Here is a 57,671-nt window from a genome sequence, read left to right on the forward strand (position 1 = left end):
CTTGGACCCGCCGAGCATGGCAGAATGCCGGCGCGTCGTCGTCGAAAAAGTCTGCCGAAGCTTCTGGGTGCATGTCGGCGAACCGAACGAAGCGGCTGGCTGCCAGAGCTATTTTGCCGAAACCCAGCCGGCCCCCGGGGGCAACCCCTTCGTCTGGCCGGATCCGAATTGGAACGCCCTGCCAAAGCCAGCGCGTTAGCTCCTTCGTCCATCCCACGTGGGATATCTGTCCGAGCCTGGATGACCGAACCTGATTTGCCGGGACACGAGGGGGGCGATCTCACAGTCGCGGCACACCGGACCCCTTTCCGGTATCACCCGACTGTCAGATGGAAGATGAACAGATAAACTGTCGATGTTCGGAACCTGCGCGCTGCGCCGTTCTCATGTCTTTCGCCAAGTGCATGACATATGCACGATCGCCAGCCGACAAACATCCATGTCGAGAGTTCGTCGCTCCGGGAGGCATTGCCGCGGCAACGCCCCTGTCAGCGCTGACGTGGTTTTCTATGGTGTCCCTTCACGCAGCTGCGAAGGCTCGACTTCGCAGCCGTGATATCTCGGGTCGGTCCCGCCAACCGACCGGCGAACGGCTAGTTGGCCGCTCCGTATGGGAAGAGGTCATTGAGTTTGTAGGCGACCTCGGTACGGTTCGTCGCTTTCAGCTTCTTCATGATGTTGCGGATATGGACCTTGACCGTGCTTTCCCGCAGGTTGAGCTCGTAGGCGATGATCTTGTTGGCCTTGCCCTTGCGAAGGGCTTCGACCACCGCTTCCTGGCGCAGCGTGAACATTCCCGAAAGTGGCCGGTGTTCCGCCGCCGACGTCGCAGCGGTGACCAAGTGCCGCATGGAGAGGACGCTGCTTGCCGGAACGAAGATCCCGCCGGCAACGGCCAGGCCGATCGCTTCCACGCAGACGCCGATGCCGACGCAAGAGGGAATGAAACCTCGAGCCCCATATTCCAACATTTTCACCACCTGGGCGAGGTCGTCGGAGTCGGAGAGCACGATGATCGGCGGCGACTTGAACTCGGCCGTCAATTTCGAGATGTCAGTCGCAAGTGCGGCATCGTCGGCCTTTCGGCCGCCGATATTGAACAGAACGGCCTGGACAGGCGGATAGAGATCTTTTTCTAGTTTCCATTCGTCGATGGAGCCGACAGCGCAGACATCCATCTCAAGGCCACGCCCGATGAGGGCTTTGGCAAGGCATTCGCGATCAAGCGCTCTCGCGTCGATGATCACAAGGCATCCGTCGTGATTTACTCCCTCACTGCCTCGATCATCTCTTTCGGCGAGCTTTGGGATGTCATTCATAATGCGAAAGGATTCTGCCACAGCAGGAGAACGGCTGTAGCCGCTTGGTGTGGAACTCATCTTACCCCCTTACCTGAAGTCTAGGATGATTGTCCCCTTCAGGACCGCAACTATAAGTACGCCAGCAGACTGTCTTTACACCTCTCAACCTTTTATTAAGGTCAATATACAGCAGATACGTAATTTAGTCTATGCGCAAGTAAGCAGCTAGATAAAAATATTTACCGGGGGGGCAAGCTAAGTTCCGATAGGGAATTGGATATCTGCTTATAGTTAACGTCCACGTCAAAATGACCCCCTTAAAGCTCGATCCCGGCCCCGCCCATGAACTTTCGGAGGCGTGACCTGTTCCGACGCAAAACGCTGCATTTCGGGACAACGAGCACTGCGGCGGGCATGCAAGCGACATCCGGGCATCTCGGCGCCAAATAATCGGCCAGCCGACATATAAAAATAGCAAAACTGGAAGTTTTTGACAGCTTTTCTTAAAACAGCGGGCCAGCGTGGTGGAGAATACCCGTTGCAAGAATTCCAGCCAGATACCCGACAGGCCAAGCTAACAATACACCCGCTTCATATAGGAAATTGTTGAGGCCATGACGGTGATTGAAGTAAAGAATCGCCGGCAATACGGGCAGTCCGTAAAGTGCAGCCGCCCATACTGCGCCCTCGAAACCGAACAAGTAATAACCGAGGGGCAGGCATGTAAAGCTGGAGACCGCGCGAATGAAATTCATGACAGTCTGGTTACGCGGTTCATTGACGGCGAGATAGACCGCGGACAGGGGACCGAAACGCATGATGAGAAGGCTGAACGATAATATCTGGATAATTGGAGCAGCATCTCGATAGCGATCATCATAGAGCACTTCGATGATTGCCGTGCCGCTCGAATAGATCGCGCCCGCACTTCCGATGAAAACAAGATCCAGCGGCAATCGCATTTTCCAGAACATGGAGCCGAGCTGCTCCGGACGTTCCCTTGCGATCCTGCCTAAGGCCGGCATTGCCACGTTTAAAAACAGCCGGCCACCGGCACCTTCCAGCATCGAGATAAGATTGAAGGCCAGGCTGTAGAAGCCAAGCACGAGGGGGCTTGTCCATCCGGCGAGAAAGATACGGTCTCCGTTGGCTGCTATCATCGTAAGGATGGAGGACAGCATGATCCAGCGGCCAAACCGAACAAGATCCCTTATCGCCGGAGCTTCCCAGTAAAGGCTGTTATGCTGACCCGGTAACCATATGTGAGTGAGAATAGTGGTCGTCAACGCAGATAAAAGCGTCGCGGCCACGAACGACCAGATCGAGCCGGTGTACCACGCAAGCGAGATCCCGACCGCCAGACTGACGACCTGAGCCACTATCTCGATCAAAGTGACGCGCCCGAGATTGAGGTGCCGGAACGCAGTGATCAGCTTTGTGGATTGCAGCCCCATGATCACGGTGCAAAAAGACATCCCCATGATGATGGCTGGCAACGACGTGACCGTGTAGACCGATCCGGCCGGGAACAGGCCATACTCGGCCGCACGCCCGATCCCGATGGCGATCAGGACGCATGCAAACCAGATCAGGCAGCCGTGGATGATCTGCAGCGTCCACGCGGTGTCGAGATAGGATTGGTCGTCGCCATATTGGCTCTGTATGGCCGCGGGCCTGAGCCCGAGATCGGACAACATGGCGACCGACACCTGAATCATGGTGGCGACGGCCATGATGCCGAACATTTCCGGTATCAGCAGCCTTGTCAGCACCAGGTTGCTTGCGATGCGTACTACCTGGGAGAGGAGATACCCCATCATCGACCAACCTGCGGCCTGGATAAGGGTCGTGCGAAGACGCCGTTTCGGTGGCTGAACCGTCACGGGCAAAGCGTCGAGAAGCAACCGCTCCCTGGCGTGAGGGGAAGGCACCTGCTTCCAATCCGAGGGAACGATTGCGTCAGTCACAGAATACTCCTCGTTCTTTAAGAAGACTTTCCAGCTTGATGTCGAAGGCACGCAAGCAGCATGCCCCGGGCAGGTCTTGGCAATTGCGGGAACGGTATCTTCGAGATCCGGCCATCGTTCATCGGCTAAGCAATCTCGGCGACCCGGGCCGGCGCTCTGCTTTGAACCTTGGCATCCACATCGGCGGCCCCATGGAGCGCCGCCGAGACACCGGAGGCTTCAAGAACAGCACGCATGTGCTCGGAGAGCACCCGAACATACGGATCGAGCACCATGCTGTCGTGGTCTCCCGGCACTTCCGAGACCCGCAATTGCGGTACATGCCCCGCCCACCCGTTGTCAGGCAGCAGTACATCGCGGTTCTGCTTCAGGTAACGGCCGCCACCAAGGCTATAGAAGATATCGGGCTTGGGACGAAACAACGTGACCTTGCCGGAATAAGCCCTGACATCATACCTGAGCAACGCTCTCCTGAACGCCATCTCAATCCTGACATTGTTGAAATACTCAGGCGATTCACCTTGATGCTCCAGCTCGGACTTGACGCGCTGTTGCTCCTGATAGGCACGACGGTCCCTCAGATAGGCGCCAACGAACCTCATCTTGTGTCGACGCATATCCTGCAATTTCATGCTGATACGGTCGCGCAGGCCCAGCCCCGGCTGCCGCGGCATGGGGGTGTCCAGCATGATCACCTGGGAAACCTCTTCTCCTGCATCCTGGAGCTGCTGGGCCATTTCAAAGGCGGTTATGCCACCACCCGAGTACCCGGCGAGAAGATAGGGTCCGTTGGGCTGCACCGTGCGGATTTCGGCGATGTAGTCGGCCGCCATCTCTTCGAACGTCGCGTGCGGTTCGTGGTCGCCGTAGAGTCCGCGGGCCTGCAATCCGTAGACCGGCCTGTCAGCACCCATGGTCATCGCCAGATGGCGAAGGTTCAGGACATTGCCGAACATGCCGGCGCAGATGAACAGCGGAGTTGCTTTCGCATTCTTACCGGGGTTCATCAGTACCAGATGAACGGGTTTTGCCGTCGTCGTCGGCAAACTCGCCGCGAGCTCCGATCCTGCGGCTTCGCCACCATCCGGCAATTCCGCAACGATGCGCTCCGCACATTGGGCAATGGTCGGCGCCTCGAACAGCGTCGATATCGGCAGGTCGAGCGCATATTGTTTCTTGATCATCCGGAACAGGCGAACCGCGATCAGCGAATGCCCGCCCATGTCGAAGAAACTGTCGTGGATGCCGACCTTGGCGATGCCGAGAAGCTCCCGCCAATAGCCGGCCAGCGCTTCCTCGATCGGATTGCGCGGCTCGACGAACTCGCTTTCGAGGTCCGGCCTCTCAAAATTGTCGCCGGACGGCGTCGCGGTTTCGGCAGAGGCGGCAATCCATTCGCGCAGAGTTTCGAGATCGATCGAACTGATGATCGGCTGAGGTTCGGATGTGGCGAGCGCACGTTGCAGCGCCGAGAAACCTTCCGCTGGCAGGATACCGTTGCGCACCTGGGTGCCGAGCTTCAACATCCCCGGAGAAAGCGCGGCCGGCCTCGCTTTGGCAGCAGCCGGGGCGTCCGCCTGGGCTGCGTGACCGAGCGCAAGATCGTTCTCCAACCTGCGCATGACGAATTTTTCGGCTTCGAAGATGATATTGCCGTGGGGATCGGCGATCGTCACGTCGAAGGCCGCATAACCCTCGCCGAAATCGCTGCTGTCGGCGAGTTCGACGATACTCACGACCTCGGCCGGCAGGGGCCGGTGAAGGACCACCCGGCCATAGGTTGCCGGCGCCCAAAGCGAGGTCTCGGCGTCGTAGTCCTTGGCAAGCTCCATGGCAAAGCCGGTCGCGATGTCGAGCAGGCCGGGATGCAGCAGGATGCCTTTCGCAAGATCGTCGGCAAAGATCGAGTCCAGTTTCAATTCCGCAATAGCCTTGCCGCGCGCCATCGCCATCGAGCGCAGGACGGCCCAGCGGGGGCCAAAGCGGATATGCTTCTCCTGAACCGCGCGAAGCGTGCTCCCGCCTCCGGCGACCCGTGACCCGTCGCATTGAGAGGCGACAGCGGCGATGTCGACCGCGCTGCGCCTCTGTTGCGCCTGCGGCTTGAGGACGGCTTCGGCGTGTTTGACGAACAGCGCATCCTCGCTATCCGCCGGGCCTGCCAGAACCACGACGCGAAAATGCGCAGCCGCCGGCTCCAACCGCACTCGAACGGCTTTTATCTCGCCGTCATTGAAGGCAAGCGGCCTCAAGAATACGAGGTCCGCCACTTCCGCTTCGAACGGAAGTCCGTATTCCCGGGACGCCTGTGCAATCAGCTCCAGATAACCTGTACCCGGCATGACCGCCTGGCCAGAAAGCAGCCGATGTTCGTCGAGCATCCATTCCGTTTGGGGGCTGACCAGCGCCTCGAGCCAGGGTAATCCCGTCTCGTCCTCTTTCCAGTGCTGGAAGAACGGACCGGCAGCTGGCCCGGCAACCGGCTTGATCCACCCGTCGCCTTCGGAGGCGCCAAGCGCCCGTGCCGCAAGACCGACTTCATTCCAGACGCCCCAATGCAGCGCGACGGTGGCGCGGTCGGTGCGATGAGAACGGCTCTGTGCGAAGGCGTTGAGATAGGCGTTCGCCGCGACGTAATCGACCTGCCCTGCCCGCACCACATCGGTGCTGGTGGAGGAAAACATCAGGAAGAAATCGAGTGCCACGTTTACGAATGCCGTATCCAGCACAGTGGTGCCGAGCACTTTCGGCGTCAGGACCTTGTCGATGCTGTCGCGTGTCTTGGTCTGCATCAGGCCGTCATCGACCGTTCCGGCCGCATGGAAGACACCGTTGATTTCCCCGAACCGGGAGAGCGAGGTCTCGACCGCCCGGCTCATCTGCTCCGGATTGCCGACATCGCCGACCAGATAAAGAACGTCCGACCCCTTGTCCTCAAGCCTTCGGATCGCCGACATCGCCCGTCGAACGACGCCGTGGCCGTGGGTGCGATCGTAGAATTCCCAGCTTTCCCGCGGCGGCAGAATCGTGCGGCCGACAAGCACGATCCGCGCCCGGAACCGCCCGGCGAGTTCGTCGGCAAGCGCCAAAGCGACGTCGCTCAAGCCGCCGGAGAAGAAGTAGACGCCGCCGTCGCGCAGTGTCGCCTGCTCGGACGATACGTCATTCAATGGCAGCCGCTGATGGACCTGCGACCAGCGCCGCCCTTTGCGGAACGCGACGATTTCGGATCCTGGCTTGGCATGCAGATCTTCCCAGAGCTGCTCGATCAGCGCCGCCGGCTCCGCGGCCTCCTTTTTCTCGACCCGCCCGGTCATGCGCGCAAAGGAGAACCGCTTGTCGCTCCGCTCGGTCTTGGGCGGCAGATCGATATCGATCACCCTGACCGTGGCACCGGCCATCTCCTTCGGCAGGACTAGGCTGGGCCCCAGAACGGTGGCCTTTTCGGGATAGGGCAGCGGCTCGCCCGAGACCTGCTGCATGCCGTTGGTGATGACGGTGAAATGCATGTCCGCAATGCTGGCCGCCTCCCCCAGAGCCTGGGCGAGATGCAGCATGCTGTCGAAACCGCATTCCTGGTTCCGATGGAAGAAATTCGAGCCGGGCCGGAAGGTCTCGGCCTGGGTCAGAAGCCACATATGCACGATACGCGAGGGCAGGCTGCCATCACCGGAAAGCCCGGCAATCAGGGCGTCATATCCGGCACGGCCCAGTTCCGGGCAGAGCATGTAATCCTCGACGCTGCGGCGAATGAAAGCGTCGCCCAGGGACACCGTGACGACACGGTGGCCGGCCGTCCTCAGCGCCTCGACCAGCTTCTGGCCGACCCCGGTCTCGTCGAGGAAGAAGAGCCAGGACTGCGCCTCTTTCTCAGCGCCCAGCTCGTAGTCAGCCAGCGTCTGCTTCCAGGAGGGGCGATAGCCCCAGCGGGCGATATCGGGTTCCTTCGAAAGGACGGGCTCGGCGCTCTTGCCTCTCTCATTCGCTCCGGCGCGGTCTATGAAGAAGCGCTTGTGCTGGAACGGATAGGCGGGCAGCCGGACCCGGCGCGGCGAACGGCCCTGCCACAGGCGGTCGATATCGACCTCAAGGCCAGTCGCCCACGCACGCCCCACGGCGGAGAGGAAATGGAGCCGATCGTCGCCGGCCTCGTCGGCATGCGGCAGACTGTTGATCACCTGGTTTGCGGGGATCGACCCCTGCGCCTTCGTCAATGACGACAGAACGCGCCCGGGACCCACTTCGATATAGATACGTCCCGGCTCCGCCGAAAGCGCTGCCATGCCATTCGCGAAATAGACGGTCGAACGAAGGTGTTCGACCCAATACATCGGATCGGTCGCCTCTTCGGCGCTCAGCGGCAGGCCCGTACGGTTCGACAGGATCGGAATGGCCGGTGCGCGAAGAGTAATACCGCGCAGAAAGGCCTCGAAGGCTTTGAGAATGGGCGTGACCAGCCGCGAATGCGCCGCGATGTTGATCGGCACGCGCGTCGCGTCGATGCCCTGCCCGGCCAGAAACTCCCGGAAGAGGTCGAGATCCTCGTTGAGGCCTGACACGACACAAAGCGATGGCGCATTGACCGAAGCGATGTCGAGCGATGGCGGCAGGAGCTCGGAAAGCCGGTCGTGATCGAGCGGCACGCTCATCATGCCGCTGGGCCGGATAGTCTCGAACAGCTTGCCCCGCAGATGCACCAGGTTGACGGCGTCCTTGAAGGACATCACGCCGGCAACACAGGCCGCGGCGTTCTCGCCCATGGAGTGGCCGATCAGCGCCTTCGGCTTGACGCCCCAATCCATCCATAGACGGGCCAAGCCGATCTCGGTGATCAGAATGGCCGGAAGCTGGAGCGAGGGGCGTAGGAAGGTTTTCGCAGCTGTTGCGGAGTTCTCGCCGAGCCACACCGTGCGGATCTCATTTGCCGCGTCGATGGGCAGATGGGAAAGCCCCTCTTCGACGCTCCGCCGGAATGTCTGATCCTCCTCGTAGAGCCGCTTGGCCATGCCGACATATTGAGCGCCGCCGCCCGGAAACAGGAATATGGCGCCGGAATTGTTCGGCACGGACTGATGAACGAAACCGCGGCTGCCGGGGTTCGCAAGGACCGCAATGGCGTCCTCCCGACCACGGATCGCGACCACCATGCGGTGGTCGAAATGTTTGCGGCCATGGTGCAGCGTATAGCTGACGTCATCGAGCGAAAGACCGGGTTGGCCGGAGATCGCCGAGCCGAGCCGCTCGGCCGCCTGGTCGATCGTCTTGCGCTGGCGGGCCGAAAGGAACAGCAACATCGGATCGGAATCGGCGCCGATCTCCGCATCGGCCACGTAACGGGTCGGTGCCTGCTCGATGATGGCGTGCGCATTGGTGCCGCCGACACCGAGCGAGTTGACGGCCGCCCGGCGAGGACCCGGCGCATGTGGCCACTTCACCAGCTTGTTGTTGACCCGGAACGGGCTCTTCTCGAAATCGATCGAGGGATTGGGGCGCTCGAAGCCGAGCGTCGGCGGGATCTCACCCTCGTTGACGGCAAGCGCCGCCTTGATCAGAGCGACGACGCCGGCTGCCGTATCGAGATGGCCGATATTCGATTTGACCGATCCGACATGGCAGAAGCCGGTCCGGTCGGTGCTCTGCCTGAAGGCCGCCGTCAGCGCCTCGATCTCGATCGGATCGCCGAGGAACGTGCCGGTACCGTGGCACTCGACATATTGAATGGTGTCGGCATCGACACCTGCGAGCCCTTGAGCTTCCAGAACCGCCTCGGCCTGCCCGCTGACGCTCGGCGCCAGATAGCCCGCCTTGCTGTTGCCGTCGTTGTTGACGGCCGTGCCCTTGATCACGGCATGGATCACATCGCCGTCGCGAAGAGCATCCGAAAGCCGGCGAAGCACGACCACCCCTACGCCGCTTCCGAAAACGGTCCCCGCCGCGCGATGATCGAAAGGCCGGCAGTGCCCGTCGGGCGAAAGGATCTCGCCTTCCTGGAACGTGTAGCCGCGCCGATGCGGGAATTCGATCGTCACCCCGCCGGCAAGCGCCATGTCGCATTCGCCGGAGATCAGGCTCTGGCAGGCATAATGTACCGCGACAAGCGACGTGGAGCAGGCGGTCTGCACATTGACGCTCGGGCCGCGCAGGTCGAACGTGAAGGAGGCTCGCGTCGCCAGAAAATCCTTGTCGTTGCCCGTGTGGCGCAACAGGAACATTCCCACCTGGTCGATCAGGTTGCGATTGCTGCAGACGTTGAAATAGAAATAGCTGCCCATGCCGCAGCCGGCGAAAATACCGACCGGTCCGGGTTGATTGTTCGGCGTCCGGCCGGCATCCTCCATGGCTTCCCAGGCGCATTCCAGGAAATGGCGGTGCTGGGGATCCATGATCGCCGCTTCCTTCGGGTTCAGGCCGAAGAACTCCGCGTCGAACATTTCCATATCGGGAAGATCGGCGCCGCGAGGAATATAGTTGGGGTGATGGAGCCGCTCGGGGTCCTCGCCTTCAGCGATCAGGTCCTCCGGCGAAAACGTCCGGACCGACTCTACGCCGTCTCGCAGGTTCTGCCAGAATTCCGAAACATTACGCGCACCCGGCACTCTCAAAGCCATGCCGACGATTGCAATATCGCTGGCACAGACCTGGTTTGACCCCTCAAGCATCGACACCGCCCTAACCCACGGAGGCCAACCTGATGACATCACCCCAATGATGCCACGAGCCTCGTTCCGCTTCCCAGTGAAATCCGCGAGCGCAAACCCGCAGCCTCAATGTGCTGCCAGCCAAGACGCAATCGCAATTACTCCTTTGGAAGCCATGATCATCCGTATGGGGGAAAGCCGGGTATCGCCGGCAATTCAGGCTTAGGCGCGATCATCCGCATGGGTGCTCCGGCGCATGTTGAGTTTTATACCGCTCCCCGTTTCTATCGGAGTGCCTGGAACAGCAACGAGTGGGGACAAGCTTTATGGGCGAATTGAAGTGTGTTTTGATCGGTGGCGGTTTATTACTGGTTCAATGCGCTGAAATTCTGCGGGGGCGCGGACATAGGATCGAGGCCGTAGCGACGTCGAACGGATCGGTCAGAAACTGGGCGCAGGCCCAGGATATCCCCGTCGTGACGCAAGAAGGCGAATACGCCGCCCAGCTGACCCATTACGACTACGACTGGCTCTTCAGCATCGCCAACCTGAAAATGGTTCCCGACGCGGCCTGGCGACACGCGAACATCGGCGCGGCCAATTTTCATGACGGCCTGCTGCCGGACATGGCCGGCCTCAACACACCCGCCTGGGCTATCCTCGAAGGCCATGACCGGCACGGCATCACCTGGCACGCGATCACCGAAGGGATCGACGAAGGCGATATATACGTGCAGCAGCATTTCGAGATCAGCGCGGACGAGACGGCGCTGACGCTGAATACGAAGTGTTTCGAAGCCGGGATCGCGACTTTCTCCGACATGCTCGGCGATATCGAGCGCGGCACCTTGAAGCCGCGCCGGCAGGATTTCGCAACCCGCACCTATTACGGACAGCTCAAGCGTCCTTCGGCCGCCGGTACGCTCGATTTCACGGCCTCGGCAAGCGAGCTTTTCCGCCTGGTGCGTGGCCTGGATTTCGGCCCCACCTATCTCAATCCCCTGGCAACGCCCAAGGTTCGTTTCGGCGACGACGTCTTCACCGTCAGGAACCTTCGCGTCCTCGACGGCGAACTGAACGGGGAACCGGGTCTCGTCCTCTCGGTCGGCGCCCATGGTGTGACGATCGGCACCGCAGACATGCCGGTCCTGCTCGAGGCCGCCCGCAAGGATGGCACCCGGCAGATCACGCTTTCTTCGGTACTGCGTCCGGGCGATCGCCTGCCGCTTATGAGCGAGGCGGACAAGACCGCCCTGTCGGAAGCGGTTTCCGCTCTTGGGCGGCATGAAACCTTCTTCCGTCGTGCGCTCGAAGCCGGTGCTGATATCGCGCTTCCCTATATAAAAGCATCGGAAGCCGGCCAGGCACCGGATATCCGCATCATTCCTCTGCTGTTTTCCGGGCAGCTTTCGCGCCAGGAGCGGGTCGCGTTGACAGCAGCCTTCCTCGTGCGTCTTTCCGGCCAGACAGCGTTCGACCTCGCCTATACCAACGACCGGCTGGCAGATCTCGACGCCCGCCATCCCGGTTATTTCGCGAAGTCCATTCCGCTGCGGATCAACGCCGCGGGGCAGGCCTCGGTGGACGACCTGCTCGGGCAGGTCGATCAGGCGTTGAAGGTGCTGGACCAGCGCCAAGGCTATTGCCGCGATCTTGTCGACCGTTATCCCGGCCTTGCAGCGCCGGAATTGACAATCGGTGTCGCAGACATCTCCAATCCGGCGATCGCCGACGAGATCGAGGGCTGCGCCCTGACATTCCGGCTCAGCGAAACCAAAGCCGACCTGCTCTACGATCGGGCGCGGATCGACGAACGGCAGGCGCAGGATTTGGCGACGGCATTTGCGATCCTGGCCTCGGCGTTCGAGGACCGCGCAGCGTTGCTCCAGGACCTGCCCTTGATGTCGAATGCCGACAGGAACATGGTCCTCTTCGACTGGAACCGGACGGAGCGCGAATACGACACTGCCGCCTGCGTCCATCAGCTTATCGAACGGCAGGTCGACCGGACGCCGGATGCCGAAGCTCTGGCATTCCACGGCCGTTCCCTTTCCTACCGCGAGATGGACGAACGGGCGAACCGCATCGCCCAAGCGCTGGTGGCCCAGGGCGTCGGCCCGGACGTCACCGTCGGCCTATACCTGCCGCGCTCGCTCGATCTGGTCGTCGGCGCGCTCGCGATCATGAAGGCGGGCGGGGCCTATATTCCGCTCGACCCGCATTTTCCGGCCGATCGCCTGGCATTCATGATCAAGGATAGCGGCGCCAAGCTGGTCCTGACCGAGCGACGGCTGTCGAAATCCGAGACGCTGGATGGCAGCAACTTCCTGTGCGTCGAGGATATCCTCAGAAACCAGGCAGGAGCGGATCGCCCGGCAACCGATGTCACTTCCAGCAATCTCGCCTATGTCATCTACACGTCCGGCTCCACCGGCCTTCCGAAGGGCGTGATGCTGGAGCATCGCAACGTCGTGAATTTCTTCGCCGGCATGGACGAGCGGGTGCCGCGCACCGCCGATCGTCGCAATGTCTGGCTGGCTGTCACCAGCCTCTCCTTCGATATCTCGGTTCTGGAACTCTTCTGGACGCTCGCCCGCGGCTTCAAGGTCGTCGTCCACTCCTCCGAAATTATCGAAGCCAAGGCGAAGGGTGCGTCTTCCGCCGGGAGAGGTACCAATCTCGATTTCGGCCTCTTCTACTGGGGCAATGACGGCGGATCGGGTCCGGACAAATACCGGCTGCTGATCGAAGGCGCGAAATTTGCCGATGCCAATGGTTTCGATTCCGTCTGGACGCCGGAGCGCCATTTCCACGCGTTCGGCGGCCCCTATCCGAACCCGGCGGTCACCGGCGCGGCCGTCGCGGCTGTCACCAGGAACCTTTCGATCCGGGCCGGCAGCTGCGTTCTGCCGCTTCATCATCCCGCGCGCGTCGCCGAGGAATGGGCAGTCATCGACAACCTCAGCAACGGGCGCGTCGCACTTGCCTTCGCCTCCGGCTGGATGCCGGAGGATTTCGTGCTGCGGCCGGAAAATGCACCGCCGAAGAACAAGGCGAGCCTGACCCGCGATATCGAGGTCGTCCGCAAATTGTGGCGCGGCGAGAGCGTCGATTTCGATTTCGGCGCCGGCACGGTTGCGGTCGTGACCCAGCCGCGTCCGGTCCAGAAGGAGCTCCCCGTCTGGCTTACCACCGCCGGCAATCCGGAAAGCTACCGGGAAGCGGCCCGGCTTGGCGCCAATGTGCTGACCCACTTGCTCGGCCAGTCTGTCGACGAGCTTGCGGAAAAGATACGGATCTACCGGCAGACGCTTGCCGAGACTGGCCGCAATCCGGCCGATTTTAAAGTCACATTGATGCTCCACACCCTGATCGGCAAAGATCGCGACGAGGTGCGGGATCTGGCGCGCGGCCCGATGAAGGAATACCTGCGCAGCGCAGCCGCGCTGATCAAGCAATATGCCTGGGCGTTTCCGGCCTTCAAGAAGCCGCAGGGCATCGCCCAGCCGATGGATATCGACCTCCAGTCGCTGGCGCCCGAGGAGATGGACGCTATCCTGGAATTCGCCTTCCTGCGTTATTTCGAGGACAGCGGCCTGTTCGGTACCGTCGAGGATGCGCTGGAAAGGCTGGACCAGGTCAAGGCGGCCGGCGTCGACGACATTGCATGCCTCATCGATTTCGGCCTGGCCGACAATATCGTCCTGGAAAGGCTTCCGTTGCTGGCCGAAGTCGTCAAGACCAGCAAGAACCCTGTCAGTGATGAGGCCGGAGACGGTTTTGCGGAAGAAATCCGCAAACATCGCGTCACGCATCTGCAATGCACGCCTTCGATGGCCCGCATGTTCATGATGATCGACGAGGACCGCGCTGCTTTAAGCGATGTCCGCCATCTCTTCCTCGGCGGCGAGGCGCTGCAGGGCTCGCTTCTCGCAGCCTTGCGAACCGTCACCGACGCGACAATCGAAAACATGTACGGTCCGACGGAGACGACGATCTGGTCTTCGACATTCACGGCCGGCCCATCGACGGGCGTCGTTCCGATCGGCCATCCGATCGCCAACACCCAGCTCTATGTGCTCGACAACGCCTATAATCCGGTGCCGCCCGGCGATGTCGGCGAGCTTTATATCGGCGGCGACGGCGTCGCCCGCGGTTATCACAATCGCGAACAGCTCACGCAAGAACGCTTCCTGTCCAACCCGTTCATGGAGGGCCGGATCTATCGGACGGGCGACCTCGCCCGCTTCGACCGGAACGGCGTGCTGCATTTCCTTGGCCGCACCGATCATCAGGTGAAGATACGCGGCCATCGCATCGAACTCGGCGAGATCGAGGCGCGCATCGGAACATTCGCCGGCATCCGCGAGGCTGTCGTGGTTGCCCGCAAGGACAGTCCTGGCGACGTGCGCCTGATAGCCTATATCCGCACCGACGGGACGTCCGTCTCCGAACAGGAACTTCGTACCTATATCGCCGAGGCCCTGCCCGATGCGATGATACCGTCGCATTTCGTGACGATGGAGGCCTTCCCCCTGACGCCGAACGCCAAGGTGGATCGCAACAAGCTGCCGGCCCCGACGGAAAGGGTCCAGGCCCCGCCGGCCACCTTCATCGAACCGTCCAACACTCTGCAGCGGGATATCAGCGAGGTATTCGGTCGCGCACTTGGGCTCGAGAAGGTCGGCATATTCGACAACTTCTTCGCTCTCGGCGGGCATTCGTTATTGGCGGTCCAGGTCCATCGGGAAATGAAGGCGAAGCTGGCGCCGGATCTGACGATCACCGACCTCTTCCGTTTCCCGACGGTTGCCCTCCTCGCCGACCATATCTCCGGCAAGGGCAAGGCGGACCTGCAGCTCGGCCGGGCAGCCGAGCGAGCCGCATTGCGGCGCAATGCCATGGAACGACGACCCACGCTGGTTCGCGTGGAGACCAAGGTCTAGCCATGCTGCTGGAGGGCATGTTCGATCCTTCCGTGTCGGTCGCCGAAGCCGACCTGCTCGGCGACGTCTCGAAACTCTATCCTGAAGAGAGAACGGCGATCGCCAATGCGGTGAAGAGCCGGCAGCAGGAGTTCACCGCCGGCCGCATCTGCGCCAGGCAGGCCATGGACCATCTGGGACTGCCTGGAATGGCCATACCCGTGGGATCGGACCGGGCGCCGATCTGGCCGGCCGGGATCGCCGGAAGCATCAGCCACTCCACCACCCGCTGCGTCGCCGCCATCGGCCGCCATTCGGACGGCATCAAGGCTCTCGGCCTCGACCTTGAGGAAGCGACGCCGCTTGACGACACCTATGCGCAGGAGATCTGCACCCCGCGAGAGCGACAGTGGCTCAACCGGCAGCAATGGGGCATTCGCGGGCGGTTGGTGAAAGCGATCTTCAGCGCCAAGGAATGCACCTACAAGTGCCAGTACGGCCTGACGCGCACGATGTTCGGCTTCGAGGCCATCCGCATCGAGCTGAACCTCGGTGACGGGCATTTCGCCGCCTATTTCGAGATCGATGTCCCGCCCTTCAAGACGGGGGACCGGCTGCTGGGCCAGATCAGGCTGCGCGACGGATATGTCGTCGCCGGCATGATTATCCGCTGAAACCGCCGGCCGTATCCAGGTCAGTAATCCCAGCCATCTTTCCCGTAACCGACTGCATTCGTTCTGCGAATTGCAGCGGATAACCCGTGTTGGGCGCAAGGATCAGACTTCAATTGATCCACCAGCCATCAAATGGGCGTAGACATGTTCGCGGTGGCTCCACCTGCCCCGAAATAGGATGAGCCTGTGCACACTCGAACGGTGTAGCGTGGTCAGCTTAGAACCCTCGGCCCTCGGGCTATGATTGACCCCTTGAGACGCGTCGTCGGAGGGGGCAGCCATGCAGCAGGACATACTGATCGCCACGGCATTGTTATTGTCCGTCGTCGTCCTGGTTCCGACTGTCTTCTTCGCGATCGAATGTCTCGCCGGAAGTCTCGGCGGGCGGAGCGGGCCGCCACGTCAGAACGGGCGCCGGCCGCAAGTCGCGGTTCTTGTCCCGGCGCATAACGAAGAGCTCCAGATCACCGATACCCTGCACAGCATCCAGAGCCAGATGCGCCACGGCGATCGGCTGGTCGTCGTGGCTGACAATTGCAACGACCTCACCGCATCTCTGGCACGTGAAGCGGGCGCGGATGTCATCGTACGGTTCGATCCGGTTCGCCGCGGCAAGGGATACGCCCTGGACGCCGGCGTCAGGTACCTCGGCCTGCTGCCGCCGGACGTGGTCGTCATTGTCGACGCCGACTGCTGGCTGGAGCCGGGCGCACTCGATAACCTCGCTCTCATGGCCGCGGCAACGAACGGACCCGTGCAATCCCGCTACCTGATGTTCGCGCCGCCGGACGCAAGCATCAACCTTGCGGTTTCCGAATTCGCATTTCTTCTGAAGAACCGGATCCGGCTTCTTGGACTGGCGAAACTCGGGCTCCCTGCGCAATTGACCGGCTCGGGCATGGCATTTCCCTGGGCCATCCTGCGGGACGCCGCGCTTGCGAACGGCGATCTGGTCGAAGACATGAAGCTTGGGCTGGACCTCGCGCGGATCGGCCACGCTCCGCTTTTCTGCGATGCCGCGGCCGTCAGCAGCAGGTTTCCGTATTCGAAGAAAGGCCTCGAAACGCAGGCTTCCCGATGGAACGCCGGCCGCTTCGCGCTGGCGGCACACCTCTTCTCAGCCTTGCTGGACGTCAACACGTTGCGGAACAGGGCCTATCTGGCGCTCGTCGTCGATGCGCTCATACCGCCGCTGACATTGCTGGCAGCGCTTCTCTTGCTCTCGCTGCTTGCCGCAGTCCCCCTCGCAACTTCGGGAATTGCGATCGCGCCACTTGCGATCTCGACCATCGGCATTCTTGCTTTCGATATCGCGCTATCGGTTGCCTGGTGGCGTCACGGCAGGCGCGCGCTTCCCATGCATGCCATGGCAGACATTCCGGGTTACATGTTCAGGAAACTGAGGCTTTATCCGCGTCATATCCTCCAAGCCGGCGGGGCGGCCTGGATCAGAACCGATCGAAACAGGAACCACTGATGGGCGAGACGGGGGCGTTGCCCCTTTCGGAGGCTCGTGGTCAGGACGCGGAATCCGAAACGACGCAAGGCTCCGTCCGTTTCGCCTTTGTCGTAGACAATTTCCGAGCAATATGCTCACCGACACGCAAGGCGTTGGCGGCAATCGTCAGGCTTGGATTGGCCCCTCCACTGGTCGGGAAGAACGAAGCGTCAACGACATAGAGATTGTTCAGGTCGTGCGCACGGTTATTGACATCCAATACCGCGGTGGAGGGATCCGGACCAAACCGGCAGGTTCCACAGGCATGGCCGTAGTTGAGGTTGACTTCGGACCCGAGCATCATCATCCGGTGCCGCTTGAATGCCTGCCGATATAACTTGCGGAAGGCCTGCATTCTTTGCCGCAGTTCGTTATGAATCGTATATTCGAAATAGATGCTGGCGGCATCTTCCGGATCAGGCTTCACGCGATTTTCGGGATAGGGCAGATCCTCGAGGATAGAGGTGAATATCGTTGCGTTGCCGGAGATAAGAGCGCCGATCATCGCCGGAATGCGCATGAAGGGCTTGAGCGGCTTCAGCCAGACCCAGCCGTTCCGGTCGATCAGTGACTTCAGGAAATGAAGCACGTTATTGGCGGTCGCAGTCAGGCCCGTGGACTGGATGGCGCCTAGCTTGAGACCTTGATGCTCATAGAAATCGCGAAAGCCGATCGACTTTCCCGGCTCTGAAACACGGGTTCTGCCCCGGGGCCAGACGGCGAAGAAGTCGGACGCGTGGAACATCAGGTTGCGCCCCACAAGATCCGACGTGTTTGCAAGGCCGTTCGGCCAGAATTCGTTGGTGGAGTTGAGAAGCAGCAAAGGTGTCGAAAGCGCGCCGGCCGCGAGTACATAGAGCTTGGCAATGATTGCCAGCTCGTCTCCGTTCCTCCGGCACGACAATTGGGTGACCGCCTCGTCGTCGGCCGAGACCTTTTCCACGTTGCATTGATCGATGACCATGGCGTTTCCGGTCGCGAGTGCCGGCTCGATGAACGCCCGCCGCGCATCCTGCTTGCAGGATTTATGGCAGATGAAGCCGCCGCATTGGCCGCACCCGTCGATATATCGGCAGGCCGTGTGGACTCGATAAGGATGCATCCCGTTCGCTTCCGCAGAATCGAAAAAATGCTGATCGCATCGCGTCATGGCAGGAGGCTCGATGACCTCCGATCGTGGCTGCAGCGGGTCCTGGCTGCCGCGCACATGCAGAAGGCGCTCCGCCTTGCGATAAAAAGGCTCGAGGTTTTCATAGTCTATCGGCCAGGCCTGCCTGCCGGACTTGTCGACGATCTTGAAATCGCTTGGGGAAAACCGCTCGAGCGCCGCCGCATAGATAAGCGTCGAACCGCCGACACCGCAGCCGAGCGCGGGAAAGAACCTGACGGGACGAGCATCCACCGAGCCGGAAATCTGCTGTGGCCACCGGCCATTTCTCAGGCGCTTCGCTTCGTCCAGGCTATCGGGATCGTCACGTTCGTCCTGCGAAAAGTGGGCCAGACCCTTTTCAATGAAAACTACGCGGTGCCCGGCGGTTGCCAGTGCGTATCCCATTGCCGCCCCGCCCATTCCGGCGCCGACGATGGCAACGTCCCATTCAAACTCCATCCACACCCCCAACTCAAAACCAGGACTGTGGCCATCAAGCCTTCAGCCGACGAGGCCCCTTCGGACGCGGAGCCCAGCATTCAATCGCTGCCAATGTCCATTTTCTCAGCGGAAACGGTAGCTCCGCCTTACCAACTGAAATATAAAATAAATTCACATGCCCAATTTTAAGTCAGATCGAAAGGTTTACTAAAAACCTGAGCATAAATTGGACGTTATACACAAAGGATTGTACTCAATCACCCGAGCAACAAAAGTAGGTAATAGGGAGATCATTCTTAGGAGGTAGGCAGGATACATTGTGCCCACCCTCTCCTCGGCTATACTCGTACCGCTGGTAGGGGTTTTTTAACGATGATCACACCATTTGAGCCGAACATCGGAAATGACTACATATCGTATGAGCACAAGCCTCCGCACGGAGGGCTGGAATATCATAGTATCGCCTATGTGGCCGCCGCAGTGGACTTCGTCTATCTTCTTGGAGCGACCGGTGTCGGCTTCACGGGCTATCAGTATGCCGTTTTCGGATCTGCGCCCGATCCTTCGCTTTTCATCGGCATCGGCCTCGTTCTATCGACGATCTTCGTGCTCGCCATGCACAGCGCCCAGGCCTACAGCCCGGAGAGCATTCAGCTCCTGAGGCCGCAGATCCGGCTGATCTGCATCCTTATCCCAAGCGCTCTTGCCTTCCTGCTGACCGTCATCTTCTTTCTGAAGATCGGCACGACGTTCTCGCGCGGGGCAATATTGATGACTGCCGTCATCTCGCTGTCCGGGCTGATCTGCACCCGCCTGTTCTGGCACTGGTATCTGCCATCGGCGGCAGCTGCGGCCTCCTTCAAGATGAAGCGGGTGCTGCTGATCTGCCACGAGGAGTTTTCGGCCGAACATTGGCAGCATCAGGCGGCTGCAAGCGGCATGACTCTCGCGCAGATCATACGCCTCTCGGATGAAAATCTGCTGCCCGCGAACGCCCTGCAGAGACTGAGGCAAAGCGAGGCCGACAGCATAGACGAAGTATTCATCGTCTGGCGGGACCCGAACGTCTCCAATCTCGAACTCTATCTTGGCGAACTCAGGCGCTCGGCTTTTCCGGTCAATGTCATCTTCGATGGCGTCGTTGGCCGGCTGACCAGCGCTCCTGCCCGCAAGATCGGCAGCATGACCGCCTTTCAGACGCAGCGGCCACCGTTGAACCTCTATGAACGCGGCACCAAGCGGGCATTCGACATCGTCTTCTCGCTGACGGCCATGCTCTCGCTGTTTCCGTTGCTGCTGGTCGTGGCGATCGCCATCAAATGTGATTCCAAAGGTCCGGTGCTGTTCAAGCAGGTCCGCAAGGGACACGGCGGCCGCTCGTTCAGAATCCTGAAGTTCCGCAGCATGACCGTCATGGAAGATTCAGGCGATATTCGTCAGGCGACCAGGAAAGATCCCCGCGTCACGAAAGTCGGGGCGATCATCCGCGCTTCGAGCATCGATGAGCTGCCGCAATTCTGGAACGTCCTTCGCGGCGAGATGTCGATCGTCGGCCCCCGCCCGCATGCGCTCGCCCATGACGAACTCTATGACGCCCAGATCGCCAAATACGCCTTCAGGCGGCACGTCAAACCCGGCCTGACCGGCTGGGCCCAGGTCAACAATTGCCGCGGCGAGACGCCGAACATCGAGAAGATGGAAGAGCGGATATTCCACGACCTCTGGTACATCAACAACTGGTCGTTCTGGCTGGATATGAAGATCGTCGTCCGCACCGCGATCGAGATCTGCGATTTCGGCAAAGCCTACTGATTTTTATCGCGGGATTTTAGGCAGGCGTTATGCCGAGGGGAGCGCCGGAATGTGTGTCACATCGCGCATGCCGGCGGCCTCGATGAGAACCTCGCAGGGTGGTGCGTGGCTGATGAAATGGATCGGGCTTGCCGTCAGCCCGTAAGCGCCGCTGTTGTGGACGGCAACAAGATCACCCTCTTCGATCCGCGGGAGCATCACCCCGACAGCGAGCCGGTCGATCGACGTGCACAGAGGCCCGACGAGGTTGATTTTCTCCGGTTCGCCCTGCCCGCCGACCTTGTGCATCGTATAGTTCCGATGCATCACCATCCCGAAATGGCCGGAAGCCGGCAGGTGGTTGTTCATGCCGCCATCGCAGATGCCGATCCGCACGCCGCGCGATTCCTTGACCGAGACGACGCGCGTCAGAAAATACCCGGCCTCCCCGACGAGATACCGCCCGAGCTCGAGCACCAGCCGGGTCTCGGCAAATTGCGGCAGCGCCTTGAGGCTGTCGAGATCCGTTGCGATGCCGGCAACGACCGCGGAGAGGTCGAGCGGCAGGTCGCCGTCGTGATAGGGAATTCCAAGCCCTGATCCGAACACCAGCTTCTCCGGTCGCGGAATGTAGGTTTCGCAAACTTCCCGGAAAATGCCGATGAAGTTGCGGTAGTTCTCGCAGATAGCCTCCGGCTTCAGGCATTGCGTGCCGGAATAGATATGCAGTCCGACGATCTTGAGATTGGGCAGAGCCGCAATCTCGGGGATGTCCCTTGCGATATCTTCCCAGTCTATGCCGAAGGCGGACGGACGGCCGGCCATCTGGTCGCCGAACCCTTTCGGAACCGTGGTCGGCGCGATGCGCACCAGGACATGCTGCACACGTCCGAGCTCGCCGGCGACCGCGTTCGCAAGCCCCGCCTCACGCACCGATTCCAGGATCAGTTCGCCAATGCCGCCTTCTATCGCCTCCCGGATTTCGAACTGCCGTTTTCCGGGACCTGTGAAGCTGATGCGCTCTGCCTCCCATCCAGCCGCTATCGCCGTCCGGAACTCCCCGATCGAGGAGACGTCGAGATATTCCGCCTGGCCCTTCATGAGGGAAAGCAGAGCCGGGTTAGGGTTGCTTTTGGCGGCAAAGCTCAATGCGAAGCGTTGCTCGAAAGCTTGCCTCAGGAGCGCTGCCCGGCTCTCGATCGCCGATGCGAGATAGACATAGGAGGGGGTTCCGAATGATGCCGCCGCACTCTGCAGCCAGACATCGAGCGCCGAGAAATGGTTCATCAGGCGCTGGCTTCCGCAAAACGGATGATCCGCTCCGGCGTATCGAAATTTTCGAGCGTCACGTCTTCGGCGCGAATGGAAAGGCCCGTCGTTTGTTCGACGAATGCCAGCAGGTTTACCATCGAAACGGAATCGAGAAGACCTGAGGAGAACAGTTCGCTCTCGCTGTCGGCATGGGCGATATTCAGGGATTCCCGCAGATAACCAATCAACTTTCCATGGGTAAGGCTCATTGCAGGTTCTCCCTTGTTTCGGTCACTTTGATTTGAGCTGCCGGCGGAGGCGCGCTTAAGACAATTTCCCCGCCTTGCATCCATTCGCGACAGAGGCGCACGACATCCGGCCGCGCCAGCTTGCCGCTCGATGTGCGCGGCATGCTTTCCGGCCAGACATGGAACTGCCGCGGCACCATGTAGGACGGCATCGCGCGCCGGCAGTAGCGCAGCAGGGCCTCCTCGTCGAACTCGCCGATCGGGGTTATCGCCACATGCACCGTTTGCCCCAGTTCCTCGTCGTCGACGCCGAAGGCGACCGCCTCCGCCACCGCGCCGCTGCGGCAGACGAGATCCTCGATCTCATCCGGACTGACGCGGAAGCCGCTGGTCTTGATCATCGCGTCGTTGCGGCCGATGAACCAGAGGTCGCCATCGGCATCGATCCGGACGATATCGCCGCTATAGACGACCGGTTCGTCACCGATCAGGTGCCAGAGTTCCGGACACGGCCGGATCTTCTGCTCCGTCACCTCCGGCTTGCCCCAATATCCGAGGCTGACAAGCGGGCCGCGATGAACGAGTTCGCCCTGTTCGCCGGGATGGGCGATGCCTTCGCCATGCTTGATGACATAGACTTCGGCGCCGGGGATCGCCTGACCGATAGCTCCCATCTTGCGGGTAAACTTCTGCGGCGAGAGATAGGTCGAGCGGAAAGCCTCGGTCAGCCCGTACATCAGATAGACATCCGCATCCGGGAAGACCCGCGGTATCTGCTCGAGGATGTTGAGCGAAATCTTGCCGCCGGAATTGGTGATCCGCCTGAGCGCCGGAAATTCCACGGGATTGTCCTTCAGCAGCCTCACGATCTGGCTCCAGAGCGGCGGCACGGCGGCCACGCCGGTCACCCGATGCCGCTGCATGGCCAAAACGATTTCGGTGGCCATCGGCACCGCCTGGTGCACGACGGTACCGCCCATCAGCATCATTGTCGTCAGCTGGTTCAGGCCATAGTCGAAGCTGTAGGGCAGGACGCTGAGCAGCCGGTCGTCTTCCCTCAAGCCCAGATAGCGCGACACCGAGCGGGCGCCGGCAACGATGTTGCGATGGGTCAGCATCACACCCTTCGGCATGCCAGTCGAACCGGACGTGTAGATGATCATCGCAAGTTCTGTGTCGAGCCGTGCAATCTCGTCGCCTGAAAGGTCTTCCGGAAGATTGTCCCAGACGTCGAATATGGCATCGGCCGGCAGTTTGCCTTTGACCAGAACATTGTCGACAGTGTCGGGTAGCTTGCGCGCGCCGAGAGCCTCGGCGACCCTTGCCTCGACGATCAGCAGGCGGGCACCGCAGTCGTTGGCCACGTATTCGAGCTGCTCGACCGTCCACTGCGTGTTGACGTTGACGACCACCCCACCCACCTTGGCGATGGCGAACATGGCGGTGACCTCGGCGATGCTCTTGCGCAGGTGCACGATCACCCGGTCGCCGGGCCGGATATTGCGGCTCTGCAGATAACCCGCCAGCCGGTCCACTTCGGCCGCAACCGCGGCATAGCTCGCCGCGCGATGACCGTCGATGAGCGCTGGCTTGCCCGGCCTTGAGACGAGGTTGTCAGCCAGAAGCTGATAGAAGTTGGTGGTCAACGCGTTCATGGCAAACTCCTCCAGCGGATGAGTGGATCAGGGAGTGGCATCGGTCTTGGTCTGCCCGCTCGAAAACGGGCCGAGGCGGGGATAAATCTTGGCCGGGGAACCGACGACGATCGAATCCGACGGCACGTCGGTGGAGACCGCTGTATTGGCTCCTATCCGTACCCGGTCGCCGACGCGGATATCTCCGAGAATGGTGGAGTTCACCCCGATAAAGACGTCGTCGCCGATCCTGGGTGCACCGGCGCTCATGTTCGTGCCGATCGTGACATTATGCATGATGCCGCATCGTTTTCCGATCACGGCGTCAGGATGGATCGAAATCGATCCCTCGACGTGGATGATGTGAAAACCCTCGCCGAGCGTCACCTCTGCCGGTATCCACACCCGTGTAAGCGTCGAAACGACCATGTTGATCGCGCCGTAGATCTTCTGGAAAAACCGTTTGGCCAGGTGGCTCCGAAGGCTCCCCGCCCACCGGCCGAAGCGATAGACCAGCAGCGAGATAAAGCCGGCATTGAGGATCCTACTGCCGTGGCGCTCGTAGTCCTTCCGCACCAGGTCGCGAAACGAGGCGGGAGGCGCGTGCTGGGATGCGGCACCCTTATGGTCGCTCATCGCCGCGGATTGAGGATAGAGAAAACGAAGCCGTGAGGTCATGCGAGCACCATCTCCAATGTGCGGTCGATATCACTCCACTCGACCCGAAAGTTCTCGCAGGTTCCCTCGCCGACGACGAAGGCATAACCTTGTCCCTGACGATCGGTCATGACCTTGAGAACCGAGACCACCCGATCTGCCGGCTGGATGACGAACAGGGCCGATTCCGGCGGCATGATCATCAGCCCGTGAACCAGGTGGCTGCCTTCCACACCTGCGACGATGCGGGCTCCGGCACAGGCGTGAATGATGTCGTCGACCGACGAGGCCAACGGATCGATGATCCGGAATCCATATTTCTTCGCGAACTGTTCGGCGATATCGGACTCGTTCGACAGCAGGCGGCTTTCGCCCTTGCTCCCCCGCAGGATGAAGACGCCGGGATGAACGGGAAAAGGTGGCGCCGATGCCAGAAGCTTTTCGCGAACCTGATCGGCCCGTTTCTTCTTGCTCTCGTTCTGCCCCTTGTCCCTGAAGAGGATGACCTCGTCGAAATGGACGTCGCTGACATAGATCGGCTTGAGATCGAGTTTAGCGGCATATTGCGGCTCGTGCCCCCGCGTGATCGGCCGCGTCGTTATCGGAGTTTCGTATTCGTCCGCCAGCGGATAGGTCAGGCAATCATCCGAAAGCCAGTTGCCGAACCAGCGATTGCCGACCCAGCTCTCGAACAGGGCACCGCTGGTCGAGTGCTTGGGAGGCACATAGACAGGCAGCCGGCGGCTGCGGGGCCTGAGGCTCCTCGAGGACTTCGGCGCATAGAGAACGCCATCGATGAGGTCGACATTCTTGATCCGGTAACCGACCGTAGCCTCCTGAGTGGTCTCGTAGTTTCCACGAAAGCCCTTCACAACCTCTGTGACCGGCCCGAATTGAGTGCCCTTTATACGGTCGAGATGATGCGGCAGAAACTTTGCGGGGCGAATGAAGCGCCGGGTCTGCGGGGCAATCGTCCAGCGATCGACGGCAACCGCTTCGATATCCGGGAAAGGCATCCCGGCAATCTTTCTCAGAGAATGCACAATCGGCAAAAAAGATATCAACCAACTATCCTCGCAAGGCACAATCAGCATTAGACAAGGGAGTTTTCCTTGTGCGAAACTCCGCATCCCAGCGAAGATATTCGCATAGCTGCCAATGGTTTCGCCGCTAGTCTTTGGGCTATCGGGTTACTCATTTCGGCGTATCGGGCAACGTTGGCTCCCTAGCCCTCCCGAAGCGCCGCTGTCGGCTCTGCGCTGAGGGCAATCCACCTTAGCCGTTTCACTCCAGGCCTTTCCTGAAGCGCCAGGTAAAACGGACAATATTCCGGATGCGCAGCAACTCTGTAATGAGATAGCTGCCTTCGCGAGGGTAGGCGCGCGCCACATAGTTCGCGTAGTGGGACGCGAACGCGAGCGAGACCGGCGCCTCGCAATCGCCCGCTTCATTCATCTTGGTTGCCCGATAACGTTGCATGAAGTCGGCAGCAAACAGCCTCAGCGCGTCGGCTTGCCGGGCATCCAGCAAGGCGGGCGGCCGTTGCTGACGGATATCCACTCCGTAGATCGCCGCGAAGCTTACGGCGGCCACGTAGTAGGAGCCAAGTTCGGTCAGATGAACCTCATCGGAGAAGATTGCCTTCAAGCGGTCCGCCGCATTCCAATCCTCGAACCCGCTAAAGGCTGGATCGGACGCCAGACGCGCGACGAGCTCGGCAAGCGCAAGCGATGTTGGAATGAAGCGAATATGGTTTTTTCGGCCAGCCGCCCCGATCTTATCGTTTACCCGGTTCACGACGCATCGCCAGACGGGCAGAGCCAGCCTCTCATATTCGATCCACGGATGGGGATCCGCCAAAGACGAAAGGCTTATCCAGGGGGTGTAGAAATATGTAATCCCAGCTGGATTTGCCGTGGTGAACGCATGGTGGTAGCCATGGAGGTAACGAACAGTTTCGCTCCACATCAACGCATCCAGAACACGATGTTGTTCGGTGATGATGAGAACGTCGTAAGGCCCGTCGGTCAATCGAACGAACCCGCCGGCGGTTCGCTGCTGGATTGAAGAACCGGTCACGTTCTCCAACCGCCAGGACACTGCAATCCCTTCCTGCCGGGCGATCCCTTCGAAATGATCCGGATAGGGTTGATCTGTCAGGCTGTGCCCGGACAGCAGGATATGATCTCGGTTGCCGGCCGAAAAGGCCTGAGGTGGAGCGTCGAGACCACGCTCGGCGCTGACTGGATCAGGCTTGAACATGGCCGCGCCAAGTGCGAGCGCACCGACCGTGGACGTCGCGAAAGCGGCCGTCAAAATCCTCGACAAACACATTCGAAATGGTCTCCGACGTTTGTTAAGCACCACGGCCGCTGACCGCGCAGGCGTGGCCGCACCGCCCGGCTGAACCACCTTTGCCACCAGAAGATATTGGTTAAGGTCGGCCGGTCGTTTCGCAAGCGGCTCCGTGCGCGATGCGCTCATCTTAAAGTCGATTAGTACTTTCAGGCTCATCCGTTAGATGGAGGATTTGGGACCGGAAGCTTACCTCTTTGTGCTCTGTTTGCAGGTGTCGTAGGCCGCCCTAGTATAAACCGTCTTGTCCCAGTTGGACGGGAAGGGGTTACCGATCATTGGGGGTCTGTATGCGTGGGATAACGAGTCTCGCAGGGCTTTTGCTCTGCCTGACATTTGGGGACGTTTCAGCTCAGACGACCTATCGCCTGCAGCCGGGAGATACGCTGCAGGTATGGATTGCTCAGGAGCCTGAGCTTACCCGCGAGGTCGTCATTGCTCCGGACGGGTGGTTGTCGTTCCCGCTCGCGGGCCATATTCAGAGCGCGGGCCTTTCCCTTTCGGAACTGGAAGCGCAACTTCTCGGTCGGCTGAAGACCTATTTCAAGGACAGCCCCAATCTCACGATCATGCTGCGTCCCAATTCCCAGAACCCGCAGCTGATCTATGTCCTAGGCGAAGTCGACAACCCCGGCGAATATGCGTATCGGGCCAACATGACCGTCCTTCACGGTATCAGCGTCGCCGGCGGCGTGTATCGCACGCCCCTGCTGGCCGCCGACCAGGACCGGTCGGTGGTTGTAAAACGCGAAGTCGAGCACTCCCAAAAACGCCTGCAGGAACTGCGGGCACGCATCACCCGCCTGGAGGCGGAAATGCGCGGAGAAAAATCCATCGGCACGGCCGAAGCCCTCGCCGCCGATCCGGCCCTTGCCCAGGAACAATCGCTCCTGAATGCCCGGATGGAAACGCTCGCCATGGAGGAAAAAGCCCAGGCCCAGGCCAACCAGCTCTCGGAGCGAAACAGCCTCGCGATGCAGGAGCAGGCCGATACCCTGACGAAACGGATAGACCTGGCAAGGCGTCGCCTCCAGAGCATCAACGGGCTCGTCGCCAAGGGCGTGACCGAAGGCTCCCAGCAGATGGTCCAGGAAGGCACGGTCGCCGAACTCGAGGGACAGGTCAGCCGATTGACCTCTGAAATCGCCGTCGCCGAGCGGGCGAAAATGGCGGAGCTCGCCCGTTATGACAGCGCACGCCAGGCGCAACGGACCCAATTGCTGGTCGAACTCAATGCAGCCCAGCGCGAACAGGAGGAGGCCGCGGCGCGGCTTGCCGACAGCACGCGGATCATGACGATCTATGGCGAGAACGCCGCCTCGAACCAGCAAAGAGAGCGCCGGATGCTCGGTTATCAGATCGTGCGGACCGTCAACGGTGAAACAAGGGAGTTCGCCGCAACCGAGATGACCCCGATCCTGCCCGGCGACCTGCTGCGCGTGGCCTACAGCGATCCCGCGAACAACCGGGATGCGGGGGCGGTACAGCCAGTGGCCCAGGTCGGAAGCCGTACGTCCGGGTTAACGCCGAGAGCGGCTCGATAAGGGAGACTTCGTGATGACCAATGTATTTCGTACGCGAAGCAATGAGGCGACAGCATGATCAATGAGTTAGGACGCAATATTCTCTATTTTATCGAGATCGCACTCGCCAGACCTTTCTATGCCATCGTGCCCGCTCTGGTTACCCTTATGGTCGGGGCCTACTTCATTTACGCCATGCCTCGGAGCTATTACTCCGACGCGCTGCTGCTGATGGAATTCCAGCAGATACCGACAACGCTCGTATCACCGACCGTATCGAACGACCGCCTGCTATTCATCGAGCAACGGGTAATGTCACGCAACAGCCTGCTGGCGCTGGCCGATAAGCATGGTCTTTATCCAAATCTGCGGGAGGGCCTGGCCAAGAACAATTTCGCGGGCGTGATACGCAACAACATCACTCTCCTGACATCGGTGACAGACGGAGCCGACCGCACCGCAAGCAATGCCTCCGTCAGGATCGGTTTTAAATATGACGATCCTGAGGTTTCCGCGAATATGGTGGCGGACCTTGTGTCGCAGGTCATCGAAGAAAACCGGCGCATTCGCACGGCGCGTGCCTCGGAAGCGACCAAGTTCCTGACGCAGGAAGTCAATAACGTCACGCAACGTCTCCGCGAGAGGGAAGGCGCCTGGACCAGATATCTCGAAGAAAACAAAGAGTCCCATCCCACCAGGATCCCCACCCTGCTGATCGAGCTTCAGGCCAAGGAAGTTGAACTCGCGACGCTCGATCGCGCGGCCATTGCGCTGAATGAGGAGATCGGAATCTACGAGGCGCAGCTGCGCATGGGCGTCGGGCGGACGACGGAGACCACGCGTTTTCATATACAGCTCCTCGATCTTGAGCGTGATTTCGCAGTGAAGTCCGTCATTTATTCGGACACCCATCCACAAATCCGTGCCATGAAGCAGCGTCTCGAGGAGATGCGGGCTCAGGTTGCACCCGCCGCACCGCGCGATGGATCGGCGACCATGCCGACGCCGGAACAAATCAAGACGCTTTCGCCCGAACTCATGCTGATTGCTGAACGCATCGCGATGGCAAAGCCACGCCAGCAACAGAACCTCGCACAAAGGGCCTCTCTCGTGGACCGCATCGCCCGGCTGCGGGAGATCATCTCTCACGCTCCCGAAGTTGGAGCGCAGATCGAAGCGAACGAAGCCGAGAAAGTCTCGCTGCAGCGAAACATGGACGACATGCAGGCCAAACTCGATGCCGCGCGTCTCGGCGAGCGCCTGGAGGAAGGCGATGCCGCCCAGCAGATCGAGGTGATCGAGCAGCCGGAAGTTGCCAAAATTGCTTCAGGACCGCGGCGGCTTTATTTGGCCGGCGCGGTTTGCGCCGCAGCGGCGATGGCGGCGGCTGCAGGAATTTACGCCGGGCATCTGTTTGACCGAACCGTTCGAGGCACGTTTGATCTCAACGACGCTCTGGCGGGAGAAACGCTGGTGGTCGTTCCACATTGGAAGCCGAAGCGACGCATAGCCAAGGCGTTCCGGAATTCCGCATTCACCAACCCAAGTCCGATCGCGGGAGGATGACATCACACCAATCCGGCCGGACCGCCTTTAGTTGAAAAATCGCACAGATGGGACAGGGCAGGGAATTTTATGGAAATCATCAAGAATATCTCAGCTCGAGGAAGAATGGCGGAAAGACTGGACAGCACCGGTCTCGCCGAGCTGAATGCCGGCTATCTCAACGGCTCGGTCAATGGAATCCATTCCTATGAAGAATGTCCGCCGCCTGACCTCTCGCCGGTCTCTCCCACCTTCTTGTATGCAAATCGCATCATCGCCTTCGACAGCGACAGTTCGATGGCACACGCCTACGACGTCCTGCGAAACCAGCTGCTGAACGAACACAAGGACCAGGACACACGGGTGATCTCGGTCACCGCCCCGACGACCGGCTGCGGCACCACCGTAACCGCCATCAATCTGGCCCTCAGCTTTGCCCGCGTACCCGGATCCAATGTTCTGCTGGTCGACGCAAACCTCCGGGATCCCGCAGTCGGCAACGTACTCGGACTGCCGCCTCGTCCGCCATTGGAGGATCCGATCCGCGGATGGCTGACGACGCTGGATATACGGGGCCTTCATTGCCATCTGCTGCGCACCGCCTGGGGGCCCGGCAGAATTCCCCTGCCGGCGGACCTGGCCCGCATGACGGCGCAGGTGGAATTTGCGCGACAGATGCTGAAGCCGACGATCGTTCTCTTCGATCTGCCGCCGATGCTGAGTTCGGACGAGGTGATCCCGTTCGTCGATATGTCGGACACGGCCGTGATCGTACTCGCGGTCGGTAAGTCAAGGCTTCCGGAACTGGAAATCTGCCGGAGCTATCTCGGCTCCGAAAAAAGCATGCAGGTGGTCCTGAACAAGACGAAGAGGCACGGCCTTTGATGGATGTCGAACATAGCCGGCAAGACGACGCCCGGCTGAAACTGGTCGTCGTCATCGTCAACTACCGGACCGCCGATCTGACCATCGACTGCCTTGCCTCCTTGAGCGTGCCGGGCACGGTTCCGGATGGGACACGGATCGTTGCCGTCGAGGGTGGCTCCGGCGATCGTTCGGCCGAACTCATTGCGGCCGCCATAGAGGAGAACGGCTGGACGAATGCCGTATGTCTCCCGCTCGAGACGAATGGCGGCTTTGCCTACGGCAACAACCGAGGCATCGAGTATGCCACCGCGAACTTCGGCCGGCCGGACTATGTCCTGCTCCTCAATCCCGATACCATCGCACGCCCCGGCAGCATTACCCGCCTGGTGGAATTCATGGATAGCAAGCCTGATGCCGGCATTGCCGGCAGCCGTCTGGAACATCCGGACGGGCGGGGCCAGGCCTGCGCTTTCCGCTTTCCGTCGATTGCCAATGAATTCGAAAGCGAGGCCAGGCTCGGCCCGGTCACCCGCCTGCTCGGGCGCTGGCGTATCGTCCCCGACATGCCGAAGGAGCCAAGCCGGATCGACTGGGTTTCCGGGGCCAGCCTGATGATCAGGACAGAGGTCCTCGACGAGATCGGCGTGCTCGACGAAGGGTATTTCCTCTATTACGAGGAAGTCGACTTCTGTATCCGCGCAGCGCGCGCCGGATGGTCCTGCTGGCACGTGCCGCAAAGCCGCGTCATCCACCTGGTCGGCCAGTCGACGGGCGTGACGCGACACGTCAAGCCGTCCAGGCGACCGGCCTACTGGTTCGAGTCCCGGCGGCGCTACCATCTCAAGCATCATGGAGCCGTATTCTCGGTCCTTTCGGACCTTGCGTGGCTCTGCGGACACATCGCCTGGCGCATCCGCCTTCTCGCAGAAGGCAAGCCTTCAAGCGGGCCGCCACATCTGCTGCAGGATTTCATTCGTCATTCAGGGCCATTTCGCAGGGTCTGACCGCCTTCGCAAATACCGACCGGTTTAAACAACTGCCGGTCGGGCCATCAGTATTTCCAGCGCCGCCGCCGATCTGTTGATGTCATGCCGTTCGAGCGTCCGGCGCCGCCCCGCCTCGCCTTTGCGAAACAACTCGACATCGCTTGCGAACAGCGCCTGCCGCATTGCGCCGGTCAGCGCCTCCAGATCACCGGCGGGAACCAGCCAGCCATTGTCCGGTTGAACGAGCTCGGGAATGCCGGCGATATAGGTCGAGATCACCGGGCGCTTCAGAGCCATGCTTTCCATCAGCACGACCGGGAGGCCTTCCGCGAAACTCGGCAGAACCAGAGCCTTCGCCCGAAGAATTTCGCTGCGCACATCATCCTGCGAGATCGTGCCGGTCAGCACGACCGTATCGCCGAGGCCGAGCCGTTCGATTTCGTGTCCGATTTCGGCCCGCAGCGGACCGTCGCCGACAAGGACGAGTTGGAAGCACATCCCCTCGGCCCGCAGGTTTGCCGCCGCCTGCAGCAGAAGGAGATGGCCTTTCTGTTCAGACAGCCGGGCAATGCAGACAAGACGTTGGCTGGTGCCATGCACGTCCACGTCGTCGCTCAGATAGCGCTGGTCGATGCCGCAATGAACGACTTCGATCTTCCGCCAATCTCCAAGGTCGGCCCAGCGCAGCAGCTGGCTGCGTCCATAGGAGCTGACGGCGACGACAAATGACGAAGCCCTGATCTTGTCGCCGAGTCCCAGCGTTTCGGGCCGATCGAATTCTTCCGGCCCGTGCACTGTAAAACTGAACTTCATGCCGCCGATCTGATGCGCCAGTGTCGCAACCGTCGCGGGATTGGTGCCGAAATGCACATGCAGGTGATCGATTTCGTCCCTGCGGCACCAATCGGCCAGGATCATCGCTTCGAGAAAATATACGAGGTGGTGCGGGTAATGTCCGCCGGACGTCCTCGCAAACCGGAACGCAGTTCCCAGTGCTTTCAACGAATTCCCGGGGCGGGAAAGCAGTTGGCGGGCGACGCTCGCCATGGCCCGTATCATTGGGCTGCGCAGGATATGGCTGGTACGTCGAGCTTCTGCGATGTCGTCGGAATCCTTCAGCACGCCACGAAAGGGACGCACCGCATATCGTTGGACCCGGTGCCCCCTCGCCTCCAGCGCTACGATTTCGCGCCGTATGAACGTATGGCTCGGCGCCGGATACTGGTTGGTGAAATACGCAATCCGCATTCCACGAACATCCCTTCATCTTTGCCGATCGTCGGCAATTCCCCTTGGAACCGGTATAGCAAAAAGGGCTTCGGAGGCTCAGTGGGACAAAGAGCTTAGGGCCGCCGCATCGGCTTCCACCAAAGAGGTAAATTTACAGCCGCGATCTCGAATTCTACAAATGGAATATAGGCTTACCAGGTTGGCAGGCCGAGATCGCGACTGGCGACGACCGCCAAACCAACGGCCGGGAACAAGCACACATGGACGCAGATATCCTAAGGCACCGCGGCTATACCGGGATCGGCGCCGATGTCGGCATCGTGGTGATCGGACGCAACGAAGGACAGCGTCTCATCGACTGCCTCAGTTCGCTCAAAACCCATCGCGACCGTACGGTCTACGTGGATTCGGCCTCGTCCGACGGAAGCGTCGAAGCGGCAGCCGGCCTCTGCGCGGAGGTAGTGCTGCTGGATATGACAATTCCCTTCACCGCGGCGCGCGCGCGCAATGCCGGTTTCGACGCCGTCATGCGGCGCTGGCCCGAAACCGCTTTTGTGCAGTTCCTGGATGGGGACTGCGAACTCGACACCGGATGGATAGCGACGGCCACGACCTTTCTGGTCATGCGCAAGGATGTCGCGCTGGTCTTCGGACGACGGCGCGAACGATATCCGGAACGCACCATCTTCAATGCCATGTGCGACCGCGAATGGGACGGGGCGCCGGGCGAAGTTCAGGCATGCGGCGGCGATATCCTCATCAGAGCCTCCGCCCTCAGAGATCTCGGAGGTTACGCTGCGGGGCTGATCGCGGGAGAGGAGCCGGAACTTTGCGTCCGCCTGCGTGAGAGAGGCTGGAAGATCTGGCGCCTCCCTTCCGAAATGACACGCCACGATGCGGATATAAGCCGCCTGAGCCAATGGTGGCGGAGAAGCGTGCGCTGCGGGCATGCCTATGCTCAGGTGTCTCATCTCCATCGGACATCGCCATTCCGGATATGGACGAGAAATCTCCGCCGCGCAGTTTTCTGGGGCGGCTTGCTGCCGCTGGTCGCAATCGCGGGCGCGGCTTTTCATCCCGCCGCCCTGGCGCTTCTGCTGCTCTATCCGCTTCAACTGTGGCGCCTGGCTCGGCGTACGCGATCGGCGCTTGGAAATACTCTGCTTTTCGCAACTTTCGACGTCCTGGGCAAATTCCCGGAAATGCAGGGCGTCGCGCAGTTCTACCTGAACCGGCTGATCAATCGTCGACAGCGGATCATCGAGTATAAATAGTTCAAATCAATATGTGTCGAAGGTTTGCAGCTTGCGTCCCTTCAGTGCATGCCCAACACTCGCATCTTCTCTCTGCCATCGTCCGGAGAGCCTTGGCGGGCCAACGGGTTCAAGCCAAGGACCTTCAGACGTCTCGTGACCTGCAGCGGAAGATTTTCCCGGTGACCGGCGAAGTTCGGAGCGAGAACGGCGGCGCACATGGCCGAAAAAGTCCAATATATATAGGGTATGACAGAGACGCTGCTGGTTGTGATAATCACCAGGAGCATCGCGACCAGGATACCCAGAACTACTTTGTAGCTCAACGAATCCGAGTTGTCCCCGAACGATTTTCGAGCCAGCGCCGACGAAATAAAGCCGAAATACAATACAAATAGAAACAGACCGATTAAGCCGTAATATAGTGCGACCTGCAGATAAGTATTCACTATATCGATGATACCCTGCCCTTGTATCATGGTCTGCATCTCAGGCTCCTTCAGGAACGAATCCGAACCAAACAGCGGATAACGCTGGATGACTATCAAGGAATTTTCGAAAAGGCTGGATCTGTAGGTTTCGCTGCCCTTGTCTGCCGACCCGACAAACGGAAGCAAATTTATGAAACGGTCAAGAAATGGCGGATGCAGGAACAGCAAGGCAACCACCCCGGGCAAACCCGCAAGAGCAAGCCTGAAAGACCTCTTCGGGCTGGTGATGGTCAAGAACAAGATACAGAATGCGAAACCCAGCCAGGGGCCTCGTGACACGCTCGAAAGCAGCCCGAGCACCAGTATGCCTAACGCCGCATAACGCCAGGCACCCAGCGGGACTGGGCTTCGGAGAGCCAAGAGACAACCAGCCCCGGTCATGCAGACGAAGCCGAATGCAATCGCTTCGATAGACGTGGTCGAAGCGCGCAAGAGCCCGTCTCGGAATAAATAGGCGGTGATAAGAAACACGTCCCATTCCTGCACGACGACATAATAGACCCGCCAGCTTTTCGATATCTCCAGGACCCCGATGGCGCTCAGGGGCAGCACGCCGACTACGAAGGCGAGGAGCGCCTTGTTCATATCAAGACTGGAGCGGATCACGCGGCTGAAGACAAAGTAAGGAAGGCAGATATCGAGAAAATTGCCGGCAAGGACCCGAAGAATGGCATTGAAATCTCCCAGCCTTACGGAAAGCAGCGATGTATACGCCAGGAAGGCAATCACAAGAACATCCAAGCCCCGAAATTCCCGAGTGCCCCGGTCCCTCAATAACCTGACCGCAACCGGCAGGAGAATTGTAATCGCCAGCCAACGAGGCGGGTCGAGCTCAATGATCTTGTTGAAGATGCCGGGTATGCCGGCGGGGATAGGCACGCAGGGTGCAACGAACATCAGGACTATATAGAAAAACGCCGGCTGCTTGGAGTATCGGTGAACATAAAAGCTCACGAAAGCCAGCGCGACAGCAAAGTCGAAAAAACCTCGGGATAAAAAGGTGATGACGGTCGCCAGCAGCCAGCAATTCCGCCAAATGCGGAACTCAGCCAGGCCGATTATCGGCACCGCTATCTTCCCGCCGACATAAAGGGCAGGGGCAGTAACTATCAATACATAGACAAGAGAGCGCAGGAATTCTGGCATCTAACGTCTCTTGCCTCGCCGCAATGATCTGAGGAGCGCTTGCATATTGTTGTATTTTCCCCGCCACCCGCTGCTACTGAGCAAGGTATCCCGCACGCTGAAATGCTACTCATTCGGTTGCAGGCCGCCACACGGTAAAAGGGATTTCCACCTACTAACTTTGGAGGCGGCATACGACTAATGCGTACCTTGCTCGCGGGCGCCTTGTATTATCTCGTCATTGGCAGTGGACGGCTACGTTCCGCGACAAGCACTGCAATAGATATCCGAGCGAATACGGAGGACATCTGCCGTGAACCGCCGAACGCTTCTTCAAATGCTGGCAGGTCTTGCAGCCAGCGAACCTTTCAACGGCTTTTCGTCTGGGCAAGCCTCAGCCAGAGAGGATTATCCAAGCCGTTTGGGCGTGAATCTAAGCCCGATGAATTATTGGGCGACCGAGCAGGTTTTCTCCGACCTGGCCTACAACGCCTCGCGCTGGCGTGTGCAGATCAAAGGCGCGCCCTTCACATGGGACACGCCGTTGCCGCCGATGACACCGGATGGTTACCCGTTGAACGTCCCGGCGAACTCTACGCTGGAGACTTTCCTGATTTTCTCGCGTGAACGGAGAAATCTACCTGTAAATCTCTCGGTTTATTATGATGGCAAGGGAAAACTCGGATATCGGGACGGCGCCGAACTGGAGTTGCGTTTGCCCGGACGCGATGATGTGCGCAATCTTCGCAAGGACGCGGCCTTCACCACAATCATGATGGAAACCGATCCTTCCGATCCGGTTCGCAACATCCGTGTCTACGAACGAGGCAAAAGGCCGACACAACGGTTTCGCGAGCCCTTCCTCAAGCGGTTGAAGCGCATGTCTACGCTACGCTTCATGGACTGGATGGCTACCAATAACTCGACGGTCCGCAGCTGGGATGATCGGCCGCGCGTCGGCCACTTCGGTAAATCCGATGCCGGAACGCCGCTCGAGCACATGATCGAACTGAGTAACGAGCTACAAATCGACCCCTGGTTCAACATGCCTCACCAGGCCGATGACGATTACATCCGCCGGTTCGCACAGCAGGTGAAAGACGCCCTGGACGGAAACCTGGCGGTGAATGTGGAGTATTCCAACGAAGTCTGGAATTCCGGCTTCGGCCAAGCGGAGTATGCGAAGGAAAAGGGGCTAGCGCTGGGGCTTTCGAGCAACGAGTTCGAAGCCCAACTCCGCTATTACGCCCAGCGGACAACGGAAATTCTTATCATCTGGAAAGACGTGTTTCGCGAACAGGCGCAAAGGATCGTCGGGATTTATTCCGCTCAATCCGTAAATGATTGGACCAGTGAAACGATACTATCGTGGAAGGGCGTGCGGGCGCATGCGGACGTCCTTGCCATCGCGCCCTATTTCGGCGGCGGTCTCGGGTCGCCTGAGCGAACCGAACAGGTTTCCAGATGGCCTTTGGCCCAGTTGTTCACGGAACTTGAACGGGATGTATTGAACGACAATCGGAAGATGATCGAGACGCAGGCTTCCGTTGCCAGGAAATATGGCGTCAAGCTTTACGCCTATGAAGGCGGACAACATCTTGTCGGACATAGTGGTGCGGAAAACAACGAGAGGCTGACGAACCTCTTCATAGCGGCGAATCGTGACAGACGGATGGGTGAACTCTACCTCCTCCATCTGAATATCTGGCAGCGATCCGGTGGAGATGCCTACGCCCTATATTCTTCGATGACGGATGCGAGCAAATGGGGCAGTTGGGGGCTGTTGGAAAATGAGAGCGACAGCAATCCCAAATGGCTGGCAATAGAGAAAATCCTCATGCGGAGGGAGCTCCAATCAGAATCGGGCTCCGTAAGGATTGCGCGATAGCAATCTCCCGCCGGCCGTATCGTCATGCGGCGCGTATGAGCGATCCACGCCCGGCTGAGGCAACGGATTTCTCGACGCCCTCCGCCAGCCTTCATCATCGCCGAGCCGGCCAGGACGCTTCCGACGTGGAAGCAAGGCGCGACATCATTGCGGCAGCTGCCGAACGGCGAGAGGAGCGACGTTCTGCGGAGGCAAATCTGGGGCCTTGCGCTGGCCGAGCCGCTTCGACAACTCCATGCTGGGCCGCTCTATCAGCAACCAGAACGTAGCGGCAAAGGCAACGCAGCAGAGCAGCGACACGACCCACCAAATCAGGACCTCCAGCGGCGAGACCGCTCCGACCATCGCGGCTACCCGAAACACCGCGCCGATGACCAGGTTATGGGTCAGGTAGAGCGAATAGGAGATCAGCCCCAGGAACTGCAGCCATCGCCAGTTCAGCCCGGAACTGATCCGCCCGGACACAGCCGCACCGAAAAGAACGAATGCGGCGGCCGAGCAGACCACGCCGAAGGCATTTCCCGAGGAGACGCAGGCTAGAAAGATTATCCCGGCATAGGCTCCGAAAAGCGGCATCAGTTTCGACACCCGCCATGCCCAATAGGCCATCACACCGAGAAGAAAGCCATACCAAAGCGGCAGGAAGAGCCCCGGCCACACGTCCGGGCCGAAGCCAAGCGGCCAGAAAAGGCTGATGACGCACGCTGCAACGACCAAAGCCGTCCTGGAACCGCGAATGCTCATCAGCAGCGCGTAGACGAGGTAGAACTGGATTTCGAGACAGAGCGTCCAGTACACAGCACTGATTGCGGGAAACTCCAGCAGGTCCTGTAGGTAGAAGAGGTGAGAAACGATCTGGGCAGCGGTGAAGTCGGGCATCTGCTTTCCGGAGACCAGATATGACGACAGCGCAGCAAAGGCGATGGTCACCGCGATGGAAGCCCAGTAGGCCGGATCCAGTCGAAGCGATCGCCTCAGGGTGAAACGCCCGAATTCCGGAAGGGACATCGGTTTATCGTAGAGTGAATGGGCGATGACGAAACCGCTGAGTACGAAGAAGACCGCAACGCCCAGCCCGGCGTTCAACAACGCCGTCTCAACCCAGACAGGGAGAATTTCCAGGAGGCGTTTTACGTGGCCGGCCGAAGCGGCATGATAAAGGACAACTCCCATCGCTGCCACGCCGCGCAATGCGTCGACCACCGTAAAACGCACGCCCCGCCTGTCCATCTCGCGCCCTCTTGCTGCGGACAGAACCTAACAGCAACTTCCGGGGGCTGGTAGATAAGCACCCACTCCCAATTAGGTGGCTAGGACAGCGCCTCTTGGCGGCTGCGGCCGCGTCAATTCGGCCATAAGGCTAAGCATCTGTCCGGCCGAGGATGGTGTGGTTCACAGAGCCACCAGGAATGGTGGTGTCCGAAACTACGATCTTGGAAGGAAGATCAACAGACATGATCGTCAGATCTTCGTCGACGCGGTCGGCCGTGTGATTCACCGGGGCCGGAATATCACGCTTTCATGGCACAGCACCGAAGGCATCGCGATGAAAGTATCGATCAAACAACTGACCGGCTGCCTAGAGGGCAACCGGCCAGTCTACTACGCCGAAACCCGAGGCGTTCTGCTCAAGTCCGCACTATAAAATAGCACAATCATAGATCGGCGATATTGCAATCAGGCCACACCTCAAGTGTAATTTTCGAACACCTAATTTAGACAACCAAATGCCGAACGAATTGCCGTCGAGTTTCGTGTACTTCGCCCGAAGCCGCGCGTGTAAAAACAGAAAACAACCTGTGATTATTAAATTTCATCCTATCCACAACGAATGAGAGAACCTAATCCTTTTGATTGAGTTGATGTCTCTTGCAGATAAAGGAATAATACTTCTGCCAAACAGACTGCTGAAGGCTCGAACGGGAAAAACGGTCGGGCCTTCTCCTTTTGGTGAACCTGACATTTGTCAACGCTCGTGGTGTTATGTTGCCCGAGGCGTCCTGTCAGCCTCGAGTATTTCCCGTCTTGCGGACGCCCTCGCTGTTTCATCGGCGAGGGTTTCTTTTAGGGAACAGGCGAGGAAAGCCAGCCCGCCGCCCATCTCCGGACCGTTGACTGGACGTCTGTAAAGGCAAATGGCTTCACGGATGGCCTCGCGGATAGCGGCGAGCCTACGCCTTAAGAGGTAGCCCCCTGGCGTAGGCCCGAGCAGGTGAGGCTTGTCAGCGCTCGGTGAACGCCCTCGACATGCTGTCCACAATCGGCTTGACCAGATAGCTGAAGAACGTTCTGACCGCAGTCTGGATCATGATTTCCGCCGGCATGCCGGGTTGCGGAGTAAACCCCTTGATCCGGGCGATCTCGTCGGACGAGATATTGATGCGCGCGACGTAGACGTCGTGGTTTGCGAGCCCCGCCTTGCTATCCTCCATTGCGTCCGCCGAGACATAGAACACCTCGCCCTCCAGGACCGGGGTCGTGCGCTGGTTCAACGCTATGAGACGGACCGTGGCTTTCTGGCCGACTTTGACGCTGTCGATCTCGTTGCGAGGCACCTTTGCCTCGATGATCAGCGGCACGCCGGCGGGCAGGATCTCCATGATCCCCTTGCCGCTTTCGATAACGCCGCCGGTCGTATGGTAGTATGTCCGCACGACAGTGCCGGACACCGGAGCAAGGATCGTCGCGCGGCGCAGAACGTCGTCGGCTTCGCGGGATTGTTCACGCGAAGTATCACGCTCGCCCTGGATCGATTGCAGGCGGTCGAGCGCTTCCTCCCGATATGTCTCCTCGGCGCGCATGATCTCCTGCTGCCCCTTCAGGAGCTGGGCCCCGGTTTCCGATACCTCCGCCTCAAGCCGGCCGATCTGCCCTTCGGCATCGGCGATCGCCCGCTGAAGCGCTCTGACCTCGGTTGCCCGCAGCAATCCCTTGGTCAACAGGACCCGCTTGATATCGTATTCCTCCTTGAGCATCGCAAGCTGGCGAGACATGGCCTCGCGGTGCCGGGTGTAACCTTCGCTGCGGAACTCCAATGCTTTCATGTTCTGCTTCAGCAGGGAAAGCTCGGTCGCCAGCTTCATGCGCTGGGCCTTGAAGTTGAGCTGTTGGGTGAGGATGATCGCGGAAACATCCGGGTCATCCCTGAAGTCGTTCAGGTATGGCGAAATCGCCATGGAGTCGGCGCCCTCGGATTGGGCGGCAAGCCGCGCGGCCGTCGCCTCCAGCCTGACGCGTCTGAGGAAGAATTCCCGTTTCTTGGCCTGCGATGCGGTCTCGTCAAGCCTGACCACCGGCTGGTTCTCGACAACCTGATCACCCTCGCTGACCAGCAGCTCCCTGATGATGCCGCCCTCGAAATGCTGCACGATCTTGTTGCGACCGGTTGCGACGAAACTGCCCTGGGCAATGACGGCCGCCGCAAGCGGAGCCGTCGCAGCCCAGGTGCCGAAACCGCCAAACGCTATGGCCGTCAGCGCCAGACCGGTCACCGTCTGTTTCCAGACCGACCGGGGAACTTCCGAGTACCATTCGAGATCGTGTACCTTGGCAACAGCAGACATGCCCAACCCCTATTGCAACAGATGGCCGAATGAACCGGTATTGATATCGATGCCGCGGGCCTCGATGGCCTTCAGCACATCCGCCCGCATCCCGAACAGCGCAACGGTGCCGTTGACCAGCAGAAGAACCTTGTCGACGTTGCTCAGGAGTGCCGGACGTTGCGTGATCGTCGCGACGGTGATCTTGTGTTCCTTGGCATGCTGAAGTGCATGCAGCAGCGCCGCATCACCCGCATTGTCGAGGTTGGAATTCGGCTCGTCCAGCACCACCATCCTCGGATCGCCGAAGAATGCCCGGGCGAGCGCGATGCGCTGCTTCTGGCCGCCCGAAAGGGGAGAGCCATCCGCCGCAACCACGGTTTCGTATCCGTGGGGCAGGCTGGCGATCATCTCGTGAACATCGGCCAGCATCGCGGCGCGGTAAATCTGCTCGTCGTCGGCATCCTGCCGCATGCGGGCGATATTGGCCTTGATCGTGCCCGGAAAGAGCTGCACATCCTGCGGCAGGTAGCCTATGTTTTCGCCGAACTGCCGCTGATCCCAGTTCCTCAGGTCCATCAGATCCAGGCGGACGCTGCCCGATGTCGGCAGGATCGATCCGACGAGCATTTTTCCAAGAGTGGTCTTGCCGGCACCGGAATTGCCGATGATCGCCAGCGAATCTCCTGGCTGCAGGGCAAACGAAACGCCGTTGAGCACGACGCGCTTGGTTCCCTGCGGTACATAAAGGAGGCGTTCGACATCGAGGCGCCCCTCGGGTTTCGGCAGGTTCAGGCGGTCGAAATTCAAGGGCGAGGATTTCAGCAGCGCCGTTATTCGACCGTAGGCCGCGCGGGATTGGCTGTATTGGCTCCATCCTTCGATGGCCCCTTCGATCGGCGCCAGCGCGCGACCCGCAATGATGGAGGCCGCAATCACCATGCCTCCGGTGAGCTGCCCTTCGATCGACAGGTAGGCGCCCCAGCCGAGCATCGCGATCTGCGTCAGAAGACGACAGGCCTTCGATATGGCCGCAATGGTGATATTCCGGTCCTGAGCAATGACCTGCGACTTCAGCGAGGTGGCGGTATCCTTGCCCCAGATCTGTACCGTCTCGGGGATCATGGCGAGCGCATTGATGATCTGCGAATTACGCGACATCGATTCCAGATGAAGATTGGCCTTTATCTGCGCCGTATTGGCTTCGGCAAACGGCTCGGCCGTCATGCGCTGGTTGATCTGCGTGAAAACAAGCAGCATGAGGGCCGTCAGGACTACGATCAGGCCGAGATGCGGATGGATGAGGAAGACCGCCACCACGAACAGAGGGGCGATCGGCGCGTCGAGGAACGAGAGCAAGGTCCTGGAGACGAGGAACGAACGAACCTGCTGAAGATCGCCGAGCACCTGATATTCGCGGCCATTGCTTTGAAGCGAGGCGCGGGCCGCCGCGCTCAGGATCGGTGCCCCGAGCTGTGCCGCGATTTCCACCGCGGTCCGCATCAGGATGAACCGCCGAAGCGCATCGAAGGCAGCCTGCAGGATGACGGCACCGACGATCACGATCGTCAACATCATCAGGGTGTCGAGAGAGCGGCTGGTCAGCACCCGGTCCGATATCTGGAACAGGTAGATAGGGATCGCCAGCACCAGGACATTGCTGGCGATGGTGAACAGCATGACGACCGCCAGGTTCCGCCGCACGGCATTGATGCCTGCGCGCAGGCTGGCCGAGAAGTCGACGGGGGCGAGACGCTTGTGAAACGTTCCATCGCCACCGCGGCCGCCGCCGGACGACGGCGATTTTCCGAAGGTCTTTGTTTCGGTCCGCAAGGGTCCGGTGTCGGCATCGATCGTGATCATGCCTTCCGGCGCCTTCGCCTCCGTCGCTTCGCGCACCGTTGGCTTCGGCTCGATTTCCGGTTCGATGATCCTGTCATTGGCAGGCATGGGCAGAATATCGGCTCCGGCGGAGTTTTCATTCGGCCGGGATGGGCTCTGCGGTGCGTTTCTGGGTTCCAGTCTGGATATCGTTGCTGAAGGGGCTGCGCCACCGGATGACAGTTTCAGGCATTCGTCCACAGCGCGCTCCAATTTTTCATAGATTTCCTCACCGGCAGGTTGCTGACTTTCATCGTGTTCGTGGGCCTGTTCAAGATCGGCCCTTTTTTGGACATCCGACATGTTTCCCCCCATTATCCGAGCACATGCTGTAGTCCGTCATCCTGATACTGGCCGTCGGGATCTACAGGCACGCCGAAGCCGAGCTCGGTCGGATCGGCTTCCAGCATGGAATCGTCGAGAAAAGCCACCGCTTCGTTGACCAGCGCGTCGGGATCGTGCGCGGCCCATTCCGGACTGCTCGAAATCAATCCCGATTGAAAAAGTGTTTCCTCGGAGTATTGCTCGCCGCCCACATAGGTAGTGCCGAGAGAATCCAGGTCGGCAATCGCCGCGTTGTTGATGAGCGCATTTCCCCCGGTCGAGATCGACCACGTCGCATCCGCGTGGGGATTGAGGGCATTCAGCGCCAAGGCGATCTGGTCGCTGTCGCCGACGATGTTGGTCTGGCTGATATACTGGATATTCAGCAAGTCACCGCTGATATAAAGAACGCGCAGTCCGCCTGTTCCCGCAAACGCCGGGTCGGTCAGAATGCCCTGGGAAATATCCCTTCCGCCGGCGGCAAAATCGTTGGCCGCATCCAGATAGGCCGAAGGCAGAGTGCTAAAGCGGTCGGCGCCGCCAATATTGTAGATATGAGCCTGGTTCCAGAGCAGATTTCCGCCACTGGATATCGTGCCCTCGCCGGTCGTCCCGAAACCCGTAACCGCACCGACGACGTCGTTATCGAACAATATGTTCGTCTGATGGATGATATTGGCATCGTACAGATTGCCGCCAATCAGGATCAGATCATAGGCCTGGCTGAGCTCGTAGATCGAGACCTGGTTGACGCTCGTATTGTCACCGGCGATGACCCTGGTCGTGGCGCCGGAAGACGACAGGATGCCGATGTCATTGTCGGACATGAAAATGTACTGTTCCAGCCAGTTGGCGATCAGCAGATCGCCATGGATCTCCGTGACCGCCCAGCTTGCGGGATAGCCGCCGCCGGCATTTGCCGGAGCGTTGCCGCCCTCCAGCGGATCGACCCTCTGGAATGTCGCAATATTGAATATTTCATCCGGCGCGCCGTCGTTCGTCCAGCCGCTGATGGCCGAGGTGATCGCGTCAGTATTCTGGATGACGTTCACCTGGATGACTGCGTTGATCTCGAAGTGATTGCCAACGACCGCGGTTACCGTCGCGCCGGTCCAGATATTCTTGAGAACAGCATCATTGACGACGGTATTGTTGCCGCCGACCAATTCGACCGAGACTTCCACCTCGACCGAGCCATCCGCATAGACGTGGACGTTGGATGGCGGAGCATCGTCCTCCGCATCGGCTTCATCACCAGCGTCGGCGGCATCATCTGCTTCATCTTCGTCCTCACTGAAGGAATGATGGTCCTCCAGCTTCGGTGCCTCGTCGACGAGCACGCCGTTGACGTAAATGCCTTCGATCGTGGTGGATTGATGGAAGAAAGCCTCCATCGGTCCGTCGGATTCGGCCGCAAGGGCCTCCAGCTGGCTCGCGACGGCCTCGATGATCTGGATAAGGTCGTCCGAGGACTTGGGCATTTCGAGATCGCCGATAGGTGCGTCCGCAAGGACATCCTTGGCCGTCTGCAGCAGCTCGCCGTTGTCGACCGGCGTGGGATTGAACGTCAGGCCATGTCCACCGACGCCGAAGCTGTCGTTGTCGGAAAGCGAAGCGACCTGAACGATGAAGTTCGCAACCGAGCCTGGAGGCTGTATCTCCCAAGTGAAAGACTTGCCGCTTGCGTAGAACGGGTACTCGTACTGCGGCATCTCGTGCCGGCCGTGATACGTCTTGATTTCCATCGTGGGAATCGGCGGATGATCGAATCGGCCGACGAAATGGGGATGCCAGATCGGTGTGAAACTGGCAGGCGCCCTGTAGACCACGCCCGGATCGAACCCGAGCAGATCGTAAGGCGCCTCGAAATTGGAGCGGATCACCGCTGATGTCGGGATGAATTGTTCGGGCGTGTCGAGCGAGAAGTCCTGATAACTATCCCGCAGGCGCGCATCCTCGACGTTCGTGTGGAAGAGGCCGATGAAATGAGCGATTTCCTCGGTGATTGTGTCCATCGTCGTCATGACCGCTGCCTTTGTATTGGCATGCCTGCATCACATCACAGGTCGTTCGGAATGAGGGACTGCGCAGGATGGTCTGCGCAGTCCACGATGTGAAGTCCCTGCCTAAAGCAGGGAGCTGTGTCGCTTAGACGCCATCTTCGGTGTCGTCGCCGGCCACCGTGCTGGAAAGGTTCCCGCCGACGATCGTCATATCGATCGCGTTCTGCTGCAGGTTCGCACCCATCACGATTTCCTGGTTGAAGGCGTGAGTTTCGATGACGGCATCGGACGATGCTGAACTCGTCCCGGTCACGAAACCATCGTCACCGTTGCTCGAGCCCCAGGTACCGCCATCGCCGCCGGCTGCGCCGTCACCGGTGGTGGCCCAGCCACCTGCGCCGCCGGCTGCGCCGGCTCCGCCGAATGCCCATCCACCGACGGCTCCGCCGCCGGTACCATCGGCCCATGCGCCGCTGAGTGCCCCGCCGCCTTCGCCATAGCCGGATGTAGCGTCACCACCGGCAGCATCACCGCTGGTTGCCGCACCGGTTGCCGCTGTGCCACCGGTGCCGCTACCGCCAGCTGCGCCGTCACCGCCCAAACCGGCACCGAGACCGGCGCCGAAGCCGGCACCGAGACCGGCACCGAGGGCACCGCCGCCATCGCCGCCATTACCGGCATCCGAGGCTTCGCCGCCACTGCCGCCTTCTGAGTCGCCGTCGCCGCCTTCGCTATCCCCGCCGTTACCGGCGTCTTCGCCGTTGCCGCCGTCGTTTTCAACGAGGATCGGGTTGATGAAGCCGAGGCTTCCGCCAACGAGAGCTCCCGCATCGCCGCCTTCGGAATCGCCGCCGTCACCGCCTTCGTCGGCGTCGCCGCCGTCCGCGTCACCGGCGTCGCCACCGTCGCCGGCAGTGTTGCCGCCGCCGCTATCGCCGTCACCGGCAAATGCAAGCCCTGCGCCAAGGCCGAGACCCAGGCCAAGACCCAGACCGAGGCCGTCGCCGCCACGCCCGCCATCGCCGCCAGTGCCGTTGCCGCCGTCGGCATCGCCGCTGTCGGCGTCGCTGTCGCCGTCGCCGCCGTCGGCATCGCCGCCGTCGCCGTCACCGCCAATTGCAGCGCTTGCGGCCAGGCCACCGAGGCCGTCGCCACCAAGTGCGAACCCGCCGAGCGCCGTACCGCCGTTACCGCCGTCACCGCCGTCGGCATCCGCGTTGCTTCCACCGTCACCGCCGCCGCCGCCGGCATTGATCCCTTCGGAGGCGATCGCAAAACCACCTTCAGCGGTAGGATTCATTTCGAACGAGCCGTCATTGCTGACGCTGGCGCTTTCGAGCTTGTCGTTGTCCTGGAGGTTGGCGACCTGACTGAAGACATTGCCGACATCATTGCCCTCGCCGTTAAGCGAGCCATTGAGCACATCATCGATGCGGATGTTGAACATCCCGTCGATGGAACTGTCCGTCATATCGATGTCTGCAAAGTCGTCGTCCGACGGCAGGTATTCTTCAAGGTTGACACCGACATCCACCGTGACAGTGGTCTCGTTGACATTTGCATTGAAGTTGCCGTTGCCATTGAGGTTCAGGCTGCCGTTACCGTTGAGGTTCAGGTTGCCATTACCGTTCCCATTGCCGTTGAGGTTCGTCGAATCGCTCGACTGGCTCTGGGTTTGATCGCTGGCCTGTTGTTGTTGCTGCTGCTGTTGTTCCTGTTGTTGCTGCTGCTGCTCCTGGCTATCAGGATCGTCGAACAAGGTGTCGAACACGCTGCGTTTGTCTACCATCACACAGTCCTCTTAGTGACTGCGACGACGTGACCGCCATTCATCTTTTTGGGGGTCTTTGCTCGTCGCGGTTGAAATGAATCATTTGCCTCTGGCGACAAGGCGCGCGTCAACGCGACCGTTCGCCGGTCTTTCTTTCGTGATGTCTGATTTTTTTCCTCTCCCCTACGTTTCCCGAGAGACTTGGAATGAGCGGTGCGTGGTTCGCATACTCACTACATTTTGCACCGACGAGCATTCTTCAGCGCTCGTTCTTCCAGTGCTTCGGGATGGGAGCACTGTGTCCTGAATGAGCAGAAGAAATAAGGTGATATTTCGATCTAGCGCAACCTGATGAATACTATGTGAGCATAGTTACATGGGCTATATGATCTAACCAAGAAGACGTATACCATATCGGCGCAAAACTACCCTTATGTATGCAGCAACTCATTCGCAACGGGGAGGAAACGCTGCCTGATCATGGTCCGTTCGCCTGGAAACGACCTTGAAGGCCTCATTCCGTGGCCGATTCGATCTATTCCATAAATCCTTCGGTCTATTCCCAGCATTCGGCTCTTGGTTTACCGTTCCCTAATAAGATCTTCGGAGCACCACTTTGCGTGTACTTTCGATCAACGACGGGAGGGGGATATCTCCATGCAAATTCCGCATGGTCTTTCGCAACATGTCGGCTTGGATCTGGCGACAAACGCCTTGAAGAGAATGAATGCGATCCGGACACTCCTCTTCATCTGCTCACCTGGGACAATCTCCACCGCAATGACGGCGGCCATCGAAAGCGAGTTTCCATGGCTCTGCGTCAAGACGGTCCCCGACCTGAAACTGGCATCGGTGGAATTCGACAATCCGGTCCAGCTCGTGCTGGCGGATGTCCGCCTGGCCTCCGCTCTCGCCGAATACTGGCCGGAGCTCGCCAGACACCATCCTGCTGCGACCCTTGCGCTGATGGGGACCGACGATGGCGAGATAGCCTCCGACCATCGAAGGGCGAAAGAGCTTGATATCGTCCAAGGTATCCTGCCGTTCAACGTCAATCTCGACGTCTTCCTGTCGGGCCTGCGGATCATATTGAAGGGTGGTACATATTTCCCTTCTACAGCTTACCGGCCCCAGAGAAACGCACCTCTCGAAGGTGAAGAACCGGCGGATCTCAAGCCAGCCTTATACCAGGCCGGCAAGCCGGCGATCGAAAAGCTGACAAAACGCGAGAACGAAATTCTTGTCAGGATGGCCATGGGCAATCAAAACAAGATCATCGCGGCCGCGCTCGGTCTATCCGAACATACCGTGAAGATACATATCCACAACATTATCACCAAACTCGGCGTGCATAACAGAACGGAAGTCGTCGCTCTCTATTTCGAATATAGACGCAAGGATACGACCGACAATGCAGGCGACACGAACCGCGGTCAGGACGGCCGCTCCCTCTCAGGCGACAAGTACTAGGCTCCAGGACATCCTGCTCCTGATCGGACAGCTGAACTATACCTGGACCAATACGGAAAGCCTGCTGATCCACATGATTGCAGGCCTTGCCAAGGTGGACAAGGAAACGGCGATCGTCATCTTCCTGACCTTGAATACGACCCGGGCCCGGGTCGATCTCGTGGAACGGCTGACCAAGATGCGCAAGACCGCGCCGGCCTGCCGCAAGGAAATCCTGGAGACCACTCGCCGTCTTTCAGACGAAGCGAAGCTTCGCAACAAATACAATCACTGCATTTATTCATTCGATCCCGACAGCGGCCGCAACATCACGCAATCGATGCGGATCTTCGAAAGTAGGGACGAGATCAAATACGGAAAGATCGAGGAACTCGACGCGCGCGAGATCGGCCGGATCCGTGAAAGCATCAATTCGCTCGTCGCGATCAACAGGATGTTCTGGGACATCACCGAACGTTACGGCTTCCCCACCTAAACCTCAGCAAGGCCTTACCCGAGACCCGATACCGCAATGCCGGGTAGGAAACCTTTGAGCGCGTCGGCCAGCGTGACGATCGATATGAGATGGCCAGAATCGTCGGTGATGGAAATCGCCTGCAAAGCCAGGGCTTCACCCTGCTGAATATGCTCGACGGCGATGTCTCTCATTCCGGAGATGACTTCGGCCGTGGCTCTCTCGATATCGAGGAAGTCGAGGCCTTCGGTATCGGGAATAAAGCCGTCTTTCAGATCGACATTCAGGAAATATCTCACCATGGAACCCAACCTCCCGGGGATAGCGTGGCGGCCACTTGAAACTGCGAATTCCACCCATGGCAGAAGCGGCGCCGACAACCTGCAAGCGTCTACTCCCACATCTCCCGATCTGCGATTAGGCTCAATCAGAACATGAGAAGATATATAAGTCACTCATGATCCCGGTCAATCCGGAATTGGCGACTTACGGTAGAAATGGGGCTTTAAACCTTCGCAGCCCACCGGCTTTGCGGGTGATCACTTAGGGTCGATCGTGTGCCTCTCCGCAAGCCATCGCCTTGCCGATGGCCAAAGTTCCCTTCAGAAAATTCGGCAGGATCTTTTGTAAGGGCGCAGGTTTTCTAAAGGAAACACCGCCTTCAGGTGCGGGTTTGCGCTACATCCGAACGCTCTGCGAAACCTTGAACCAGGGTGATCTCGACGCCGGGCCGCTTCGGCAAGACCCTGACCACCTCCGGATATTTGTCCAGGTCGTGGAACGTGAGGCAGCGTGGACATGGCATTTCGACCGCGCCGCAACCGCAGCATCGGGTTCCAGTATAAGGTTTGGCCGGATGAGCTTCGCAAACCCAGCCCGTGTCCTTGCAGTCTCTGCACCTGAACATGAGCGAAATCCTCTCTGATCCGCAGGGCCGGAGGATAACACGCGCGTGAGTCGCGGGCAGTTGCGCCAAATGGGCTATATCCATAAGCCTATCGGCGTAGTGGGCTGGTGGAGGAAATAGACCGCTTTCAGGCGGAACGGCGCTCTATCGGGATTCGCGACCCTTCGACTAGGGCGCCTAAGTCCAGGATGAGCGCGCTCAAAATATCATCCAGTTGATCACGGTCCCGATCCACGGCATAACCGACCCGAACAGCCGGGACGTTTGAGATGGATGAAAAGTTCGACATCGGTGCACGCCTCAACGCCATGCGCGCGGCCGCCGGCCTTTCGCAGCGCCAGCTCGCCGAAAGGGCGGGTGTCCCGCATGCGCAGATATCCAATGTGGAAACCAACAAGGTCAGCCCCTCCGTTTCCACGCTCCGCAAGATCCTGAACGGTCTCGGCGTTGGCATGGGCGATTTTTTCGAGCCGGAGCGCAGCCCGCCGAAGGGCCCGTTTTTCTCGGCACATGAACTGGTCGACCTGACTTCGAAGGTTGCCGCATCGCCGATTGCAGGCGGTGACGGCACGCTGATCTTCCGTCAGATCGGCGATGCGCGGGCGCATAACCTGCAGATCCTCCACGAGATCTACGGCCCCCATGCGGACACCGGCGAAACACGGCTGCAGCACGCGTCCTCGGAAGGCGGCTATGTCGTCGAGGGCGAGCTGGAAGTGACGGTCGGCGACGACGTCCGCGTCCTCAAAGCCGGCGAGGCCTACCTCTTCGACAGCCGCATTCCTCACCGGTTCCGCAACCTCTCGGACCGGCAGACGATCGTCATCTCGGCCTGCTCGCCGCCCTATCTCTGATTTTCCGAATGCCTCTTGCTCAAAATAATGAGCAAGACTATAGCTGAGTCATCGACCTTAGGGGATATCGTCATGACCGTTTCAGCAGATCTGCAGTCCCGCCAGAAAGCCGCCGTGGCGGGCGGCGTCGGAACCCGGGGCATCTTCGCCCAGAAAGCATTGAATGCACAGCTCTGGGACGTCGACGGCAAGCGCTTCATCGATTTCGCCGCCGGCATCGCGGTCAACAATACCGGCCATCGGCATCCGTTCGTCATGCGCGCTGTCGCCGAACAGGCCGAACATTTCACCCATACCTGCTTCCACGTCGCGCCCTACGAAGGTTATGTCAGGCTCGCCGAGCGGCTGAATGCGATGGCGCCGACCGGGGCGGAAAATCGCACCATGCTGGTGACGACGGGTGCGGAAGCCGTCGAAAATGCAGTGAAGATTGCCCGCGCCCATACCGGCCGCGCCGGCGTCATCGCCTTTTCGGGCGCCTTCCACGGCCGCACCCTGCTCGGCATGGCGCTGACCGGCAAGGTCATGCCGTACAAGAAGAATTTCGGACCCTTCCCGGCCGACATCTACCATGCCCCCTTCCCCAATCCCTATCTCGGCTTCTCGATCGAAGAAGCGATCGCCGGGCTCGATCGGCTGTTTGCCGCCGATGTTGATCCGGAACGGATTGCGGCCTTCATCGTCGAACCGGTCCAGGGCGAAGGGGGCTTCAACGTCGCACCGAAGGAGTTTCTCGAACACCTTCGCGCAGTCGCGGATAAATATGGCATCGTGCTGATTGCCGACGAAATCCAGGCAGGCATGGCGCGCACCGGCCGGATGTTCGGTTTCGAACATGCTGGCGTGAAGCCGGATATGATCACCATGGCAAAGGGCCTCGCCGGCGGCTTCCCGCTTTCGGCCGTCACCGGCAAGGCCGAGATCATGAACGCCGCCCATCCGGGCGGGCTGGGCGGCACCTATGCCGGCAATCCGCTGAGCGTCGCTGCCGCCAACGCCGTGCTCGACGTCATCGAAGATGAAAAACTCTGCGAACGCGCCGCCGAAGTCGGCCGCCGGATCACCGAGCGGCTGACGACGATCGCCTCCCGCCAGGGCATGGAGCATATCGGCGACGTGCGCGGCCTCGGCGCCATGGTGGCGTTCGAGCTGGTCGAAGATCGCCAGTCGAAGGCGGCCTCGCCTGCCCTCACCAGCCGCATCATTGCGGAAGCGGAGGCCCGCGGCCTCATCCTCCTGTCTTGCGGGACACGCTTCAATGTGATCCGTTTGCTGCCGCCGCTCACCATCGAATGGGAGGTTCTGGAGGAAGGGCTCGCCATTCTCGAAGCGTCGATCGAGGCAGCGTTCTCCGACGCAACCGCTTCGGCAGCCGCTTGAGCCTCATTCGTCGCCGCTGACCGCGGGACCGATGCGGCCCGCGGTTTCTCTCGGTCGGGCAGCCTTTGGGCATGCTGCAAAGATAAGGAAAAACGCATGAACGGCGCCGATATGCTGTGTGACGTCCTTCTGGTGAACGGCGTCGATGTCTGCTTTGCCAATCCCGGCACATCGGAGATGCATTTCGTCGCCGCTCTCGATCGCAAGCCTGCGATGCGTTGCGTGCTCGGCCTGTCGGAAGGTGTCGTCACGGGTGCCGCCGATGGTTATGCCCGCATGGCGGACAAGCCGGCCGCCACTCTTCTCCACCTCGGCCCCGGCCTCGCCAACGGTCTGGCCAACCTCCACAATGCCCGCCGCGCTCGCACGCCGATGCTGAACGTCGTCGGCGACCATGCCTCCTATCACCTTCAATATGATGCACCGCTGACCAGCGATATCGAAAGCCTGGCCCGGCCGATGTCCCATTGGGTCGGACGCGCGAGCGGCCCAGCCGATATCCGCCGCTGCACCGAAGAAGGCTATGTGGCGGCACTTGCCAACCGCGGCGTCTCGACCATGATCCTGCCGGCGGACGCCGCCTGGGGCGAGGTTTCGCCGGAAACGCTGACGCCCGCCGCCATCCCTGCCTCACCAGCGATCGACCCCGAGACCCTGAAGGCCGCCGTTGCCGCGCTGCGCGGCGGCAAGCGGGCAGCGATCATGCTGGCGGGTGCGGCGCTGAGGGAAAACCCTGCCGAAATCGCCGGTCGCATCGCAGCCGCCACCGGCGCTGTGCTTTTCTCAACGTCCTCGGGCCGCAGCGCCCGCGGCGCCGGGCGCGCGTTCGTCCGGCCGGTGCCCTACAAGATCGATCTTGCCCTCGAAGCGCTCCAGGATTTCGAGGTCGCCATCTGCATCGGCGGGCCACGCCCAGTCACCTTCTTTGCCTATCCCGGGAAGCCGAGCACGACCCTGCCGCCTTCCTGCGAGATCATCCAGCTGGCGGAGCACGAACACGATCTCGCCGACGTGCTGGCGACGCTTGCCGATGCACTCGGGATCAAGCCGGATACGGACTTCGTCCGCAACCGGTTCATCCAGAATGATATCCAGGTGCCGACCGGAGCGCTGACCCCCGATGCGATCAGCTTCGCGATCGGGCGCCGGCTACCGGAAAACGCAGTCATCATCGACGAGGGCCTGACCTCCGTCGGCCAATATCCGGTCCTGGCGCCCGGGCTGCCACCCCACGATCACCTTCCGATCACTGGCGGCGCCATCGGCATCGGCATTCCGCTGGCTGCGGGCGCTGCGATCGGCGCGCCGGATCGCAAGGTGGTGGCGATGCAGGCCGACGGCAGCGGCATGTACACGGTGCAGGGCCTCTGGACCCAGGCGCGCGAACAGCTCGACGTCGTCACCATCGTTTTCGCCAACAGCGCCTACCGCATCCTTCAGGGCGAGATGACCAATGTCGGCGTCAATGCCTACGGCCGCAATGCCCAGCGGATGCTCGATCTCGACGCGCCGAAGCTCGACTGGTGCTCGCTCGCCAAGGGCCTCGGCGTCGAAGCAGGCCGCGCGACGACGATCGAGGAATTCGTCAAGCTCTTCGACGGCGCGCTTAGCCGCAAGGGACCGTTCCTGATCGAGGCGGTGATAGACTGATTGGTCCGCAGCCGTTACATCGCGACCAGATGACCCGGTGAAACCGTCTTATAGTCGAGCGGATTGACTATATAGTCGACGGAGCGGATCGGGCTCTTGAGCTCGTCGTTGGCGACCGTCCGCTTTTCGCGGCGGCGATCGGGGTCCGGTACCGGCACGGCGGCCATCAGTTTCTTCGTATATTCATGCTGCGGATTGCCGAACACGGAGGCGCGCGGGCCAATCTCGACGATCTCGCCGAGATACATGACCGCGACGCGGTGGCTGACCCGCTCGACCACCGCCATGTCATGGCTGATGAACAGGAATGCGAGGTTGAGGCTCTGCTGCAGGTCGAGCATCAGGTTGATGACCTGCGCCTTGATCGACACGTCGAGCGCCGAGACGCTTTCGTCCGCAACGATCACCTTCGGTTCGAGCGCAAGCGCCCGGGCGATGCAGATGCGCTGGCGCTGGCCGCCGGAGAATTCGTGCGGATAGCGGTTCACCATGTCCGGTGTCAGGCCGACCTTGCGCAGCATCTCGGCGACGACCTCCTTCGCCTGTTTCGCCGTACCCATCTTGTGTTCGAGATAGGGCTCGGCGATCGCCTGGCCGATCGTCATGCGCGGGTTGAGCGAGGCGAACGGATCTTGGAAGATCATCTGCACGGATTTGCGCATCTCGCGCATCTCCCGCTTGTCGAGCGCGAGCACGTCCCGGCCCTCGACGACGACCGAACCGGCATCCGGCTCGATCAGACGCATGATGGCGCGGCCGGTCGTCGACTTGCCACAGCCGCTTTCGCCGACCAGCGACAGCGTCTCGCCGGCATGCAGATCGAAAGAGACGTTCTCGACCGCGTGCACCCGGCCGCTCACGCGACCAAACAGGCCGGAATGAATGTCGAACCGTTTGGTGAGGTTCTTCACCTCCAGAATGGGCCGGTCGTTGGCGGCAACCGTATCGGCCACCTCCACCTGGATGTCGGACTCCCCGGTCGCCGTGTTGACGACGGGAAAACGTAGCGGCCGCTCATATTTCTGCATCGAGCCAAGCACCGGCACCGCGGCGAGCAGCGCCCGCGTATAGGGGTGTTTCCCGCGATGGAAGATATCAGGCGTGTCGCCCGTCTCCACCTGCTCGCCGCGATACATGACGATCGTGCGGTCGGCGACTTCGGCGACGACGCCCATGTCGTGGGTGATGAACAGGACCGATGTCCCCTCCTCGTCCTGCAGCAGCTTGATGAGATCGAGGATTTGCCCTTGGATCGTGACGTCGAGCGCGGTGGTCGGTTCGTCGGCGATCAGCAGCTTCGGCTTCGATGCCAAGGCCATTGCGATCATCACCCGCTGGCGCATGCCGCCCGAGAAACGATGCGGATATTCGTCGAAACGCGACGCGGCCGACGGAATACGAACCTTTTCGAGCAGCCGGATGGTTTCGGCCTTGGCTTGCGCCGCCGACATCGCCTTGTGGCAGAGCAGCGCCTCGGAAATCTGGTCGCCGATGGTGAAGAGCGGATTGAGGCTCGTCATCGGCTCCTGGAAGATCATCGCGACATCGTTGCCGCGCACCTTGCGCATCTCATGTTCGGGAAGCGCCAGAAGATCGCGCCCGCCGAGCATGATCCTGCCCTCGATGCGGCTCGTGCCTTCCTGCAAAAGCCGCATGATCGAGAGCGAAGTGACGCTTTTGCCGGAGCCGCTTTCGCCGACGATCGCCACGGTTTCCCCGGGCGCGACGGTGAAGGAAACGTCACGCACGACCGACTTCCACTCGCCATCCACGTTGAACGAGGTGGTCAGGTTCTCCACCGAGAGAACCGGCTGGGTGGACTGGACGGTTTGTGTTTGCGAAATGGCCATGATCGTTCCCTTCCTGTCGTTGTTGTCGGTTCAGTCCGGCCAGCGAAGCGCGCCGTCGAAACGGTGGCGGCTACGCTCTTCGATCGGGGTCGCGATGATCTCGTTGGAGGCGCGTGCCTTGTCGAGCTCTTCCGTCAGGCGTGCCGCGACGATGGTTTCCTGGCCAGGATGCAGGTTGCAGGGGTCGAGGTAGAAATAATGATGCTCCACCTCGTGATCACGGACGACGACCGGTGGATTGCCGCGGCCGAGCGCTGCTGCCAGATCCCAGGCGGTGATATGCGCTTCCGGCGCCGAGATGATCACCCGCATGCGGTCGAGCGGATTGCTGGTCGGATCCGGTTCGATCAGCGCGGTGACGCCCGGGCGGCCGCCGAGCGTCCGTTTCCACAGATTGAGATAGCCGGTTTCGCGTTCGCGAATGCCCGCATGGTCGCGCTTCTCCCAGGCTTCCAGCGCCGCCATGACGCCGAACACGCTTTCCTTGCCGACCTTCATGCCACGGCCGATGCCCATGTTCTGCAGGAAGGCGCTGCGCACCAGTTCTTTCTTGCCCGCGACGATGCCCGAAGTCGGGCCACCGAGGAACTTGTGGCCGGAATAAAGCACGATGTCCGCACCCTGCGAAAGGAAGAGCTTGAGGTCGTATTCCGAGGCCGCGTCGACGATGACCGGCACACCCTTGGCATGGGCAATCTCGACGAACTCGACGAGGTTGAGCAGGCCGTAGTCGACCACATGATGCGAGACGACATAGACCGCCGCGGCCGTCTTCTCGGTGATCGCGTTTTCCATGTGGTAGCGATGCGTCGAGGTCGCTTGGCCGATCAGCACGACCTTGCCGCCAGCGAGCCGGATTGCCTGGTCCACCGGTGCGCCATAGCTCACCACATGGCCCATCTGCACGAGCACTTCGTTCTTGTCGGGCGTCGTATCGGGCAGTTTCTCGATTGCCAGCAGGTTGTTGCCGGTGATCGCGCCAGCGACTGCGAGACTGATGCCGGAGGAGCAGGAGGCCGTCACGAAGCCCGCCTCACCGCCGGTCAACCGGGCGATGATTGCGCTCGCCTTGCGCTGCAGGTCATTGATCTCGACGAATTGCGGCAGGATCGCCGCCATCGCCGCGATCGCCTCCGGAACGACGATCGAAGCGCCGAGGCTCGTCATCGTGCCAGAAACATTGATGACCGGGCGAAGGCCGATCTGGGTGCGGATATCATCGGACATTGTCGTTCTCCAAATTAACGGCCAACTGCGAATTGCCATCGACAATTATGCCATAGTAATGTAATAGCCTCTCGAAATCACACGAGGAGCCCCACGGGGAACATCGAGTTGGACGCCAAGACTTCATCCGCAGACCTCTCCGTTAACGCCGGTTCCGACGTGGAAACGGAAGCCAAAGGCGCGCGCCGCTCGCGCGTGAGCGGCATCGACCGCGCGCTGCAGGTGATCGACTATCTCTACGAAACGGGTGCGCCGTCCGGCGCCTATGCGATTGCCAAGGCGGTCAAGGCCCCGCTGTCGACCGTCTATGTGATCATCGACGATCTGGTCGGGAAGAACATGCTCGCCCGCAATGCCGACGGCACGATCTGGCTTGGCGCCCGGCTCTACCACTACGGCCTCGCTTATGCCCGGTCGCTGGATTTCATGAGCGTCGCGACCCACGAGATGCACGACCTCTGCCGGCAGGCTGGCGAAACCGTGCAGGTCTGCGGCCGCGACGGTGACTACATGCTGGTGCTCGCCATGGCAGACGGCCCGAGCCATTACCAGGTCGCTTCGCGCGTCGGCACCCGCGTGCCGCTCAACTGGACGGCCTCCGGCCGGCTTCTCGTCGGGCACTTGGCCGAGGCCGAGCGGATCGAGCTTTTCAAGCGCTGCGCCCGCACCTCGCCCACCGGCCGCGCCGAGATCGACGCCCGCACGCTGTCCGACTCGGCCGGCAAGGCCTTCGAGCAGCGGCTGTCGATCCAGGTGGCGGAGTCCGATTATGCGGTTGCCTGCATCGCTTCGCCAATCTGCGACCGGAGCGGCGAGTGCGTTGCGACCATTTCCATCGTGCTGCCGGAACAGAAAGTCGTGTCCGACGAGAACCACTATACGGAACATGTCCGCGCTTCCGCCCAGCGGATCGAGAAGCT

The 57,671-nt window shown here is 60.3% G+C and carries 37 protein-coding genes (2 of these 37 running past the window's edge); 17 read left to right on the top strand and 20 right to left on the bottom strand.

The annotated features are described in order from the left end of the window. On the top strand, nt 1–199 hold the final stretch of the coding sequence (locus C5J22_RS20430) for a hypothetical protein (RefSeq protein ID WP_105439702.1). It extends 914 nt beyond the left edge of the window; 199 of the gene's 1,113 nt are visible here — the last part of the coding sequence; the start codon falls outside the window, past its left edge; it ends in the stop codon at nt 197–199. Nucleotides 200–593: 394 nt separating this feature from the next. Here the strand turns inward: C5J22_RS20430 and C5J22_RS20435 are convergent, their stop codons facing one another. The 3 genes from C5J22_RS20435 to C5J22_RS20445 form a co-directional block, all read right to left on the bottom strand. Continuing rightward, complete coding sequence (locus C5J22_RS20435) at nt 594–1,379, bottom strand: response regulator transcription factor (protein ID WP_105403112.1); 786 nt, start codon at nt 1,377–1,379, stop codon at nt 594–596. A 425-nt stretch (nt 1,380–1,804) separates the two neighbouring features. After that, nucleotides 1,805–3,268, bottom strand: coding sequence for an oligosaccharide flippase family protein (locus tag C5J22_RS20440; RefSeq protein ID WP_245440478.1), 1,464 nt, complete (start codon nt 3,266–3,268; stop codon nt 1,805–1,807). A gap of 125 nt (nt 3,269–3,393) precedes the next feature. Next, a complete protein-coding gene (locus tag C5J22_RS20445; RefSeq protein ID WP_245440479.1) occupies nt 3,394–9,927 on the bottom strand; it encodes a type I polyketide synthase in 6,534 nt (2,177 codons plus the stop codon). Between the two features lie 455 nt (nt 9,928–10,382). Here C5J22_RS20445 and C5J22_RS20450 point away from each other — a divergent pair, with 455 nt between their 5' ends. The 3 genes from C5J22_RS20450 to C5J22_RS20460 all read left to right on the top strand — a co-directional run bounded on the left by C5J22_RS20450 (nt 10,383) and on the right by C5J22_RS20460 (nt 16,982). Continuing rightward, the gene (locus C5J22_RS20450; protein ID WP_105439703.1) at nt 10,383–14,852 is read left to right on the top strand and encodes a MupA/Atu3671 family FMN-dependent luciferase-like monooxygenase; all 4,470 of its coding nucleotides are present in this window, start codon (nt 10,383–10,385) and stop codon (nt 14,850–14,852) included. A 2-nt stretch (nt 14,853–14,854) separates the two neighbouring features. Continuing rightward, entirely contained in the window at nt 14,855–15,505 is a 651-nt protein-coding gene (locus C5J22_RS20455; protein ID WP_105439704.1) for a 4'-phosphopantetheinyl transferase, read from the top strand. Between the two features lie 280 nt (nt 15,506–15,785). Next, nucleotides 15,786–16,982: a glycosyltransferase family 2 protein gene (locus C5J22_RS20460; protein WP_105439705.1), complete on the top strand. Its 1,197-nt coding sequence runs from the start codon at nt 15,786–15,788 to the stop codon at nt 16,980–16,982. A 40-nt stretch (nt 16,983–17,022) separates the two neighbouring features. On the opposite strand, the gene C5J22_RS20465 is transcribed toward C5J22_RS20460, so the two are convergent. Beyond that, a complete protein-coding gene (locus tag C5J22_RS20465; RefSeq protein WP_105439706.1) occupies nt 17,023–18,612 on the bottom strand; it encodes a GMC family oxidoreductase in 1,590 nt (529 codons plus the stop codon). 354 nt (nt 18,613–18,966) lie between these two features. On the opposite strand from C5J22_RS20465, the gene C5J22_RS20470 reads away from it, so the two are divergent. Continuing rightward, nucleotides 18,967–20,406, top strand: a complete 1,440-nt coding sequence (locus C5J22_RS20470) for an exopolysaccharide biosynthesis polyprenyl glycosylphosphotransferase (RefSeq protein WP_105439707.1) — start codon at nt 18,967–18,969, stop codon at nt 20,404–20,406. A gap of 27 nt (nt 20,407–20,433) precedes the next feature. On the opposite strand, the gene C5J22_RS20475 is transcribed toward C5J22_RS20470, so the two are convergent. The 6 genes from C5J22_RS20475 to C5J22_RS20500 form a co-directional block, all read right to left on the bottom strand. Next, nucleotides 20,434–21,672 (bottom strand): type III PLP-dependent enzyme, encoded by a 1,239-nt coding sequence (locus tag C5J22_RS20475; RefSeq protein ID WP_105439708.1) that lies wholly within the window; start codon nt 21,670–21,672, stop codon nt 20,434–20,436. Next, nucleotides 21,672–21,905, bottom strand: a complete 234-nt coding sequence (locus tag C5J22_RS20480) for a phosphopantetheine-binding protein (protein ID WP_046666358.1) — start codon at nt 21,903–21,905, stop codon at nt 21,672–21,674. Before C5J22_RS20480 ends, C5J22_RS20475 begins: the two co-directional genes overlap by 1 nt. After that, on the bottom strand, nt 21,902–23,539 hold the full coding sequence (locus tag C5J22_RS20485) for an AMP-binding protein (protein ID WP_105439709.1): 1,638 nt from the start codon (nt 23,537–23,539) through the stop codon (nt 21,902–21,904). The genes C5J22_RS20480 and C5J22_RS20485 overlap by 4 nt, the downstream gene beginning before the upstream one ends. Before the next feature lie 27 nt (nt 23,540–23,566). Beyond that, complete coding sequence (locus C5J22_RS20490; RefSeq protein ID WP_105439710.1) at nt 23,567–24,196, bottom strand: serine O-acetyltransferase; 630 nt, start codon at nt 24,194–24,196, stop codon at nt 23,567–23,569. Beyond that, entirely contained in the window at nt 24,193–25,191 is a 999-nt protein-coding gene (locus C5J22_RS20495; RefSeq protein ID WP_105439711.1) for a glycosyltransferase 61 family protein, read from the bottom strand. The genes C5J22_RS20490 and C5J22_RS20495 overlap by 4 nt, the downstream gene beginning before the upstream one ends. A gap of 268 nt (nt 25,192–25,459) precedes the next feature. Beyond that, the gene (locus C5J22_RS20500; protein WP_172746722.1) at nt 25,460–26,659 is read right to left on the bottom strand and encodes a hypothetical protein; all 1,200 of its coding nucleotides are present in this window, start codon (nt 26,657–26,659) and stop codon (nt 25,460–25,462) included. Nucleotides 26,660–26,820: 161 nt separating this feature from the next. Between C5J22_RS20500 and C5J22_RS20505 the strand changes: the two genes are divergently transcribed. The 4 genes from C5J22_RS20505 (at nt 26,821) to C5J22_RS20520 (ending at nt 31,469) form a co-directional block, all read left to right on the top strand. Beyond that, nucleotides 26,821–28,074, top strand: coding sequence for a polysaccharide biosynthesis/export family protein (locus C5J22_RS20505; RefSeq protein WP_105420019.1), 1,254 nt, complete (start codon nt 26,821–26,823; stop codon nt 28,072–28,074). Between the two features lie 54 nt (nt 28,075–28,128). Next, nucleotides 28,129–29,619: a hypothetical protein gene (locus C5J22_RS20510; protein ID WP_105439713.1), complete on the top strand. Its 1,491-nt coding sequence runs from the start codon at nt 28,129–28,131 to the stop codon at nt 29,617–29,619. Nucleotides 29,620–29,724: 105 nt separating this feature from the next. Next, the gene (locus C5J22_RS20515; protein ID WP_105439714.1) at nt 29,725–30,483 is read left to right on the top strand and encodes a hypothetical protein; all 759 of its coding nucleotides are present in this window, start codon (nt 29,725–29,727) and stop codon (nt 30,481–30,483) included. Beyond that, nucleotides 30,483–31,469, top strand: coding sequence for a glycosyltransferase family 2 protein (locus C5J22_RS20520; protein ID WP_105439715.1), 987 nt, complete (start codon nt 30,483–30,485; stop codon nt 31,467–31,469). The genes C5J22_RS20515 and C5J22_RS20520 overlap by 1 nt, the downstream gene beginning before the upstream one ends. A gap of 24 nt (nt 31,470–31,493) precedes the next feature. Here the strand turns inward: C5J22_RS20520 and C5J22_RS20525 are convergent, their stop codons facing one another. Continuing rightward, on the bottom strand, nt 31,494–32,699 hold the full coding sequence (locus C5J22_RS20525; protein ID WP_105439716.1) for a glycosyltransferase: 1,206 nt from the start codon (nt 32,697–32,699) through the stop codon (nt 31,494–31,496). 242 nt (nt 32,700–32,941) lie between these two features. On the opposite strand from C5J22_RS20525, the gene C5J22_RS20530 reads away from it, so the two are divergent. Beyond that, on the top strand, nt 32,942–33,955 hold the full coding sequence (locus C5J22_RS20530) for a glycosyltransferase family 2 protein (RefSeq protein ID WP_205837209.1): 1,014 nt from the start codon (nt 32,942–32,944) through the stop codon (nt 33,953–33,955). A 41-nt stretch (nt 33,956–33,996) separates the two neighbouring features. On the opposite strand, the gene C5J22_RS20535 is transcribed toward C5J22_RS20530, so the two are convergent. Then, nucleotides 33,997–35,571 (bottom strand): O-antigen ligase, encoded by a 1,575-nt coding sequence (locus C5J22_RS20535; RefSeq protein ID WP_105439717.1) that lies wholly within the window; start codon nt 35,569–35,571, stop codon nt 33,997–33,999. Nucleotides 35,572–35,863: 292 nt separating this feature from the next. Here C5J22_RS20535 and C5J22_RS20540 point away from each other — a divergent pair, with 292 nt between their 5' ends. Next, entirely contained in the window at nt 35,864–37,438 is a 1,575-nt protein-coding gene (locus C5J22_RS20540) for a hypothetical protein (RefSeq protein ID WP_245440480.1), read from the top strand. A 144-nt stretch (nt 37,439–37,582) separates the two neighbouring features. Here C5J22_RS20540 and C5J22_RS20545 read toward each other — a convergent pair whose 3' ends face one another. From C5J22_RS20545 to C5J22_RS20570, 5 genes are all read right to left on the bottom strand, one after another. Then, on the bottom strand, nt 37,583–38,668 hold the full coding sequence (locus tag C5J22_RS20545) for an acyltransferase (protein WP_105439719.1): 1,086 nt from the start codon (nt 38,666–38,668) through the stop codon (nt 37,583–37,585). A gap of 992 nt (nt 38,669–39,660) precedes the next feature. Further along, nucleotides 39,661–41,001: an HlyD family type I secretion periplasmic adaptor subunit gene (locus tag C5J22_RS20555; RefSeq protein ID WP_105439721.1), complete on the bottom strand. Its 1,341-nt coding sequence runs from the start codon at nt 40,999–41,001 to the stop codon at nt 39,661–39,663. A gap of 9 nt (nt 41,002–41,010) precedes the next feature. Then, nucleotides 41,011–43,164: a type I secretion system permease/ATPase gene (locus tag C5J22_RS20560; protein ID WP_105439722.1), complete on the bottom strand. Its 2,154-nt coding sequence runs from the start codon at nt 43,162–43,164 to the stop codon at nt 41,011–41,013. Nucleotides 43,165–43,175: 11 nt separating this feature from the next. Next, nucleotides 43,176–45,209, bottom strand: a complete 2,034-nt coding sequence (locus C5J22_RS20565) for a hypothetical protein (RefSeq protein WP_105439723.1) — start codon at nt 45,207–45,209, stop codon at nt 43,176–43,178. Between the two features lie 124 nt (nt 45,210–45,333). Next, nucleotides 45,334–46,977 (bottom strand): hypothetical protein, encoded by a 1,644-nt coding sequence (locus tag C5J22_RS20570; RefSeq protein WP_105439724.1) that lies wholly within the window; start codon nt 46,975–46,977, stop codon nt 45,334–45,336. A gap of 639 nt (nt 46,978–47,616) precedes the next feature. Between C5J22_RS20570 and C5J22_RS20575 the strand changes: the two genes are divergently transcribed. Both C5J22_RS20575 and C5J22_RS20580 read left to right on the top strand, forming a co-directional pair. Continuing rightward, entirely contained in the window at nt 47,617–48,429 is an 813-nt protein-coding gene (locus tag C5J22_RS20575) for a response regulator transcription factor (RefSeq protein WP_105439725.1), read from the top strand. After that, nucleotides 48,371–48,904 (top strand): hypothetical protein, encoded by a 534-nt coding sequence (locus C5J22_RS20580; protein ID WP_105403137.1) that lies wholly within the window; start codon nt 48,371–48,373, stop codon nt 48,902–48,904. The genes C5J22_RS20575 and C5J22_RS20580 overlap by 59 nt, the downstream gene beginning before the upstream one ends. A gap of 14 nt (nt 48,905–48,918) precedes the next feature. Here C5J22_RS20580 and C5J22_RS20585 read toward each other — a convergent pair whose 3' ends face one another. After that, a complete protein-coding gene (locus tag C5J22_RS20585) occupies nt 48,919–49,185 on the bottom strand; it encodes a hypothetical protein (protein ID WP_105439726.1) in 267 nt (88 codons plus the stop codon). Between the two features lie 874 nt (nt 49,186–50,059). On the opposite strand from C5J22_RS20585, the gene C5J22_RS20590 reads away from it, so the two are divergent. The 3 genes from C5J22_RS20590 (at nt 50,060) to C5J22_RS20600 (ending at nt 53,674) form a co-directional block, all read left to right on the top strand. Beyond that, entirely contained in the window at nt 50,060–50,644 is a 585-nt protein-coding gene (locus tag C5J22_RS20590) for a cupin domain-containing protein (RefSeq protein WP_105439727.1), read from the top strand. A gap of 72 nt (nt 50,645–50,716) precedes the next feature. Beyond that, the gene (gabT, locus tag C5J22_RS20595) at nt 50,717–52,024 is read left to right on the top strand and encodes a 4-aminobutyrate--2-oxoglutarate transaminase (RefSeq protein ID WP_105439728.1); all 1,308 of its coding nucleotides are present in this window, start codon (nt 50,717–50,719) and stop codon (nt 52,022–52,024) included. Between the two features lie 96 nt (nt 52,025–52,120). Further along, nucleotides 52,121–53,674: an acetolactate synthase large subunit gene (locus tag C5J22_RS20600; RefSeq protein ID WP_105439729.1), complete on the top strand. Its 1,554-nt coding sequence runs from the start codon at nt 52,121–52,123 to the stop codon at nt 53,672–53,674. Between the two features lie 14 nt (nt 53,675–53,688). On the opposite strand, the gene C5J22_RS20605 is transcribed toward C5J22_RS20600, so the two are convergent. Both C5J22_RS20605 and C5J22_RS20610 read right to left on the bottom strand, forming a co-directional pair. Then, on the bottom strand, nt 53,689–55,524 hold the full coding sequence (locus tag C5J22_RS20605) for an ABC transporter ATP-binding protein (RefSeq protein ID WP_105439730.1): 1,836 nt from the start codon (nt 55,522–55,524) through the stop codon (nt 53,689–53,691). A 30-nt stretch (nt 55,525–55,554) separates the two neighbouring features. Continuing rightward, on the bottom strand, nt 55,555–56,751 hold the full coding sequence (locus C5J22_RS20610; protein ID WP_105439731.1) for an aminotransferase class V-fold PLP-dependent enzyme: 1,197 nt from the start codon (nt 56,749–56,751) through the stop codon (nt 55,555–55,557). Nucleotides 56,752–56,853: 102 nt separating this feature from the next. Here C5J22_RS20610 and C5J22_RS20615 point away from each other — a divergent pair, with 102 nt between their 5' ends. Further along, nucleotides 56,854–57,671, top strand: partial view of an IclR family transcriptional regulator gene (locus tag C5J22_RS20615; protein ID WP_371412654.1) — the 5' portion only. 22 nt of this gene lie beyond the right edge of the window; only the first 818 of its 840 coding nucleotides appear in the window; its start codon is at nt 56,854–56,856; its stop codon lies off the right edge, out of view.

Source organism: Neorhizobium sp. T25_13 (assembly GCF_002968675.1).
Lineage (GTDB): Bacteria > Pseudomonadota > Alphaproteobacteria > Rhizobiales > Rhizobiaceae > Neorhizobium > Neorhizobium tomejilense.

What these genes read in the sequence shown, in the direction of transcription:
- C5J22_RS20490 (WP_105439710.1), bottom strand. Translation starts at nt 24,196, where the DNA reads ATGACCTCACGGCTTCGTTTTCTCTATCCTCAATCCGCGGCGATGAGC.
- C5J22_RS20460 (WP_105439705.1), top strand. Translation starts at nt 15,786, where the DNA reads ATGCAGCAGGACATACTGATCGCCACGGCATTGTTATTGTCCGTCGTC.
- gabT (WP_105439728.1), top strand. Translation starts at nt 50,717, where the DNA reads ATGACCGTTTCAGCAGATCTGCAGTCCCGCCAGAAAGCCGCCGTGGCG.
- C5J22_RS20575 (WP_105439725.1), top strand. Translation starts at nt 47,617, where the DNA reads ATGCAAATTCCGCATGGTCTTTCGCAACATGTCGGCTTGGATCTGGCG.
- C5J22_RS20505 (WP_105420019.1), top strand. Translation starts at nt 26,821, where the DNA reads ATGCGTGGGATAACGAGTCTCGCAGGGCTTTTGCTCTGCCTGACATTT.
- C5J22_RS20470 (WP_105439707.1), top strand. Translation starts at nt 18,967, where the DNA reads ATGATCACACCATTTGAGCCGAACATCGGAAATGACTACATATCGTAT.
- C5J22_RS20495 (WP_105439711.1), bottom strand. Translation starts at nt 25,191, where the DNA reads ATGCCTTTCCCGGATATCGAAGCGGTTGCCGTCGATCGCTGGACGATT.
- C5J22_RS20610 (WP_105439731.1), bottom strand. Translation starts at nt 56,751, where the DNA reads ATGTCCGATGATATCCGCACCCAGATCGGCCTTCGCCCGGTCATCAAT.
- C5J22_RS20510 (WP_105439713.1), top strand. Translation starts at nt 28,129, where the DNA reads ATGATCAATGAGTTAGGACGCAATATTCTCTATTTTATCGAGATCGCA.
- C5J22_RS20525 (WP_105439716.1), bottom strand. Translation starts at nt 32,699, where the DNA reads ATGCGGATTGCGTATTTCACCAACCAGTATCCGGCGCCGAGCCATACG.
- C5J22_RS20455 (WP_105439704.1), top strand. Translation starts at nt 14,855, where the DNA reads ATGCTGCTGGAGGGCATGTTCGATCCTTCCGTGTCGGTCGCCGAAGCC.
- C5J22_RS20585 (WP_105439726.1), bottom strand. Translation starts at nt 49,185, where the DNA reads ATGGTGAGATATTTCCTGAATGTCGATCTGAAAGACGGCTTTATTCCC.
- C5J22_RS20580 (WP_105403137.1), top strand. Translation starts at nt 48,371, where the DNA reads ATGCAGGCGACACGAACCGCGGTCAGGACGGCCGCTCCCTCTCAGGCG.
- C5J22_RS20555 (WP_105439721.1), bottom strand. Translation starts at nt 41,001, where the DNA reads ATGTCTGCTGTTGCCAAGGTACACGATCTCGAATGGTACTCGGAAGTT.
- C5J22_RS20530 (WP_205837209.1), top strand. Translation starts at nt 32,942, where the DNA reads ATGGACGCAGATATCCTAAGGCACCGCGGCTATACCGGGATCGGCGCC.
- C5J22_RS20485 (WP_105439709.1), bottom strand. Translation starts at nt 23,539, where the DNA reads ATGAACGCGTTGACCACCAACTTCTATCAGCTTCTGGCTGACAACCTC.
- C5J22_RS20465 (WP_105439706.1), bottom strand. Translation starts at nt 18,612, where the DNA reads ATGGAGTTTGAATGGGACGTTGCCATCGTCGGCGCCGGAATGGGCGGG.
- C5J22_RS20500 (WP_172746722.1), bottom strand. Translation starts at nt 26,659, where the DNA reads ATGAGCGCATCGCGCACGGAGCCGCTTGCGAAACGACCGGCCGACCTT.
- C5J22_RS20520 (WP_105439715.1), top strand. Translation starts at nt 30,483, where the DNA reads ATGGATGTCGAACATAGCCGGCAAGACGACGCCCGGCTGAAACTGGTC.
- C5J22_RS20475 (WP_105439708.1), bottom strand. Translation starts at nt 21,672, where the DNA reads ATGAACCATTTCTCGGCGCTCGATGTCTGGCTGCAGAGTGCGGCGGCA.
- C5J22_RS20515 (WP_105439714.1), top strand. Translation starts at nt 29,725, where the DNA reads ATGGCGGAAAGACTGGACAGCACCGGTCTCGCCGAGCTGAATGCCGGC.
- C5J22_RS20570 (WP_105439724.1), bottom strand. Translation starts at nt 46,977, where the DNA reads ATGGTAGACAAACGCAGCGTGTTCGACACCTTGTTCGACGATCCTGAT.
- C5J22_RS20535 (WP_105439717.1), bottom strand. Translation starts at nt 35,571, where the DNA reads ATGCCAGAATTCCTGCGCTCTCTTGTCTATGTATTGATAGTTACTGCC.
- C5J22_RS20445 (WP_245440479.1), bottom strand. Translation starts at nt 9,927, where the DNA reads ATGCTTGAGGGGTCAAACCAGGTCTGTGCCAGCGATATTGCAATCGTC.
- C5J22_RS20560 (WP_105439722.1), bottom strand. Translation starts at nt 43,164, where the DNA reads ATGTCGGATGTCCAAAAAAGGGCCGATCTTGAACAGGCCCACGAACAC.
- C5J22_RS20435 (WP_105403112.1), bottom strand. Translation starts at nt 1,379, where the DNA reads ATGAGTTCCACACCAAGCGGCTACAGCCGTTCTCCTGCTGTGGCAGAA.
- C5J22_RS20605 (WP_105439730.1), bottom strand. Translation starts at nt 55,524, where the DNA reads ATGGCCATTTCGCAAACACAAACCGTCCAGTCCACCCAGCCGGTTCTC.
- C5J22_RS20545 (WP_105439719.1), bottom strand. Translation starts at nt 38,668, where the DNA reads ATGGACAGGCGGGGCGTGCGTTTTACGGTGGTCGACGCATTGCGCGGC.
- C5J22_RS20480 (WP_046666358.1), bottom strand. Translation starts at nt 21,905, where the DNA reads ATGAGCCTTACCCATGGAAAGTTGATTGGTTATCTGCGGGAATCCCTG.
- C5J22_RS20565 (WP_105439723.1), bottom strand. Translation starts at nt 45,209, where the DNA reads ATGACGACGATGGACACAATCACCGAGGAAATCGCTCATTTCATCGGC.
- C5J22_RS20600 (WP_105439729.1), top strand. Translation starts at nt 52,121, where the DNA reads ATGAACGGCGCCGATATGCTGTGTGACGTCCTTCTGGTGAACGGCGTC.
- C5J22_RS20590 (WP_105439727.1), top strand. Translation starts at nt 50,060, where the DNA reads ATGGATGAAAAGTTCGACATCGGTGCACGCCTCAACGCCATGCGCGCG.